We start from the raw sequence: 57,671 nt of genomic DNA on the forward strand, positions 1-57,671 counted from the left end.
CCAGCGCGGAAATCGTCAGCTGGTTCAGGTCCATCGTCAGCGTGTTCCCCGTGCCGCTCTTGAAGCCCACCTGCATCGTGAAACTGATCGTACTGCCGCTGGTCAAGGCTTGCCCGTTGAATTCCGTCACCGTTGCGATACGATCGATTTCCGAACGCAACGCCACAAACTCCTGGTCGATGTACGACCGTTCGGTGGCGCCCACCGTTCCGCTGGACGACTGCGAAGCCAGTTCGCGGAGCCGGCTCATCAGATTGCCGATCGTGGCAGCCGCACCGTCGGCGATCTGGGTCAAACTGATGCCGTCTGACGAGTTCCGAACGGCTTGGTTGATGCTGCGAATGTGCGCCCGCAACGTCTCGGACAATCCGAGACCGGCAGCGTCATCCGCGGCACGCGTGATTCGGAGACCGGACGAGAGGCGCTCGACTGAGCGTCCCAGGCTCCCCGTACTCACGCCTAGATTGCGCTGGGCCGAAATGGATGCAGGATTGTTGTTGACGATAATGGACATTGACACGTCCTCCTTGAGACAAAAACTTGATCCAACTCTTCGCCTCCGGCATCCGTGCAGAGGCACATGCCCCGCTCATACCCATGAGCCGGTCTGGTGTCTTATCGGTAGAGTCGGGCGGGACTTGAGCCGCCCGCCAATTGAGCACGAAGAGACGCTAAGGCTGTACCAACGGACACCAATCTGCCGTCACCACGGGATATCCAGACGGGGTAGTATTTCATACTCCAACAAATCCGCCAGACGGACCATGTCTTGGGCCGCACGAGCCTCCAACAATTGCTGCACCCATGGCGCCAATGCAGAGGCGCCGGTTCCCGCTCGCATCGCGACCGAAGCCTGGTCTACGAACTCCAGATAATCTGCCAGCCGGCCCATCCAGGCATCGAGCGGGGAAAGCGGCGACGGTCCAAATCTCAACTTGGAGATCAAGGCGGTTCCATCGGCGCGTAGCGTCTCGGTGAATTTCCTGATGGACCCCTCGGCAGCCCGCATGAGCTCCGGCATCGGCTGCGACAACGCCGTGAGCCGTTGGAACCGCATGGCGGGTTCGGCGAGAAACGCCGAATCCAGGTCTCGGTCAGTAATCGTGCGATGATCGAGCTGCAGCGTGGTCACGATACGCGCGCGGGCATGGGCCCGTTCACTGACTTCCGTCAACACATCCTCCATCGTCAGGGGCGCGTCGACTTCCCAGTGATCTTGATCCAGCGTGATATGCATGGTCGGTCTCCTCTTATCTGATACCGGCATACGAAGCGGGCACAATTGGGCTTGGGTTAACGGTATCCGAAACGGACGCAAGTCGGGAGGCCACAATGCCTATCTCGCGGCGCCAGCGATGATAGGCCGCCGCGTGATGCCGCGCCATCTGTTCCAGTCCTTGCACATTGTCCTGATGCAGCAGGCGGAGCGCGGCCGTGGTCACTGGCCTTGTGGCCCACGTCGCCGTGCCGGCCATGGCGACTTTCTGACGATCCTCCGCCTGGGTCCGCTGTAGTGATTGAACGGCTTGGACAGGAATGGGTGCTTGCCCAATAAGCGTCACGATATGGTCGGCGCGTTGGCAGAGCGTGTCGAGCAGGGGCACCATGGCTCCGATGCACGCCGATGCCTCCCGGGTATCGGGAGGAAGACCGTTCAATACCGGCAGCCGGCTGGGCTGTCCGGTAAACGACGCATACCATCGGCGTCGCCAGAAAGCCGCATACCAGGCTATGGCAGCGTCCTCGCGGCCGGAGACGAGCTGGAAACAGCCCAACTGATCGTCGTCGATGCCCGATCGATACAAGCGATAACCAGGGGCAACCGTGGGCAGCGGCCCTTCCCCCACCACATGTCGCATGACCTCGACGATGGAGTCGATCGGCAAACGGTCCTTACAGGCGTGGTGCGGACAGACCTGGTCGAACCCGCAGGGGGCACAGTCCAAATCCGGTTGCACAACCCAGTGCCCCGTTCCATACGGGCCGGTTTCCTGAAAATCCACGTGGCCGACAGACAGATCGATCACCGGAGTCTGGACGCCGACGGCCAAGTGCATCGGTCCTGTGTCGTTCGTGAGCAGCAGCCGGCACCGCGCCAGGAGGGCGGCGAGTTGCGCCAGCGTCGTCTGACCCACGGCATTCTTGATCGAGCTGCGCCCACCCGCCTCTCGATACGTCCTGATGACATGAGCAACGGTTTCCCGCTCCGATGCGGCTCCGACAAACAGAATGCCGCCGTTCCAGCGTGCGCTGAAACGGGCCAGCGTCTCGCCGAAATGCTGTGGGCGCCATGCCTTCATGACGTCGCTCGCTCCGGCTTGTACCGCAATCCATTTGGCGTCCGGTCGTTCCGGGTTGGACAAAAAGCGCTGCGCCCAGTCTCCGCTTTCGGCCGGTGCCGTCACATGCAGCGGCGCAAACGAGCCGGGCCGGCTCCCAGCCAGCGCATAGACATCGACGAGGTTGAATCGATTGATCCGGCGGATCTGGTGAATGTCGGTAAAGTAGGCCATCCAGGGATTGTCGATGACCGTGCCCCCATCCCACGCGCTCCGCGCCCCACGGATATCCGGAGCGCCGACGTAGTCAGCCAGCAGCGCGCTCGGACGGTTGAACGTGAGGTTGATGATGCGGTCATAGCGGCGCTCGTGCAGATCTCCGGCCCATGCCGCGACTTCTCGATACAGCGCGACGGTATCTTTGACGCAGGCGCGGCTTTCGTCGATTAACGCATGGAAATCATAGGCGATGATGTCGCGCAATCCATTCAGCATGGAGGCCACCGGCGCGAATTGCCGATCCACCACCAGGTCCACTGCCACACCCGGCCATTCTTCTCGAAGGCGAGCCAACAGCGTGCCCATTTGCACGAGATCTCCCATGCGGGTGATGTTTACAATCAACACTTGCTTCATGTTCAAGCCCTAGAAAGACGAGCTTCGAACTTCCGTTTCATGATCACCGAGAAACCCGAGACGAGAAACGTTGATTCAGACAAGGTCCCTCGTTTCAGCGCGATAACAATCCAACATCAGGATCAACAGCTCTTCCCTCGCCAACTTGTGGCCTGCGCCTTTCGCCTTGATCTGGGCCGCCACTTCTTTGAGCTCCACACGTTGACCTGGCGGAAAGCTGCGAAGCAGCGCCGCAAGCTCAGGAGGCGCGTCTCCCCGCTGCGCCAATGCGCCGGCGTCACGCCCTCCACGCATGATCGTCCCGATCCGGTCAGGCTGCTGCAGACCGATCGCAGCCAACAACTCTCTCATACGATGTCCATACGTATGGTGCGCAAGCACCCGGCGGCGCGCCGCCTCGGCAATCGCGCGCCGCCCGGATGCATCAGCGAGCCACGTGCGGATGAGTGACGGGACCTCAGCCAGAGTGGTAAACCGGGCCATCTCGTGGGGAGCGAAGAGGTCGGGAAAGAGTGCCCGCTCATCAACCAGTTGAAACGCGCCGCACGCCGCCAATTCAAACGTCCGTGGATTGACAAAGTCGGCCTCCGGATCGAGCCCATCACCCGCACAGGAATGAAGGTTCAAATTGATGGCTGTGGCATTGAAGACCTTCATACAGGTCTCGGTATCGATGCGGGCGCCGCCGCGCTGGAGAACCGGCGCGAGATCATCCGCTCCTTCCCATTCATTACCCCAAAGCTTGAACGACCAATCCTTCGACAGCCATGTGGGAAGGACCGCGCGACGATTGGCATATCCTGCGCCGACGAACGACACGTCTGCGCCATATTCACTCTGTTCGGCTGGGGTGAGCGTACGCGGCCGATGCAGCGCAGGGTCAGCCGCCATCGGCAGATAGCTGACCTGGCGCGCTCCGGCCCGCTTCAACGCCTCAAAACACCGAGCTTGCTGGATCACGAACCAATAGTCGTAGCCGCCGGCCAATTGCTGCCAATACGTCAGATGCCGATAGTTTTCAACGAACCACATCGCCGTGAGAAATTTCTTTTTACGCAGATGCTCGAGCACCGGGAGATTCAACGGCGCCTGCGCGAGCGCCAGCACAAGATCCGGCGGATCCTCGGCGAGATGCGCCATCACCCCCAGGCTCAGGCTATCTGCGAACCGGCTTTGCATCGTCAGACGATGCCGCGGCTCGCGATACGATCCGAACAGCTCATAGCTCGCCTGATGGCGGCTCTGATCCAGCCAACTGACGCGATGCCCCAGCGACTCGAGCGCCGCCACGGTGTGATGGGCAATGGGAAGCGAGCCGCCGTAGATCGGCCCGACGACGGCGACATGGAGCCGGCCACCCTGCTTGCTCGCAACCAGCTGGCGAAGTTTCGCGTCCAAGTCGCGATGCGCATCGGTGTGCAGACAGGCGGCCGACGCAAACGTCATGAAACGGAGCGGCACCGAATTCGTGACGAGTCGCTCGGCCATCACTTCCGGTGTCCCCCAAATCCAGTCAACTGTGTTGACCCACGCATCCATGGGTCTGGCCGACAGAGCGTTCTTGAGCACCGCCAGATCGGGCACGACGACCGCCAGTCTCGCTTCTCTCGGCTTCAGAGCAACCAAGGCTTCGACGTGATAGAGCAGTCCGACCCCGAGCACAACGCCGAGTTCGTCCGTCTTCCATTCGAGCAATCGGGCTTCGGCCCACACACGGGCTTCTTTGCGCGGATCATACCCGCTGTGTACCCATCGTCCATCATACGTCGCCGACGGACTTCCTTCGCGCGACGGCACGATCGTCAACAACCCGTCCGGACTATCCTGAGCCGCCTGGACAAGCGCCGGAGAGAGCCGTCGAAGGCCTTCGAGATTTTTCGCCAGATAGCTCATGCGCACGCCGGCTCCAATTCACGCCAGAGCGCCTCCCGCTCATGCGGCGGAACGGCTGGTTGCCCGACTGGGGAATAATACGCGCCCCATCTGTCGCAGTGACTCGTCCATACGCTCCAGCCGGCCGGCGCATGGAGACCCTGCTCCAATACTGCCGCGAGGGTTTCATCGACCGGCCACGTTCCGTCCCGCGCCTCTTCGGCTTGCCACACGAGGTGGTGGAAACCATACGGTCCCGTTTCATGCACCCGCGCCCGCGCGAAATACCAGCCGATGACCGGCCTGCCGAGCGCTGAAGCAAGATGCAGTGGGCCTGTATCGGAGCCGATAATTCGATGACAGCGCATGAGAATCACAGCCAGCTGAGCCAGCGACGTACGGCCCGTCGTATCCCAAATCCGACCCAACGCTGTTGGGGACAGAGGTGCCTGAATCTCGGCCGCTCGCTCCTGCTCTGTTCCAACAAGTACAACGCGGCCTTGTGGTGCCGCGGCGAGAAAAGAGGTAATCCACCGGCGCCAAACCTGTGTAGGCACGACCCGCTCAGTCTCCCCTGCCCCCACAATGAGCGCGACCCACGGAGCCCCTTGCTTCCCGATGCAGTCCAGATCGTCCGATAGTTGAACCGTCGGCGGATTCAGCATAACAATCCGTTCCGGCGGAGAGACTCCGCAGAGCCCACAAAACGCATCGGCAAGGTGCACCCGCTGGCCCCGGCGCCGCTGCGCTACATCGCGCACGTAAGCTGCCCAGGGTGTCAGCGCCTCGTCGAGCGGTCCATGTTGTAACGGCCCCTTCACTTCCCGGCCAAGCAAGGACGCAGCCACCAGTGCGCGACGGTGTTGATTGAGGACGTACGCACAGTCGTACCGCTCCGGCGCCAACGTTTTGAACGCTGCTTCGACTTCAATCAGATGTTCCGCACGCAAGTCCTGCCGGGCAATTTCAGCACGCTGTTGCCAGGCTGCTCCATCCCACTCAAGGACGTTTTGAATCCCCGGGATCAGACGTCCCACGCCAGCGAGATGCGACGGGCAGAGCAGATCAAGTTGTGTTTCGGGAAAACGAACGCGGAGTCCAGTGATTGCTGGAAGGGTTTGCAGGAGATCGCCCAATCGAGCCAGTTGTATGACCAGTGCGCGTGGCATTCGTTCATGCTTTCGCCTGACCGACATGATCGAAGAGCTCGATCGGGTCAGAGGTTTGGGTAGACTCAAGCAAGCGGTATGCTGAGTCGCTTTAGAGATGCGCTGCTTCCACGGCAAACGCCGCTTCCTTTCCTGCGATCGCTTGCTCGAGTTCGGCCAAACCATCATACGTCGGGGCAAGCGCGCGAAGCGTTTCATACTCTTGGCGTGCGCCCACGATCTGTTCCCCTCGGACCAGTACACCGGTCAGCGCAAAGCGAACCGACAGGTCGGCCGGATTCCGCGAGAGATAATGACGCAAGCGCTCACCCACCTCTTGCCAGCGGTTTTGTGCCGTACCGGCCCGCAGCAACCAATGGATCGCTTCGGCATCATCAGGATGCTCGGCGAGCACTTGACGGAACCGTTCCCAGGCGCCTTGTGCATAGGCCCTTCCCATCGCCGCCATCCCCATGCCCATCAAACATTTCTTACGGTCCGCTCCTTGCCGCAGAGCCGAGGCAAATGCGGCTTCAGCCTGCTGATACTGCTCCCGCTGCATGGACAGAATGCCGCTCAGCAAAAGCCCCTCCGCATGATCGGGGGCGGCGTCCAGCAACATTCTCAGATGACTCTCCGCATCCGTGAAATTCTTCTGCTCAAGCAACGTGCGGACCAATGCGGCCCGCTCGGCAGGCGCATCCACCAATGCCAAATAGCGGGAGAGGAACCTCACACGTAAGACCGGCTCTTTCATCTTCTCGGCGACCATGGCACCCCACGACAAGACGAATCGGTCGTTCGGCCAATCGTCGACCATCCGGAGTTCCCACTTGACCGCCGCCCAATCCTTTTTCAACGCAGCCGCTTGCAGCGCCGCAACATGCGCCCAGGCAGCTCGATCATGGACGTCGCTCATCGGCTCCAATTGTGTCGGGAATTTTACGTCTCGAGGGCCGCTGACTAATTTGAAGCCGTCGGTGTGATAGTGCAGATCTTCGTCTGCCAGCCACCAATGAGCGCCCCATCGTTCCTCAAGCAGCCGACTATTGTGCTCGTCATGACTGTTCCTGCCGGAGGTCTGGCTTTCCAGATGATACAACACACTGCGCGGCTGATAGATGATGTGATAGCCTTTCTCCCGAATCTTCAGACAGAGATCCACATCCTCGAAGCCATTGATGAAGCTTTCGTCGAAACCCAACGCTTCCTCGAAAACATCCCGACGAATCAGCATGCAAGCCGCCGTGACTGCCAGGAATTCTCGTCGCTGATTGACGGCCGGGACGGTACTCGAAGCCGCTCGATAGATGTGATAGGCGCTTCGAAACGACCGCATAAACACGACGCCGGCATGCTGAACGGATCCGTCCGCAAACAGCAGCTTGCTGCCGACCGCGCCGACTTCCGGATGCTTTTCCACCTCGTCCACTAACGGATTGAGCCAGTGTGGTTGTGGGACGGTGTCGTTATTCAGAAACACCAGATACTTACCGCGTGCCACCCGTGCGCCCTGGTTGCATCCCTTGGCAAATCCAAGGTTCTGCTCGTTGCTGACGATTTGCACATTGCCTTTAAGCCCTGCCAAAAACTCCTTGGTCCCATCCACGGATCCGTTGTCGACGATGATCACTTCGAACGTGACATCGGTCGCCGCAGCAGCCAATGCGGACAGGCATTGCCTGGTCAAGTCGAGTTTGTTCCAAACAGGGATGATGATGGAGCAGGTACACGACGGCGCCGGCTGCAAAAGCGCGTGATATTCCTGCAAAGCCCGATCCTGCATCTCCCGGACCCCGGGGATTGATTTCGAAACTTCACGATGCTTTTCGTAGATCATCGCGGCCGTTCTCGCAAAGTCAGGACGGCGGCTGCTGGTCATGGACGAGCCGTCGGTCCGCCAAGTGAACTCCGCAGTCACCTTCTTGAGATGCTTAAAGGGATACCGGCGTGAAATCCTGATCCAGAGATCCCAGTCTTCGTGGGAGGTGAGCGCTTCATCGAACAGACCTGCCGCTTCAAGACAGACCCGTTCATGCATCACGCTCAAGACAGGAAAATAATTGGAGATCAGCAATCGCGCAGCGTCGAAGTCGTAGGAATAGGGGATATCTCGGCTGGTTTCGACGTACCGGTCTCCCTGCATTTTTTCATGTACCCGCCAGGCATCGGTGTACGCAACACACTCATCATGCGTCTCTAAGTAATTGACCAGGGTCTCCAGATGATCGGGAAAAAATCGATCGTCATCGTCCAGATAGGCGATATATTTGCCGCGCGCGAGCTTGAGTCCCGTGTTGCGGGCGGCAGCCAGTCCCCGGTTGGCCGCATGCCGGACGTAGGTGATCCGCCCACCGGTGTTCATGTCGCTCAGCTCGGATTCCGCACTGGACCCCGCGTCGTTGACCACAATGATCTCAAAATCCTGGTACGTTTGGGCCAGGACACTTGCGATGGCACACCGTAGTTGTTGGATGCGGTTATGCGTCGGCATGATAACCGACACCATCGGGAATTCTCGATTTGGTGTCTCCGATACCTTTACTGGAGAGACACCAGAGGGAGCATTCGACCGAGAGCTCTCTCCACTGATCCGTTCGGTCTTGTGCTCGACAATCGAGGCGATCTTGCCGCCGTAGTACTGCGCATTGAAGACCATATCTGGAACAGGATCGAGCCTGCGCAACAGTTCCTGATCATCCGCTGTTTGCCTGAGAAGAATAAACCCCTCACTCGCACCGGTCTGCCCCGTTGCAAGGCGCCGCATGACTTGAAGATTATGATCGAATGCGCGCGGCATCTTGATCGTCTCGTGGACGAACCGAAAGCACATCTCCGCCTTGTCATGGAGGCCGAACAAGGCCAGCAGGACCCCAAGATTGTTGATCGCTTCGAGGCCATCGCCACGCTCCACAAGTGCCTGACGGAATTCCTCCACCGCGAGCTGGGGACACGGAATATTGGCCGTCAGCAAAAGCAGACCGAAATCCACATGCGCGCCATACCGGGCCGCTTGCTGGTCCGCACACTCCGACAATTCCGGATACAACTCTTGGATCTCGACTCGCGCTCGCATGGCGCTAAGGAGTGTGACGGTTTCCGGCCCAGTCTTGCTGGCAGGACCGGTGGAAATACCTTGTGGATGAATGCGGTATTGGACCAACTTTTCGTCCATATATTTGAAGCGGACGCGGGCGCCGGCCGCTTTGAGCCAGAATTGATAATCCGGACAGAAGCCAGTTTCGAAACCACCCAGGTCTTCGATCACCCGCCGCCGGACGAGCACCGTCGGATGCGGCACGATGTTTTTGCGAAACAGGGTGCGGAGCAAATTCCTCGACGTGAACGCCAAGGATTCTTGAAACCGAAAGTCGGTAGCGAGTATCCGTCCTTCCGCATCGATGTGAGACCCGTCCGAAAACAGGATATCGGCGGCAGGATCGTCCTTCAACGCGGCCATTTGCGCCGAGAGCTTCCTAGGCATGAAGACATCGTCGGCCCCGATGAACGCGACATACTCTCCGGTGACATAACCCATGCAGGTGTTCAGCAACTGGTCGAAGGCCGCCCCAGACTGCGCAATATTGCCGTGGTAAATGTATCGGATTCGCGGATCACGCGCGTACATCATGACGATGTCCCGCGTCCGATCGGTGGACCCGTCGTCGAACAGCACCAATTCCCAATCGGTGAACTCCTGGCCCAGCACCGATTGAATGGTCTGATCGAGATAGCGTTCACCGTTGAACACGGTGCAGATGACTGAAACCGTCGGCCGTTTGGTCGACAACCGTTCCGTGTCCCGATGATCCGGTTTCTGGACGGGCCGCATCATAGTCATCGTCCAGTCCTCACCGGCTGTGCATGGAGCATGGTGGCTTCGCGCAGACCGGTCGCCACCTGTTGTTGTTCCTCCACCGTCATACCGGGAAATATAGGAAGCAGCACCGAACGATCCCGCCTCCGTTCCGTGTACTCCAGTTCGCTTCCCTTTCGCCACGGCTGTTTCTCGTACGCCGGTTCTCGATGCGCGCACATGATCCCTCTCCTTGTCGTAATGCCGCGGTTCAAGAGTGACTCCATAATACGTTCCTGATCACCATGTTCCGGCAGCCCGACACAATAGCTTTGCCAGTTGCTGCGAGCCCAGGCCGGTTCATGTGGTGGCACACAGTCCGTTCCTTCGGCAAGGAGATGACGATAGTGCGCGGCCAGCATGCGCCGTTGGCGAACAATCTCCGACAATTTGGCAAGTTGCACCCGCCCGATTGCCGCCTGCAGATCCGTCATCCGGTAATTGAAGCCAAGCTCGTCATACGTTTCGAACACCACCCGGCTTGCGTCATGCCGCTGGCGATCCGTGACCGTCATGCCGTGCTGGCGCCATAGTCTGAATAACCGGTCATACTCCGGATTGGCGGTGGTCAACATGCCGCCTTCCCCTGCCGTGATCACTTTTCGGGGATGAAACGAAAAGCTGGCGATATCTCCGTGCGGCCGGCCGACACGTTCCCACCGTCCGTCCAACCAGATTTCGCTGCCGATTGCGCAAGCAGCGTCTTCAATCAACGCCAGTCGGTGGGAACGAACGATCGGGAGAATCGCGCCAAGATCGCACGGCATACCCATCTGATGCACGCAGAGCACCGCCTTCGTCCGCGGAGTGATCGCGGCAGCGATCAAAGTCGGATCGATATTGAAGCCGTCTTTTTCGATGTCGATAAAGACCGGCACGGCGCCGCAGTACCGGATGCTGTTGGCGGTGGCGATGAACGAATGGCTGACGGTGATGACCTCGTCACCCTCGCCGACCCCGACTGCGCGGAGAGCCAGATGCAACGCGGCGGTACAGTTGGAGACGGCACACGCATAGGGAGCCGAAACGGCTGCGGCGAATTCCTGCTCGAAGGCTTCCACTTGAGGTCCTTGCGTGAGCCATCCGGAGCGAAGGACGGCCTCGATCGCCGCGTGCTCCTCCTGAGTGATAGACAATTTGGTCAAGGGAATCGGCATCGTCGCGAACTCCTCGGTTAGGCAGCAGCCTGTGTGAGCGTACTCTGCCACCAATCGACTAAGTGACGCAGGCCGGTTTCCAAGTCTGTCTCGGCATGGAACTTGAGCAGCCGGGCCGCTTTCTCTGTGGACGCCAGTCGGCGAGGCACAGGATTGACCGCTCGTGCAGGACCATGCTCGGGCCGTAGCTGAGAACCCATCACGGCGAGGAGTTGCTTCGCCAGATCGTTCAAGCTGGTTTCGACACCGGTGGCAACGTTGAACACCTCATCCGTCACGTCGGCTTGGGCGGCCAGGATATTGGCGCGGGCAATGTCCTCGACGTACACGAAGTCCATTGTTTGTTTCCCATCACCCAGAATCAGCGGCGACTGTCCTTGGGCGATCCGCTCCATCCATCGGATCAAGACCTCCGTATACGCGCCATACACATCCATGCGGGGTCCATAGACGTTGAAATAGCGAAGCGCGACATAGTTGAGCCCGTGCATCTCGTGAAAGCTGCGCAACAGGCCTTCATTGAAGGCTTTGGCCGCTCCATACAATGTCCGGTTATTGTAGGGATGGTGAGCTTCGGTCGTCGGAAAGTCGTCGGCCAATCCATAGATCGATGCCGACGAAGCCGCGACCACCTTCTTCACGCGGGCTTGGACGGCGGCTTCCAACACATTGAACGTACCGTCGGCGAGCACTTCCAACGCCAACCTGGGATCCTGGGCACAGTGAGTGATGCGAATGGCCGCTTGGTGGAAGACGAGATCGATACCCTGCATCGCGGATGCGACGGTCGCACGATCCCTGATGTCTCCCTCAATGACCTTGACGCTGCCATGTTGCAGAGCCCACGAGAGGTTGTCCCGTCTGCCACGGGAGAAATTATCCAGCACGACAATCTCCCTGGCACCCAAACGAATCGCATGGTCGGCGATATGTGAACCGATCAACCCCGCCCCGCCCGTAATCAGCACTCTTCCCAAGTTCATGATTGTTCCAGCCTTAGGCCGCCCGCCGGCCGATTGAGGTCAAGGGAATGATCCCGCCGCTCGCCGCAGTACTGGGCAGTGGTGGAGGCTGATCGGCGACCTTTCGCTTCCCCATCACCGCATCCACGGCTAGCTCGAAGCCCCATTCCCATCGCATACCCATCCAATCGGTGCATGGCCCGCACAGGTCGTGTGCGTCGGCATAGCGTTTCTCCAAATGTGCCTTTCGCAAACGCGCGTACTCTTCACTGTGCCAGAGCTCTCGAATCGAATGGGTCCCGATGCTGCCTATGACTGTCTTTTCAAGCCAGTCCACGACGCAGAAGCGGATGGATCCATCGCTGCCGATGGTAATGCGCTTCCAAAATTGCGGACATGCCCAACGCTCGACACCGCTCATTTGATCCACGACCGTCCCGGGTTTGCTGGGAGTAAGTCCAAGATTCGTCAGATAGCCGCGAACGATCACGCGGTCCACCAACGGTGTCCAGTACTTCACGAACTCATCCACCTCTTCCTGCGTGATATCAGGCTGCACGATGATGCTGAGCATGATCTTCGTCGGTGCTTTCATCTTGTCGCGGTGATACAAGAGCCGATGGATGTTCGACCAGACTCGATGATAGTCGGCTCCGACACGAACCCGTTCGTAGGATTCTTTCCGCGCCGCATCCAGGCTGATGTCGATGAGATCGATCCCGATCTCCAGCAATCGCTCCATCATGGTTTTGCGCGGCAGCCGCTTCCCCTTCTCGATCGCCGGATTGTCCAGCAACACCCCGTTGGTCGTGAGACCGACCGGCTTCACACCCTTGGCCTTGGCGTATGCCGTCTGATCCAGAAACTGCGGATGGATCAGCGCCTCGCCGTCCGGCGAATAGCGCAGCAGCGTGATCGGATACTGCGAAATCTCATCGATCGCCTTGGTGTACACATCCCACGACATGTAGGTGGCATGAAAATCGGGGCGATCCGGAAACCCCTGCCCTTGAGGACAGTGGATACAACGGAGATTGCACACGTTCGTGTTCTCCAGCGTAATGATGGAAGGGAATTCCTCCGCGGCTGGAGTGGCGAAATCATAGACGGGAAGGGTTCGCGACATGACGCATCTCCTTTCAGTTCTACTCAGCACTTCTGAAAACGCTTTTGCTCGAATCCGGTCTCAAACACCCCGAACGGCACCACGTAATGCCCGCTGTAGTGCGTACGGAGTCCGTCTGAACCGAGTGCGGCAAGACGGCCTCGGTCGCCAATTATGCGCGTGACGAAATAATACGGGAGTTCGATGCTGCCCCACTGCCGCTTGTACTCGTACACACCGCAACGCTTGTTCGCGGAAGACTGCCAGTTATAGACCGTCACTCCCTGTCCTCTCGCCCACTCCATGGAATAGTCCGTATTGAGGAAATTGGGCGCCAGCTTCTCAAGCGCGCTGTCGAAGCTGAGCATGAACACGTCCATAATTCGCCGGTGGTACACGTAGAAGCCGCCTGAGACCACCGCATCATTCATTTTGAGCAAGACGAGTTGTGCACGTCCTTTGGCCACCAAGCTACGAAACAAGTTCTCAAACAACCGGTAGTCCAGTGGTATTGCCCCGATCTCCCGGTGCCGTTTCTGATGGATGCGGTACCACTGCTCCAATTCCGCCTCGTTCTTGCAGAAACCGGCCGTAAAACCCGCCTTGCGGCCGCGGTTGACGTTGTTTCGATGGCCGTGATTGCGATGCGCCGGACGGTCGAGCGGCACGTACTGCGTGAAGTTTTCAAAGATGAAGTCGGGCGACAAATACCGCTCATACCACTCAAGGTCATCGGTGAACGGATTCGTGATGACGCTGAGGGTGAGGCAGTGGTGAAGTTCCGCCAGCGCAAGCGCCCGTTCGAGCAGGGCTCGGTAAGTCTCTCCAATTAGCGCGTGAGACAGGCCGGGACGATGAAAGACCCCGCCCAACGGTCCCGGTTGAGGAACGGACGTCAGCACGTTCCCCGTGTCCGCCTCATACAGATAGAGCGGCAGCCCGGCCAGGTCCTGTGTTCCGTCCGTGCAGATAAGAAAGAGAGGCCTGTCCGGCCCGAGACATGCGATCGCCCGGCACCAGTCCATCGACTGTTGAATGCAGGCATCGGGACACTCGTCGAACAACCGCTCATAGCGGGCAACCGACGAGGGATCTGCCGGGTCGATGTCAATGACCTGCAGCATGGACCTCCCCAGCCGGCTGATGCGGTCCGCTCACCAAGCGATGCAGCGCGTCGGCTACCTCATCAACATGGCCGTCGGGCATCTCCGGATATAATGGCAATGACAGCACGGTGGCTGCCGCCTGTTCCGTGATCGGAAATGCTCCGAGCCGGTAACCAAGTGACGACGCCCATGGTTGCAGATGGACGGGAACCGGATAGTGGATACCGGTCTGAATACCGGCTTCCTGCAGCTGCGATTGCAGCCGGTCTCGATCCCGTACCCTGATCACGTACAGATGGTAGACGTGGTCGCCATGCGCCAGACGTTCCACACGGCCGGCGGAACATTTCTTTAGCTTGGCATCATACCGGGCTGCGAGCTCGCGACGCCGCTTGCTCCAGGACTCAAGATGGCGCAGTTTGACACGAAGGATCGCGCCTTGAATCCCATCCATGCGGTAGTTGAACCCCAAATACTCGTGATGGTATTTCCGTTCGGCGCCCCAGTCGCGAAGGATCCGCAGCTGACGGTCCGCCTCATCATGGCGAGCCGTGACGAGGCCACCTTCTCCGCACGCCCCGAGATTCTTGCCCGGATAAAAACTGAAGCAACCGAAATCGCCGATAGAACCAACCGGCTTTCCCTTATAGCGGGCTCCATGCGCCTGACACGCATCCTCAATGACGGTGAGTCGATGGGCTCGCGCGATATCTAGAATGGGATCAAGATCCGCCGGCTGCCCATAGAGATGGACGGGGATCACGGCCTTGGTCTTCCCCGTAACGGCCGCCGCCAATCGATTGGGATCCATCGTGAGCGTACCGGGATCGACATCCACGAACCGAGGGATCGCGCCGGCGTATCGGATGGCGGCCGCAGTGGCGACAAAGGTAAACGGTACAGTGATCACTTCGTCGCCCGGTTGTATGCCGGCGGCCAAGAGAGCCAGATGCAACGCGCTGGTACCGGAGTTCACGGCAACGGCATGGCGCGATTCGATATATCGCGCGAAGTCCTGCTCGAACGACATGACTTCCTGCCCCAGCACATACTGGCCGCTTTGGAGAACCGCCAGGACGGCGGGTTCCAACTCTCCCTTCAAGAAGCGGTACTGCGCCGGCAAATCGGAAAATGGAATCATGCCGCGACCTTCATGTGGTGCAATTCGATCGGTGTCCCCCGCTGTGCCAGCGACAACGTGGCAGCCTCGAGAATCTCCACGACGCGGGCACCGGCCTCGCCGTTTGTGATCGGCGTCCGCGACTGCCCGATGCAATCAAGAAAATGCCGCGCCTCATGCCGGAGCGCTTCCGTGTTATCCAGCTGTGGAGCCCACATGTCGCCCGCGCGATAGCCGACCATCATCTGATAGACTTTTTCGCTGTGCTTGCTCTGAGGCTGGCGCGTCACACCCTTGTCGTACACCTTCACCTTTTCGCTGGGCTCCACGTCGTCGTACATGATCATTTTCCTGCTGCCGCCGATCAACGTGCGACGGACTTTGACGGGAGCCAGCCAATTGACGTGTACGTGAGCCAAGAGGCTGGAATCGTAGAAGAGGGTCAGATAGGCGATGTTGTCCGGCTGTCCGGGGAAGTGGGTGATCCCGGTGGCCGATACGGCGCGCGGTTTGATCGGAAGCAGGTGCTCCATGATGGAAAGATCATGCACAGCGAGGTCCCACAGCACGTTGACATCGTGTTGAAATAGTCCGAGGTTCACCCGGACCGAATCGTAGTAGTACAAGTCTCCCACTTCACCGCCATCGATGAGTTCCTTCATCTTCCGGACGCTGCCGGTATAGACGAACGTGTGGTCGACCATGAGCACGAGCCGGCGTTTCTCCGCCTCTTCGATCAATTGCCAAGCCTGCTCGCTCGTGATGGCCAACGGCTTCTCGACGAGCACGTGCTTGCCCGCCTTGAGCGCTTCCATGGCTAACTGGAAATGCGAAGAAACAGGGGTCGCGATGACGACGGCATCGACGGCCGGAGACCGGATCAGCTCACTGGGGTTTTGCATGATGCCGATTCCCGGATAGCGCGAGGCGGCGAGCGCCAGACGATCCATGCGCAGGTCGCTCACCGCCAGAACGCGCGAGTCCGCCATCTCATGGAAGTTGCGCACGAGGTTAGGTCCCCAGTATCCAAACCCGATGACTCCGATGCCGATCATGCCGACTGCTCCTTCCGATTCAATGCCGCAAATCGCGCAGGCACGCCCATGACAGTGGCCCGAGGCGGCACGTCGTGTGTGACGACTGCACCGGCGCCGATCTGAGCATCTTCTCCGATGGTGACTCCGCAAAGAATGACCGCTCCGCTACCGATCGAGGCGCCACGTTTGACGGTGGTCTCGATGACACTCCAGTCCTGGTCCGTTTGAAGACGGCCGCCGGTTGTGGCGCGCGGATGGCGATCATTGATGAATATGACGCCGTGGCCTACGAAGACTTCATCCTCGATCATGACGCCTTCGCAGATGAACGAATGCGAAGAAATCTTGCATCGACGGCCGATGCGCGCCCGTTTTTGAATCTCGACAAATGCGCCGATTTTTGTCTCTGCTCCAATGCGGCACCCGTAGAGATTGACCAGCTCCGGGTGGTGGATCACGACTCCCTCAGCAAGCAGCGTACTGGGACTGATAGGCATACCGGCTCCTCTCATTCTCTACATAACAAGTTGTGTGCCAGAGTCAGCAGACCAATCCGGCGGCTATTCCGGCAAAAGCGAGAATTTATGTGAGTGGCACAGGCTCGACCGGCAAGATTTGCCGAGGCCCATGTGGAAGGAACTGCCGTCTCATGGTGCGTCGTGGCCATGGACCAGTTCGAGCGATAGCTGCCCCAGGCAGCAGCACAAGTCCATCTATGGGGTGAGAAACGGGGTGCTCGCCTTCTGCGACACACATTGCTCGATGGCGTTTCGGACGGATCCGCCCCACCCCCGATATTCGATGTACTCCAATTCGTTGAAGCGAAACTCCACGCCGATTATGTCGCCGCCGTTTCGCACTTCCGCGCTTTTGACGATGCCCGTCAGATTGGTAATATGCCCTAGTCCCGGAAGCTCGAACTCCAAGCGGACCGTAATTCCCGAACGCAACCATGAAGGTCTTTGGGCCAACAATACGCTGCAGCCTCCCTCACTGAGGTCTTTGAGCAAACCCCCAAGATAGTCCCCGGTGGACAGCGTGGACGCGGACGCATTGCCTGCTCCGGTTCGCATCAATAGGATTGGCTCATTGGACGACACGCGTTCATGCTTACGCAGATGCATTTCCTCCACGAGCTTCGGATAGGCGATGAACATCAATGGGACCGGCGAAAGAGTCAGATCGCGTATCTCGCTGTGGTATCCGACCAGCTTCCCGTCATGAAGATAGCTGACAATGCATGGCGTACCTGCGGGGACTTGCTGATCATAACCAAGTTGTAGCGGTCGTTCGCAGACCAGCCAAGCATGATCCTTCCATCCAAGAAGCGTTGAGCCGTAGGTCACCTTTTCCTGATCAATGGTGAGGGATATTTTCAGCGACAATCCGACCGACAAGAAGGAACCCGCTGGGGGAACGGATACGACAACGTCATTCATGATGATCGTTCCTGAGCTCTCAGTCGACACAAACCGACTCTGATGGACTCTATCGGAACGTTCCGGGCCGATCTTGAGGAACCAGGATCGATCACACCAGCTCAGAACCGATCACAACACATCTCGATGCAAGGATAACGATCAAGTTCGACGCATCCTTCGCCGATAACGCACACGAGGCCTCTCTTCTGTCGGCACGCCCGACCGGAGACACTTCTGACTCGGAGTCCAAGACATATGGCGATAAAGCGCATTCCGATCGAGCAGCTGATTCCAGGCATGTACATCATCGAGATGGATGTCCCTTGGTATCGAACCCCATTCCTCTCCCATAAAAGAATGATCAAGGATCTCCAGACCATCGAACTCATGAAGCAACATGGGATTAGGATGGTGACGATCGATACCAGTAAAGGATGCGATCTTTCATCAGAGGCTCCGGCGAATACACCGCCCACGGCAGACCGGCAACAGGCCACCCCGGACGCATCCACTCCTCCGAACCCCAGTACCGAACGTCCATCGGAGTCGAAGCAGCCTGACGATCATACCGTGACGATCGTCTATGCACAGGCTCACGAAGCTGTCGAACGCATTTTTGAGGAGCTTGAACGCGGAGTTCCTCCGACTTTCGAGACTACCAAGGCGATCGTCTCGAATGTGCTAGCACAAATCCTCAGCGACCGCACCGCCATGGCCACACAGGTCGCCATTCAGAAAATCAAACAGTTCGATCGGTCATTGACGGCCCATGCGCTGGATACTTGCGTCCTGTCCCTCGTCGTGGCCATTGAAAGTGGGGTGGAGCAACCGCTGCTCGAACAAATCGGTATCGGCGCGTTACTCCACGACGCAGGGTATGTTCGCCTGCCACGAAATCTTGTTCGCAAACGGGAAGAATGCACCGGACAAGACAAGACACTTCTGGAACAGCATTGTAAATTGGGGGTGACGCTTCTCTCCGAGCATCCCGGCATGCCCGAGGACGTCTTGCGCATCGTCAGGGAGCATCATGAGCGCGCCGATGGAAGCGGATATCCGGCCGGCCTAGGCAACGATCAGATCTCACGCCACGCGCAGATCGTCGGCATCGTCAATTACTATGATGGCATGGTCAGTCGACACGGATCTCGTCCCGCCATGATTCCACACGATGCCGTGCGGCAACTCTTCCTAGCCGGCGAAAAAGGACAGTTCGAAAAATCTCTCGTGGAACTTATGATTCGGAGCATCGGCGTCTACCCGGTCGGAAGTCTGGTCAAGCTGAATACCGGCGAACAGGCAGTCGTAATCGGAGCCAACCCTCAGCAACGGCTCAAGCCTCTTGTGAAAATCACGACCGACCCACAAGGGGGATCCTATACGACGCCCCTTGAGGTTGACTTGGCCGTGCCGTCCCCCGACCGCACGGTGCGAACGGTGCTGCGCGTCCTCGACCCGGCCAAAGAACGCATGAACATCGGTATACATCTGGACCAAACTCTGTCACGAGCCGCTTGATGAAACGGTCTGGACGGAAGCGAGGACCATATCAACGTCGAATCGCAGTCGCTCCGCCGGGTGTGTTCCCCATGGTGGATCTATTCGAAGGACTGCCTCTCGCCTGCATCGTCCTCAACGCCGATCTCACGATTCAGACCGCCAACCGAGAGGGGCTTCGGTTGCTCGGGCCACGGTCAACTTCCCGCATCGCGAAATCATTTCCGGCTCTGTGGTCCAGGCTCACCCGATCCGATGCCGCGACGATTACGTCACAGCTGACCGGAGCGCTCAAAGGCCGTCCCGCCTCGGCGACACAACAACTCTTTTTGAGAGGGAGGATCGCCCCTGTTCCGGTGGAGTGGACTTGCGCCCCGGCCATGCACGACGGGATGAGTGTTCTGGTTGTCAGTCTGCGAGACCTGTCGTATGAAGTGGAACTGGAACACGACCGTGATCGCTTGGCCGCCATTGCCGAGGAAAGCCCCTCTCCGATCATCGAGCTGGATCGGCACGCGAGCTTGTCGTATGCCAACCCGGCGATGATCTCGTTGCTCTCCCGATTCGGATACAGTCCCGAAGGGTTTCCCAATGTGGTGCCCGGTCGGCTTCCAGACATCGTGCAGCGCTGTCTCACGACTCGGCACATCCTGCACGGCGAAGAAGTCGTCCTCCCGGGTGCCAGCTTTGTATGGACCTTTTGTCCGGTTCCAATCTTTGGAGTCGTTCGAGGCTACGCCACCGACATGACGAGCGTCCGTGAGACACAGCAGGCGCTCCAACTGTCGGCCGAGGAGCTTCGCCATAGCAACCAACGCCTCGACCGGGCTCTCGATGAGGCAAAAGAATCCGCACGGGTCAAAACGGCGTTCCTCGCAACGGTCAGCCACGAACTGCGAACCCCCATGAACGGCGTCATCGGAATGACGAGTCTGTTGATGGAAACAAACTTGACGCCTGAACAGCAATCCTACGCGGAAACCATCCGGCTGTGCGGTGAGGCGCTGCTTGAGTTGATCAACGATGTGCTGGAATGCAGCAAGATCGAGGCGGGTAAGCTGGAGTTGGAGTGCCTCGATTTCAACTTGCGGACGACGGTCGAGCAAGTATTGGCGCAATTTGCCGAACGGGCCGAGACGAAAGGGCTGGAACTGACCGGACTCGTGCACGCGGCGGTTCCGACCGGGCTCAAAGGCGACCCAGGACGGCTGCGCCAGATACTGACCAACCTTGTGGCCAACGCCGTGAAGTTTACCGACAAAGGCGAAGTGACCCTGCAGGCTTACCTCGAGGAAGACCTCACCGATGCTGCCGTCATCCGTTTTGAAGTCACGGATAGCGGTATCGGCATCAGTCCGGATACACAAGCCAAGCTGTTCCGCCCATTTGTCCAAGCAGACAGCTCGACGACGAGGAAGTACGGCGGGACCGGCCTCGGCCTTTCGATTTCCAAGCAACTCGTGGAATTGATGGGAGGACAAATCGGAGTCCGTAGCGTTGCAGGACAGGGAAGCACCTTCTGGTGCACCGCGCGCCTCTCGAAACAAGCCGGCTCTCCGCATGCTATTCTGCCGACCGGAGATCTTGCCGGAAAGCGAGTCTTGATCGTCGATGACAACGAATCGAATCGTTTGATTCTGCACCATTTGGTCTCAGGTTGGGGCATGATTGACGACCTTGCGGAAGACGCCGAAGCAGGCTTGCAACGGATCACGCAGTCAACGCAGCGAGGAGAGCCCTACGATCTCGCCATCTTGGATGTGGTCATGCCGGGAAAAGACGGGTTGCAGCTCGCGCGAGAACTGCAATATCACCCTGAAGGTTCAGGAATACGCCTTGTGGTCATGACCTCAATACTGCAACGGGGCCACGCAGAACAGGCTCGCCAGGCCGGTGCGATGGGCTACCTGCCGAAGCCGGTCCGCCATGACGAACTGCGCGACTGTCTAAAAACCGTGCTCGGCATACCCGAGAGCCAAGAACAGAGAGACACCCAGACCCTGGCAGTCGTCCCGCAACTCATTACGAGGCATACGGTCGCGGAAAATGTCCAGCATCGGCGTGTGCTGGTGGTGGAAGACAATCTCGTGAACCAGAAACTCGCGGTGCGCATGGTGGAGAAACTTGGATACCAGCCGGACGTCGTCGACAATGGCCAAGAGGCTTTGGTAGCGCTGGCAAAGGGAGACTATGCCGCCATCCTGATGGATTGTCAGATGCCGATTCTGGATGGATTTGAAACAACCCGAAGCATTCGAGAACGTGAACAGTCGGTCAAGGCTCCTCACACGCTCGATGAGGGCGTCGCTCGTTCAACCGCTACGCCGTATGCGATCCCGCATATTCCGATCATCGCGGTGACGGCAAATGCAATGCAAGGGGATCGCGAGCGCTGCTTGGCGGCCGGGATGGACGATTATCTCTCCAAACCGATCAAATTGAACGAACTGCGGGCTGCTCTTTCACGTTGGATCCCCACATCGTCCGATATGAGTGTCTGTCTATCGGAGGAGCCCCGTTCTCCCACGAACGACCCCGTACGAGGCATTTTTGATCCCGCGAAGATGTACCAGAATATCGGGCGCGACAACGAATTGTTCGCTCAACTCGTCTGCCTGTTTCTCGATCGCCACCAAACGATGCTGGCCGACATCAGAACGGCGCTGACCAATGCCGACTCGACCGCCGTTGAGCGGGCGGCGCATTCCTTCAAGGGAACAGCGGGAAATCTATGCGCCTCCGAGGTGGGACTCACCGCCGGCCGCCTCGAAGCAGTCGGGCGTCTGAATACACTTCATGATGCGCCACCAGTCTACGCGCAACTTGAGCTCGAAGTCGCTCGGCTCGTCCGTGTGCTTGAATCCTACCGGCAGGGATACCAGCCTCTCCCCCGAGCAGCCGCGTAAGTTAACCGCCCTTCCCGACCATACATTACCTTCTCTGGCTCATCGCCAACTCAATTATCTGCGCTGGTCGGATCGGAAGCAGGTGGATTCAGCGCGCGTAATTCCAACCCTTCTATTTCCTGAATCGTCTTTCCCGCAATCCCCTGCAGGTCTCCATACATCCCGGCCGTGGCCTGCATGACGCGATCAATCTGCTCTTCTCGTTTGGCCCATTGTTTGATGATCGCCTTCCTCTCCTTATCGAGATCCTCCTGCATGGTGGAGAAGGCTTCGACGATCGCTTCAACCCGATGCCGGAAACGGGGTCCCGTTAGATACTGATAGATCATCTCGGTCTTGGTCTGCTGCCCTTCCGATGCTTGGCGCGCTGAGGCGACTTCGATCAGGGTATGACGGAGGGTGTACGCCAGCGGAAGCACGGTCTTTGGATGTGTCACCCATACATTCTCGACCACTCCGAATGTTTCTACCTCTTTAGGAAGCGAGTGACTCACGATGACCGCGATCTCCGCTTTGGCAGCCCGTTGATCTTCTCGTAGCTTGGCAAGCCAGCCGTCACTCCAATTCTTGGTCCGTTTCGATTCCCAGATGATCGTGCCGCACGGCTGCCCGCTCGATCCCACGACACGCTGAAGCGCGTCCCCACCGTATTCACCTTTGGGTACGGGCTCAATCGTATCCCGAGGGAACTTGGCCCGGAGCAACGCTTCCAACTCCAATTCCTGCACCTCGCCCTGAAGCTGCTGCGAGCCCTGTTCGGCCTTTCGTTTGAGATCCTCAATCTGCTTTTGCATCGAAGCGATCGTTTGCTCTGCCTCCATCACCTTGAGCTTGAGACTTTCCTCCGCTTCTTTCTTGGCCTGCTCTCTCGTCACGGCGAGTCCTTCCTGGACTCGCGTTTCGATTGTCAGTTCCAGTTCACGTTTAGCATCGTCCAGCTCTCGCTGTTTCCTGATCAGGTCGGCCTGTACCTTCTGCGCCTCAGCCAGTTTCGTGTCGCGCTGCCTCAGAATGTCATTCAGCTCAGCAACTTCTTTGGCCTTCTGGTCGAGGTCGTTTTGTAAAGCGAGCTTGGCCTTCTTCCCTTCTTCAACCGCAATCTTGCCTCGCTCAAGCTTGAGTTTCTCAGCCACCTGTTCATCGAGTGCCTGCTGCGCCTTGGATAGGGCTTCTTCCCGCTCCCGTAGGACGGTATCGCGTTTTTCCACATCGGCATCCTTCTGAGCAAGGCGCTTTTCGTAATCGCGGCGTGTGGATTCGATCAGCGGAGCAGCAAGGGACTCAGTCAGCTTGATTTCCGTTTTACAGGAGGGGCAGATGATGGTTGGCTCGCTCATACTGAATTCGCCCTCAGTGTATCCTCAATCGACCAACTGCCGCAGTGGTCAGGTGAATTCTTATTCGACGTGCGTGTTGTGGGAGCAAGTTCCCACACCCTTGCCTACCTTTAAGGCCGGCGAATTGACCTAAAACTGGCGAAAAGGCTTACCGGTTTTTGCTGGAGAAAGCAATCGGCTCTGAGACGGGCAAATCAAGTGGAGGGGAAACCCTCGGTGTCAGGAGATCGGAAACTGCCATGATCACGGGGAGAAACGCTTTGGCTGGCAGCGTGTCAGAAGAGTCAGAGTGGGTGCTTATTCGCTAGACCCGACATTCGGCGGCAACGCCGGCCTGCGTCGTTTCCGGTGTCGGACGCTCGGAGATCGGAAACAACGGGTGTCTGGTGGGATATTCCTCTGAAAGAACCAGCTGCTTCCCGAGTTTGGTCTTCTGGCTCATGACGAGCGGGCCTCGCAGATTGGCCGTGATCCGACCCGGATCGTCCGACGGAATCGTTAGGACTACAACCAGCGCAAGGTCCTCGCCTTCTTCACCTTTGATTTCGGCCAAGGCATCGACAGGAACATCCACGTGATAGTCGGAATAGAACGTGGTTGGATCCAGGATAACAAAAGCCAGCCCCGGTTCTTCAACCGACTGAAGCCACCGGAACGGGGCTTCGGTATCATGATCCAACATCACGTACCGTTGTTGGTCAGGGAAACCAAGGAGCCCGGAAGGAAAGCGTATGACGCTTTCGTCAGGAACCTCGAACGATCCAAAGCGGGTCGATGTGCACTTCACAGGCATATCCTCACGAGGCGATTCGGCGTTTTGCAGGAATCAATCGGCGAAACGCGTCGAGCGGCACGGCTTGAGTCTTTGCCGCCAATCGATTTTCGTCTTGAATCCTTGCATAGACTTCTTCCCGATGAACCGCAACCTCCCGCGGCGCTTCGATGCCGAGACGGACTTGTCCGCTTTTCAAACCAAGCACGACCACGCGGATATCGGGACCGATCGTGACACTTTCTCCACACCGTCGTGTGAGTACCAGCATACCAGCCTTCCATGGCGCGAGATACGAGTCCTCACCCTTATCGGCCTACCGGGACGGAAACTTGATGTCGCAAAGAGCAGACTCAATATATTGAAATGACTTCCAGAACGTCGTCGGCATCATGCCTGTCCGTTCCCTGCTCACAGATAATTCAACAACGAGTTTTCAAATACCTTCGTCAATGTCCTGCTCGCCGCTTCGATCGCAAACTGTTGCAGAGTCAAGTCTGAGATGGCTTTGGCCAGATCGACATCCTCGGTTTGCGAGAGCGATTGGAGGAAGAACCCTTTGGTGTCTTCAAGCTGCGCGGCGCTTGTGGTCAGACGATTGGATGTTGCGCCTACTTCTCCCTGAACCGCTGCCATCTGCGACACCCCGCGATTCAGGTCGCCCAGGGCCTCGGTGATGCCCTGCCCGTCATTGCCGCGCAATGCGCTGATCAGCTGTTTGACCCCCGCGAATATATCCACCCCACCCGAAGTGAAAGCCCGATCGCCGGCAACGTTGGTCGGCACAGTCTGGCCGGTTCCGATTTCGATGGCATGGCTTCCTGCGTCTCCTTGGTACTGTAAGCCCGAGACGATGGAGAACAGATCGCCGTTTGCCGGCGCCCCTGTCCCGTTGCTGAGCGTCACCCGGATGCCGTCGAAGCTGATCTCGCTTCCTGAGGCATACGTCTGGTTGGTAAGGATGTTCCTCGGCGACACATTGAAGGAGAAGGTATCGCCGGTTTGAGGCCCTCCTTGCTGGCCGTTTGCCAGCACGACACGCAATCCGGCGAATGAAATCGACTCGCCCGACACATACGTGTTGCCGGACGACAGAGTGGTGCTGGTCGTCTGGTCGATCACCGAGTACTGTGTCGAGGACGTAAACTGAATTTGATAGTCGTGCAATGTGAGGCCCGGCGCATTCACCATTCCGGCGTTCTGCACAGCGGCGCCACCGGTGTTGGATGAGCCGCGCGTTGCGGTCACGGGAGCCGTCACGTTCAGCACATCGTAGGTCGTCGCTGACGTGAACCGGATCAGATAATCGTCCAGGGTGGCGGCGTTTTCATCCACCACTCGCCCGTGTCCGGCCACAGCCCCGCCTGTGTTGCCGGCGGCAGATGCGACGGTGGCGGTGAGTGCGAACGGCGTACCTCCGGTTGTCTCGCTGCCACCCGTGAGTCCAAGTGTGGTTCGGGCCGAGCCTCCGGTTACACGCACCGCGGACTGCGAACCGTTCGAATCGGATGCGATGACGAGATGATCGCCGTCAAACGTGACGGTCACGCTCTTCCCGGCATTGGCCAGAGCCGTATCGGCGTTGATGCGGCTTTGCAGGCGTGCCGCAAGTTGGGTTCCGGACAAAGATTCCGTCCCGGATGTCAGATCGATCGTGCCCGACGTGGCCCCGTCCACCGTCACGCTGAGAGCATCGTTGGTGCCGTTTGTCAGCGTCACGGGTGTCGTCAAGGCAAGTCCGGTTACCCGTCCATGCGTGCTGGTGCCGGTGAAGATCGGCTGGTCGTTCAGCACGGTATTGGCCGACTGTTGGAGTTGCGCGAATAATTGTCGCACTTCTTTAGCGCCGATGGTCCGCTCCACCGCACCGTTCGAATCGTTGCGAAACTGTACCGCGAGCTGCTGCACACGGGACAGCGAGTTCATCGCTTGACTGAGGGCGTTGTCTGAAAGATCCAGCCTGGTCTGCCCAAATTGGATATTTCGTCCCCGTTGCTCGATCACGGCAAGCGAGGCCTTGTCCAACGCGATGTGATTGAACGCGCTGGGATCATCGGACGGTTGTCGCACCTGCTTACCGGTCGACACCTGCTGCTGCAGTTCCAGCATTCTCGCGCGTGAGCGGGTCAGATTATTTGTGAGCACGCCGAAGGTCTGTAGCTCTGTCACCCGCATAGAATCCTCGATGCTAGGGTTTGATCGCCAACAGCGTTTGGAACATCTCATCGGTGAGACGCACAAGGCGCGACGCGGCTTCGAATCCTCGTTGGAACTTGATGAGGTTCACCAATTCTTCGTCGAGGGACACGCCGGATACCTGCGCCCGCAAGGTCTCAATCTGATCCTTCAGAATCTCTTTCGCTTGCAGGTCACGGTCGGCCGTCTGCGCGGCAACACCCAGCTCCGCCGCGACGGTCCGATAGGCGTCGTTCAACGTGCCGTCATCCAGACTCGCGAATCGTCGCTGCTGAAGGGCGACCAGCGAAAGGAGATTGGTATTGTTTCCTGGAATTCCGGTTCGCGTGGATGAAGCCGCGACGGACGAGGGATTCGTGAGCGCAACCGTCAGATCACGCGCCGCGTGATTGTACGAATCGACTTCGAAGACGTCTCCGGCCGCCGCCGCGCCGGTCAACGTCACACTCAGACCATCGAACGTAAGGGTCGTCGGGCTCGCGTATGTGCCCGAGGCGGCCGTACTGGTGCCGGCAATCAACCCAAGCGAGGTTCGAGCCGTGCCGCCGGTCACGTTGACGGCCGACGAGGCTGTCGTACTGTTCGACGTGATGACCAGGCGATTGGTGGTGGTGTCATAGGTGACCGCTACGGTTTTCCCGGCTGCCTGCAGCGTGGCATCTCCATTGATCTTGCTCTGAACTTCCTGCGCGAGGGCCGCACCGGAGGTATACGATAGACCCGGACTCGCGGCGCCTGCCAACGTGATCGTCCCGGATGCCACACCATCAACAGACACCGCGAGTGTATCGTTCGTCCCGGTCACGATGGACAGCGGACTGTTCGCAGAAGGCGCCGTGATCGCCGTGCCGGTATGGTTGCCGCGAATCGTGGCCCCGGTGGTGGCATCCACGATGGAATAGGCGGTCGCCGAGGAGAAGCGGATCTCGTAGTCATGAAACGTCAGTAGCTCGTTTGCGGTGACTGCACCGCCGTTGATCGCCGCGGCTCCCTGATTGGCCGTCATAGCCCGCGAGGTCACCGTCGCGGGACCGAAAAAATCTTGTCCCGTCGATCCGTCGAGTCCATACCCTTGTCGATGGATGACGTTCACGGCGTTCGCCAACGTCGCTGCCATCCGGTCGAACGAGGTTTCCAAGCCTCGAACCGTGGTGTCGCGAACATCCAACAGGCTACGCAGGCGGCCGTTCGAAATCAGTGCGTCGATGCTCAAGGGGCGTGTGCCGCCGGTGGAATAGCCGACCGAGAACAGCCCGTCGTTGTCTGGATCCTCGACAGCCGTCAATTCCCGAATCGAGCCGTTCTCCACCAAAACCTGTCCCCGCGCAGCGAAGACCGTCAGCGCCCCGGTTCCTGACTCCACGGTTGTAATATCGATGCGCGTCGCCAGCTCGTTCAACGCTAATTCACGCTGATCCCGTAGATCGTTGGCATTCTGACCCGACACCTCTGCCCTGACGATCTGACTGTTCAGCTCGGCGATTTGCTTCGACAGGCTGTTGACCTCTCCGACCGTCTGCTTGACTTGGAAATTCAGTGATTGTCGCGACGTGACCAGGTCGGTGGAGACCTGATTGATACTCGACGCCAACTGTTTCGCGTTCGCCAATACGACAGAGCGGGCCGCCAGCTCACCCGGATTGGTAGACACATCTTGCAGGCCGCTGAAAAAATCATTCATTCGCGCGGCGATACCTTGATTGTTGCTGTCTCCGAACAAGTTCTGCAGGCGGAACAACTCGTCTTTCGACGAGGTCAGGCGTCCAAGATCCTGCTGGGAGGTGGTGAGTTGCCGGTTGATGAATTGATCCGTGTACCGCCTGATGGACGTGGCCATCACGCCGGTCCCCGCCATGCCGGGCTGTCCGTCCAGCGGAGGCCGCTCGGTGAGCACCGCTTCCTGTCGGGAATATCCCGGAGTATTCACGTTGGCGACGTTATGTCCGGTGACGGCGAGGGCTTGTTGCGAGGTGGTCAGTGCGCTTCGCGCGATGTCGAAGAGCGACGATAGGCCGATCATGATTAGCCTTGCTGATGAATGAGTACGTTGACGTGAGACGCGACGAACGATTGCCCGTCGGCGGTATACAGCTCCCGACCCGGCAAGACGGGTGTGCCGGCCGAAAGAGCTTGATCGACCACACCGCGAATGCCTTCGATGAGCACGACATTCTGTTTGATTTCGTCACGGACGGTTTTGGCTACCGTCATGTAGCTTCGGTAGCCCTCCCGCAAGTCGTCCGACGCGGCGCTTCGTACCTGGTCGATAAGGTCCTGGATCGATACCCCCTCCGGCAAACCGTGATGTAACGACAGTTCTCGAACAAGTTGCTGCCGTTCGTCGGCAAGAGACTGCAGCGACTCCAGAATCGCCAGCCGGCGGCAATTGATGGGGTGAAATTCGGTGATGGCCATCGTCCGGATGGCGGCTCGTTCTGTGTGAATCGTCTCAAGCAGCTGCAGGCAGGTCGCTTTTTCCTGGTCCAACAAGCGGCAGAGCTGGGTGATCGCCGGCGAGAACGTAGACGCGGGCATACAGACTCCTTGTGATCATAGGCGTGCGCTGTGTTCCGCCATCTGTCTCTTTGGACCGAGAGCAGAGTGTGTTCAGACTCTGGAACGGCGGATGCTAGAGCACGGCGTCGGTCAGCACCTGCTTGATGAGCGCGTCTCCAACCGCACGTCCGGAGACATCATACGTGCCGCTATCAAGAGAGCGTTTGATTCGCTCCACATGTTCCGTCCGCCCAGGGTCAGGTTGATTGGCCAGTTCTCGAATCCGTTGAAGCTCCTTTGCCTGTGCGGAAATCTGAACTTGATCCTTACCCGCTTGGGTCGGGACAGCCGTTTGTCGAGCACCAGATTTGTCCGCCTCATGAACCCCAAGCAATAGCTTTGCAAGATGATCGACTTTGCCATGATCTGATATCTGCATATCGCCGCTCCTTCCCCCGCTCACTTCTCCCAGCTACCATCCCCCTAGAATTGTGGACTTTACCCCGGTCGTGCCTCTTATCGGTTTCTACCCAGAAAAACTTGAGTGCCCCATTGGAGCTGATGAGAAATACTTATCCGTATATTCCTGGACCATCTTGGCAATGCCGATCCCTCCGGCTTCTGCCGCCCGTTTCCCGATCTCTTCATCATAAAATGAGTGGAAGTAGGCCCCTTGCTTATTCGAAATGGTCCCCTCAGGAACCGTTTCCCGCATCACCTTCAGTAAGTACGAGATAAAATAGGCCTCAAACTGCTGTCCGGCTTTGACCAGCTGCCGGCGTGCTTCAGCGGGGTTTTGCACCTTTTGCGCATTCACCTGAGGGTCGAGCTGACCGGAGGGGAGAGTGAAACCCGGATCGACATATAATGGTGAAGATGCTACAGAATGACTGCCTAATGACTCATTATACATTATATATATAAATCACTTATCTATATTATTTCAAGATTAGCTTGAAGTGCACCAGCCGACCTAAGCGCCGATAGAATGGCCACAAGATCGCGAGGTGTCACCCCCACAGAGTTGAGGGCCCGGACAACCTCCCCCAAAGTCACTGTTTCATCGACAACCATCAGACGCGACTCCTGTTCCTTGATTTCAGTCTGCACATCCGGCGTGACGGTCGTTTGCCCCGCGGTCGAACCGATAAGCGGCGCCGGCGGCTGGGAGACATTCAAGGTGTTCTTGACCGAGATGGTGAGATTGCCGTGAGAGATCGCACACGTTGAAATCCGTACATGCTCACCCAACACGACCGTTCCGGTCCGCTCGTTGACGACGACTTTCGCGACGGCATCGACGGCCACATCCAGGCCCTCGATTGAGGCAATGTATTCGACGACGCGACCGTGGAACTCTGTTGGAATCGTCGCCTTGACATATCCGGCATTGACGGCTGACGCGCTTCCTTTCCCGAAGGCGCTCTCGATAGCTTCGGAAGTTCTGATGGCGGTGGTAAAGTCGGGCTGCCGCAACAGGACGGAAACTGTCTCCCACGAATCGATGTTGACGGGCAGCTCCTTCTCAATGATGGCTCCCCCGGGAACCACACCGGCCGCTTGATGATTCTTCGTGACCGTGGCTCCACCTGCGCCGCCGGTCCCTCCGAGAAACCCGCCGATTGAAACCGGTCCCTGCGCCACCGCAAACACTTGCTGGTTTGCAGCTTTTAACGGCGTCAGCAACAGCGTGCCGCCTTGCAGACTTTTGGCATTCGCCATCGACGACACCACGGCATCCAGTGTCATACCCGGCTTGGAGAACGGAGGAAGCTTGGCGGTCACCATGACCGAGGCGATGTTTCTGGTGAGCAACTGAATGGGGTCGATGACCAGATTGACGCCCATCTTGTTCAACATGGACATCATCGCCTGAATCGTAAACTGTCCGCCGATGACCCGATCGCCGGTACTATCCAGCCCGACCACCAGCCCATAGCCGATCAACTGGTTTTCGCGCACGCCTTCGATCGCGCCGATATCCTTGATTCTCACTGCATCGGCGTTTGAAGGAGAGAACAGATAGCCTGTCAGGACCAGTAAACATAATAGCGAGTGAGTCCGTGAGCGCATGCGTCGAGTATCCTTCATGGTTATGAACGTCTTGAAGCCAGAGCAAGCGCCTTCCGGCCGAGTATGACCCGCGCCAGCCAACCTTGCGCAGAAGCCGTTCCTCTCATGGAGTCACGATCGGCTTCATCCGCCACCTGAAATTGTTTCAGACTCACGGTGGGAGGAGGATCAAAATCAGCTCGTCGGACCACCCCGCTCTGCACCATCATTTCGAGAGTCTGGAGATTCAACGCCAGCTTCTTGCGAACTGCCCTCAGAATCGGCCTTCGTCTCACCGGAGCCTGCATAGAATATCCCCTCCTCAGAATGGATAGACCCAATCAAGAATTCGAACAAACCATCCGGGTCGCTGCACATCGTCCAGGACGCCGAGACCGGAATATTCGATTCTGGCATCGGCGATGGCGGAGGACAGCACGGTATTTTTCGTATCCACGTCCACGCGACGCACAATCCCACCGATGCTCATGAGCTGTTTCTCACTGTTCACGCTGACCTCGCGGCGGCCTTCGATACGAAGGTCTCCGTTCGGAAGCACTTCGGTGACGATCACGGAGATGGTACCGGTCAGAGTTCCTTCCCGGCTGGTGGCGCCTTTTCCGCCGAATTTATTCGCGGCGCTGGCGTCGATCCCCATTCCACGACGTGTTTCATCGCTGAACCGGATTCCCGGTATTCCGATGTACCCCATCGCGCTGCCGACAAGACTGTTTTTAATTGTCGACTCACGTTGAGCCGCCGTGTCAGCGGACTTGGATCCTTTGTGGTTTTCCACAATTTTAACGGTAAGGATATCGCCCATACGCATGGCGCGGAGATCCTCATAGAGATAGGCCCGCCCGTTTTCCTCCTGCCACAGCGAACCCACTGTCTTCGGTGGAGGCAATGGGGTCAGGGCGATCTTGCTTGAGACACTGGGCGGACTGGAACATCCCTGCAGCAGAAGCGCGGCGACTATACAGACGCAGCCGACTGCCGTTCCGAGGCGCGGTCTAACGTCGATTCCTTTCTCGCTGATGACATCCATCGACATCCCGTTAGAACTCCACTTGAACGATACTGGGAGCGACGACCGTGGCTCTCAGCTCACGACCAGAATCCAGATTGGCAACCATGATGCTCTGCCCCACCTGCCCGCTCGACTTGGTAATGCCATACGCCCGGATCGACAGGCCTCCCCGTTGCGCTTGGATGAGGACTCGATCCCCTTTCTTCACAACCAAAGGGAGCTTGACGAATGCGGAACGCAGTGGGGCATCGGGAGGAAGGGGTCTGGTCGCGCTCCTCCCTATGACTTCACTTTGATCCGTCACGAACGGATGATTCACCTGGTACACACGAGTTCGGGCGGTTTTGAGATCACCGGCTTCGATCACTTCGTCTGTTCTGAGGAAACGGCCGGGAACGACCGCATCGATCATCGCCGTCACATCGGCAAGAACTTGGACGGTTTTCCGCAGCTTGCTGTTCGTCACCGCTTCCACCTGGAATATGCGTCGCCCCGGAATTTCCTCAGCCGACCCTGGAATGACGCGCAGTTCCACCAGGCTACCGGAGACTTGAATCGGATCTGAAGGTTCCAACACCGACACAGAGACCGTCTTAATCTTGTGGGCCCATTCGTCCTCCAAGTATTTCTGAACCACCTGCTTCATCTGCTCGGGAGTCACCTCACTGCCGGCGACACGGCCCGCCGCCGGTTCAATCTGTTGATGAACCGAGCCTCTGTTTTGAGGAGCGACCGGGCGGGCATCGCCACTGGATGCCCCTGTGGCCGCCGAAACGGCCTCCAAGAGTCCGGTCGACATGAGCAGGATCAGGCTCAGGATTCTAAACATGGACTGCTCCTTATCGTCGGAGATTGTTCGCAATGGCCATCATTTCATCGGAGGCCTGAATCGTCTTGGAATTGATCTCGTAACTTCGCTGGGCGATGATCATGTTGACCATTTCTTCAGCGAGGTTGACGTTCGAACTCTCCAAGAATCCCTGCTGGATCGTGCCGAACCCGGTGGTGAAACCGCCGGTCCCCTGTGTCGGAGGTCCCGAAGCGAAGCTGTCGATAAAGAGATTGTTCCCCATCGCGACTAAGCCCGAAGGATTGTCAAACCTGGTGAGCTGAATTTGCCCTACTTGCGAGGCCTGCGTAACGCCGGGAAGCAGAACTGAGACGGTTCCGTCCTGGCCGATATCCACCTTGAGCGCGCCGGAAGGAATCGTAATGACGGGATTCAGAAGGTCGCCGTCTCCGGTCACCACGTTACCCACGTTGTCACGCTTGAAGGACCCGTTTCTCGTGTACATGATCGTCCCGTCCGGGCGGGATACTTGAAAAAACCCCGGCCCATCGATCGCCAGGTCCAGTTCGTTGTTTGTTTGACGCATATTGCCCTGCAGCCATTCTTTCGCCACCGTTGTCGGACGCACACCGGCGCCGACCTGGATGCCGACCGGAAAGACGCCGACGTTGGAGGCATTCGTGCCCGGGAGCCGTTGGATCTGATACAGCAGGTCCGCGAATTCAGCGCGACTGCGCTTGAACGAGTTCGTATTGACGTTCGCGAGGTTGTGCGCGACGGTGTCGACATTGATCTGTTGAGCCGTCATTCCGGTCGCTGCTGTCCACATGGCTCGAATCATGGAAATCCTCCTCGTCTCTCGTCATTCGTGAAGCGTATCTCGTCCCGATTTCGGACGCTTCACGAGATATGATTCACGGCGCTACAACACTCGACCCACATCTTGAATCGCGATCTCGGCCATTCGATCGAGCGACTGAATCAGTTTTTGCGTTGACTCATAGGTGCGCATGCCCTGAATCATCTTCACCATCTCGCCGATTGCATTGACGTTGGATTCTTCGATGTGCCCGACCTGAATTTGCGGATGTTTGTTGATACTCCCCTTCTCCGAAAAGAAGAGACCTTCCGAGGACTTCTGCGGCATGTCATTCTCGGCAAATTCCATAATCTTGATCGTCGCCACAGGTTTGTCCTCGACCTTAATGTCCCCCTGTGTCGTAATCTCGAGCTTCCCCGGAGGAACCTTAATCTCGCCTTTCGTTCCCATAATCGGATAGCCCAGACCGTTCACCAACCGACGTTCACGGTCGAGCGACAGCATGCCATTGCGTGAGTACCGAGCCCCTTGCGGTGTGTCCACCTCAAAAAACCCACGGCCTTGAATCGCGACGTCCAGGGGATTGCCGGTGAGCCGGATCCGGCCCGCCTCGAATGTGGTCTTGATTTGGTGCGGTGCCACAAATGCCCGTTCAGACGGGCCAGAGGGCCTGGCCATGATCTGCTGCGCCAACCCCATGTTCAGACCGCTCGATGGCGCCACCGCATGGTACCGGGGAAAGATTGCCTTGAAGGCTTGCTCGTCCTGCTTGAAACCAGCCGTATTCACATTCGCCATGTTATTGGCAAATACTTGCATCCGCCGCTCGTGGGCCAGCGCTCCGGACAAGATAGGATAGATTCCACGGTTCATGCTTCCGACTCCTTTTGATGTCCCACAGAGTGACAGCAACCCTTATGCCAGGATCGTCCGCCCAATAGTTGTGTCCCGTCGTATTCGAAATCAGCCAAATGCAGGGAAAACCTGACGGCCGACAAGGTGGACCTGAATGGGAATCAAGCGCACAGGCGATCCCGAGAGGGCGGATTCTACCCATCGAGGTGAAAATTCTTCCTAGCAGCGATAGTGGGAAACTCTCCAGCGTCGTTCTCGTCGCTCCCAGGAGTTCCTTGGCGAATGGTGGATGAGAAGGGCGGTGCGTACGGCCGAAGACTGAAGGGTGAAGGTCTGCGTCGGGAAACAGCAGCGACGATCGTGGATGATCGCCAGCGGTATTCGAGCAGAACTGAAGGGCGAGCGGGCTCGCCCCCACCGGTCGGCACGATCAACTGACCGCTTGTAGATGCGCTTTGAGTCGGATGATCGCCTTCGTATGAATTTGACACACTCTCGACTCGGTCACCTTCATGAGCTCCCCGATCTCTTTCATCGTGAGCTCTTCATAGTAGTACAGCGTGAGGACAAGACGTTCTTTTTCCGGTAAGGCTTGGATGGCCCCGGTGATCAATTCACGTTCGCGCTCGTTGACCAACGACGACAAGGGATCAGGCGTATGCGTGTCGGCCAACATCTTCACCACTTTATGCCCGTCCGGTTCTTGGAGACTCAAATCGTCCACGCTGATCATCACCGCGCCTCTGGCCCGCGTAATGAACTCGTCAAGTTCCTCTAAGGACATCTTCAGTTCCGTCGCCACTTCGTCATCATGCGGCGGTCGGCCGAATCGGCTCATGAGCGTCACATGCGCCTTTTGGAGCAGACCGATTCGTTCGTGGACCGATCGTGGAACCCAATCCATCGAACGGATTTCATCGAGCATGGCCCCGCGAATACGGAACTCCGCGTAGGTCTTGAACTTCGCTTCCCGGGTGGGATCATACTTGTCCATGGCATCCATGAGTCCAATGGTGCCGACCGAGATCAAGTCCTCCGCATCCAAGTAAGCTGGAAGGCGGAAGGCCAGCCGATGCGCCATCGCGCGAATCACGTGGGCAAACTCTTTGATGAGTTCCTCACGTCTCGTTCCCTGCGAAAAGGATTTCCGCTCGTGTGACAATGCTGTTTTGCTCATGATTGTTCCACGTATGACCTGTTCTCAGTTGCCGGCGTGTATGGCTGATCGTTGCCAGATGAGCTGCACGGAACTTTTCGGAAGACCGGGTTTGGGCCATTGGACTATCTGTTGAGCGATCTTCCTGAAGGCTTGGGAAGCCGGTGCATCAGGGAATGCTTCGAAGACCGCTTTCTGCTGCATGACTGCCATATGCACATAATCGTCATAGGGAATAGACCCGACGAATTCGATGGCCACATGAAGAAAACGGTCCACCGCCACGTCGAGCTTGCCGAACACCTCGGAGGCTTCACGGGGACTCTTGGCTTGATTGACCAGAACTTTAAAGCGGCGCTCTCGATATTGACGTGCCAACACTTTGATCAGCGCGTAAGCATCCGTGAGCGACGTCGGCTCCGGCGATACGATGACCATCGTCTCATCCGCCGAGGATGCGAAAAACGTCACGGTCGGGGAGATGCCGGCGCCGGTGTCGATCAACAGCACGTCCATTTCACCGGCCAACTGTGCCAGCTGCTCTTGGATCACCACCTGTTGGGATTCCGTCAAGGCCGTAAGCTGCGGGACCCCGGAACTTGCCGGCAGCACATGGATGCCCGCCGGACCTTTAAGCACGATCTCGTCGAGCGTATGCGTGCCCGCCAGTACGTTTTCAATCGTGTACTGCGGGACGAGCCCAAGAAGGACATCGAGATTGCCTAAGCCCAGGTCGGCATCCAGAATCAGCACCCGTTTTCCTGCTTTTGTGAGCGCAATGGCTAGATTCGCCACCACATTGGTCTTCCCGACTCCTCCTTTGCCGCTGGAGACGGCAATGACCTGAGTGGACGACTCACCTGCCGGACGGGCTTCATCCGGCATGAGGACGGACTGTTTCGTTCTGGGCTGCATATCGCGACCTCCAAGCAAGTTATCCATGATGTGTTCCAGTTCCTGTCAACTCAGGGGCTGCCCCCGATGATCGAACCGATTGACCGACGGACCCACGCAAACCTTCTGCGGTGATGAGCGCCGCCAGGCGATCTGCTGAGGCGATTTCGATATCTCCGGGAACTCGTCGCCCGACACTCCAATAGGAGAGCGGTACCCCGGATCGATGGGCCACTTCGAAGATAGATCCATAAGACTCCGTCTCATCGAGCTTCGTAAACAACAGACTCAGCTTCGGCAGATCGTGGAGACGCTCGGTGATCCGGCGAGCCTCACGTTCCGCGATGGACGCCGGAAGGACAAGGTGAGTCGTCACGGTCTCCTTTGCCAACAGATGACGCAATTCTTTGGCCAACGTCAGATCATCCGGTCCGACTCCCGGCATATCGACCAGCACAAGATCGACCTGCGCATGACGGCGGAGCCCTTCAGACAGCTGTCGGGCCGATAGCGCGCACGCGAACGGCGCTCCAATCAGCTTGGCGTACCGACGCAACTCCTCCACCGCGGCCTCCCGATGATTGTCAAAGGTAATGATGGCCACGGATTTTCGTTGCTCAAGACGGTAGTGTGCCGCCAGCTTGGCCACCGCAGAGGTCTTTCCGGTACCACTGGGCCCGATGAAGAGACCGATGGCGGAATGCCCATCCCCGTTGATCAATGGCCCGCTGGTTCGGATTCGCTGCGAGATCTCTCGCTGGACCGCGCGCTTGGCCGACTCATTGCCGCCCACACCCACGGCTTTCATGGTTTCGCAGACATCGTTGATGAGCAATTCGGCAGTGGACGGGTTCATCCCCTGCTCGACCAAGGAGCAGCGTAACCTCGCAAACACGGGCGACAGCGCGCGCTCCGGCGGCTGACTCTCTTCGTGCGACAAGTCTTGCAACAATCGGCTTAACTCGCCCACCACAGTATGCAGATGCCGCAGCCGGCTCGGCTTCTCATTGTCCAGAGATGGTTTCAACGATGAGGGCCGCCTCCCGGCAACCGGTGCGCTCGCCTCACCATTCGGTTGCAGCATGGTTGCCAGCGTCTGTTGAAAGGTTTGTGCGGCCAGAGGCGACGGGGGCGCGGCATCGGGCCGAGGCATTGGTGGAACGGATTTGGGGGCCGGTTCCTTGACCTGAACGGATGGCTGTGCATCCTGATCAGAGGCTGCCATGACTTCCAGCACCGGGCGATTGAACGCGCGGAGCAGTCGTCCCCCTTCGCGTACTTCTTTCGATGACAGGATGATGGCGTCCGGTCCAAGTTCTTCCTTAATGGCCCGCATGGCGTCCTGCATGGTGAGTGCGTGAAACGTCTTTACTTTCATGGACTACCCTAAGATGGTTGCGCCAATTCCAAGTCGATCCGAACCGTATCGAGTGATTGCAGGCGAACGAAGGCATCGACTTCGTTCAGTCCCATGACGGGAACTGAATGAAGAAGGCGATCGCTGTGTCGCCGGAGATGGCGGCGCACGGCCTGTGAACAAAGAACGATCGGCTGCTGTCCCCGCGCGGCGACCCTCTCGGCGGCCTGCTTCAGGTTGCTCAAGAGCTTATGCGAAAGTGCGGGATCAAGGTTCAAACTGGCGCCGGGCGGCAAGGCTGCCACCTGTTCCGCCAACGAACGATCGAGCCGAGGGTCCAACGTAATCACCAGTAGGCTGCCGTCGGGCGCCTGATACTGCTTGGTGATGGTCCGGGCTAATGCCTGCCGCGCATACTCCGTGAGCACGTCGGCATCCTTGGTGCTCGTCGCCTGGTCGGAAATCGCTTCAAGGACCGACCTCAAGTCCCGGATCGGAATGCCTTCCTTGAGCAGATTGCCGAGAACCCGCACGACCGTTCCAAGGGGCAACAGCGTCGGGATAAGTTCCTCCACCAGTTTGGGATGCGATTTTCCGACTTCGTCCAATAACGCTTGCACCTCCTGCCTTCCCAACAGTTCATGGCCGTGACGTTTGATCAACTCGGACAGATGGGTGGCAATGGCGGAACTCGCATCGACTACGGTATAGCCGGCAATCTGCGCTTGTTCTCGGGTATCCTCGGTGATCCACAGCGCGGGCAACCCGAACGCAGGCTCCTTGGTCGTAATTCCTTTCACCAATCCTCGTTGGCCGGTCCCAGGATCGATCGCCAGCAGATGGCCGGGCAATACCTCCGCCTTCGCAACCTCCACTCCCTTTAAAATGATGGCATACTCGTTCGGACGCAGCTGGAGATTGTCGCGGATATGGATCGGAGGCACCACAAAGCCCATCGATTCCGCAAACTGGCGCCGCAACGCTTTGATCCGATCCAACAGTGCCGTGCCTTGCGTCCCTTCGACGAGTCCGATCAGTCCATAGCCCACCTGCACCTCCATAAGGTCGAGCGGGATCACTCGGGTGACTCCCTCATCCGCCTTCGGTGCCACCGGACTCGGCGCCGGAGTTTCTTGAACCTGTTCCTGCTTGTGGAGATGATAAGCCATCCATCCGACAGCGCTGCCCAACACGAGGAACGCCAGATGCGGAAGACCAGGTACCAATCCAAGCGCGAGGAGAATACCTGCCGCGATGCCCACCGTTTTTGAGGATGTCAACAGCTGTCGCGCCATTTCTCCGCCTAGGTCCGTGTCTGAGGCGGCGCGAGTCACGACGATACCCGCCGCGGTCGAGACGATCAGGGCCGGAATCTGCGCCACCAACCCCTCGCCGACCGTAAGAATGGTATAGGTCTGCGCCGCGAGGGCCGGACTCATGCCTTGTTGCAGAATACCGATCGCCAATCCACCCAGAATGTTGACCAGCACGATAATGACGGCCGCGATCGCATCTCCCCGTACGAACTTGCTGGCCCCGTCCATAGCCCCGTAAAAATCCGCCTCTTCCGTGATCTCCCGTCTTCGGCGGCGCGCATCCGCTTCATTGATCAGACCGGCGTTGAGGTCGGCATCGATGCTCATCTGTTTCCCGGGCATGGCATCCAACGTAAAGCGAGCGGCCACCTCGGCCACACGTCCTGCGCCCTTCGTCACCACGACGAAATTGATGATGACGAGAATGGAAAACACCACCAGGCCGACCGTGTAATTGCCCCCGACGATAAAGTTTCCGAACGCCCGAATCACCTCGCCGGCCGCTCCGGCACCCTCGTTGCCGTGCAGGAGAATGAGACGCGTGGAGGCGATATTCAGAGACAACCTGAAGAGCGTAATCATCAAGAGCACCGAGGGAAACACCGAGAACTCGATCGGTCGCCGGACTTGCAGTCCGACCAGCAGAACAATGACCGACAAGGTGATGTCGAAGCTCAACAACAAATCGAGCAGAAACCGCGGCAATGGCAACAACATCACCATGATGACGGCCACAACCCCGACGGACATCACGACGTCCGGATGCTTGATCAGCTGGTTTCGTCCCGCTGGTTCTATTGCTGTCGCCATAATCCCCTAGCAGCTGGTGGACTTTTTCATCATCCTGTTCATGGCGTCATGCCCCTGGCGCGATACACAAACGCCAGAATCTCCGCCACGACGCGATACAGATCACTGGGAATCTCCCTGCCGATATCGACGAGCTTGAAGATCGTTCTCGCGACGAACTTGTTTTCGACGACCGGCACGCCGTGATGGCGCGCCAGCTCTCGGATGCGTTCCGCGATCAGACCGGCACCTTTGGCGACGACCACCGGAGCTCCCATCGTGGCGGTATCGTATTTCAGCGCGACGGCCAAATGGGTTGGGTTGGTGATCACCACGTCCGCCGTCTTGACGGCCGCCATCATCCGTTTCTTCGTGAGTTCCCGCTGGACGGTCCGCACACGGCTCTTGACGAGCGGATCGCCTTCCGCCGCCTTGTGCTCTTCCTTGATTTCGTCCTTCGACATGCGGAGGCTTCGTTCCCATTCGTAACGTTGATAGAAATAGTCGAGCACGGCCAGAACGGCGATCGCTCCAGCAACGGCTAACCCGACTTTTAAGGACAGTTGTCCGGTCACTTGCAAGACGGACCCCATATCGAACTCAATCAACCCCGGAATCCGTAGAACGTCGTGGCGGGCGACCCAGAGACCGACGCCCGTGACAATGGCAATCTTGAGAAGCCCCTTGATGAGCTCCATCACGGACCGAAACGAAAACAGCCGGGACAGTCCCTTTATCGGGCTGATCCGTGAGACATCCGGCTGGAGCGCATTCGCGCGCCACAACAAACCTGTTTGCAAGAGCGCTGTGCCGCTTCCCATCACGAGAATCCCCACCACGATCGGAAGACTGAGCGCAAAAACGGTGATGCCGGCGTGAATGATGATCGAAGACACCTGTTCGATCGACATCCCTTCGTAGAACTCCTGGGGAAACGAGAGGGTGAGACCTTGGCGGGTCATTTCAGTCATTTTCACCATGCCAACCGGCAACATAGCCGCCAAGAGACCGACGCCTCCCAAAAGGATAGCCGCCGTCGATACGTCGCGACTGATGGCGATCTGTCCTTTGCGGCGTGCCTCCTCTTTACGTTTCGGGGTCGCCGGTTCTGTTTTATTGCTCCGGTCTTCAGCCATGACCCAACACTTTCATCAGCCCGTCGATTGTCAGCTGCAGCCGCTCGATCTCACGCACCAGGAGTTCCACCGTAAACGGCAAGGACAAACCCAGCACGGCCAAGCCTGCGGCGATGGTGAGTGGGAAACTCAGCACAAACACATTGATCTGAACGACCGCTCGTCCAAGGATCGCCAGGAGAATATTGATCAGGAGAATGATGACGAGCACGGGCGCCGCCAATTTCAATCCGACGACGAACATGGATTGAGAGAGGCGCAGGACATCGTCCCCCGTTCCTGCCGGAAGTGACGCTCCAAACGCCGGAATGGCGTCAAAGCTGGAAAGAATCGTCGCGACCAGGAGCATGTGTCCGTTCAGCGAGAGAAAGACGAGTGATGCCAACAGTGTGAAGTATTGGCCGATGATGGAGGTCTGATGCGCGGTGGCGGGATCGAACAGTTGCACCACCCCGAATCCCATCTGGACGCCGATCAACTCTCCGGCCACTTCAAGAGCGCTGAAGAACAATCGGACGGCCAGTCCTATCGTGAGGCCGATGACCATTTCGCTCACGAGTCCGGCCGCCAGGCCCAGTGGATCGTAGGGCAGGATCGGGAGCCGAACCATTGGAGCCAACAGCACCCCCAACGCCAGAACGAGGATCACTTTGATTTTCATTGGAACCGCTCGGCCGCTTAAGACGGGTAACGCCGCCACAAGCCCCCCAATGCGGGAAATCAGGACCAAGAAGGCTTGGAACTCAGGAAGAAGAATCTGGAAGGTCTGCGTCAGCGCCATCGTTAGGTACTAGCGTGCTGTTGAAAAACTATTTGAACACTCGCAGACTCTCGACATCTGAAAGATCGCGGGTGAAACCAGAATGGTCCCCAGGATGTTCAAAAGGGCTTTCGTTTTCACCCGCCCACCCCAGCGCGCCGAGCGCGCCTTCACCGAGCAAGGCCGCAGCGAGCGAAGAGGCGAGGCATACTCCACTCCGTATGTTGAGCCTCTGAGCGATGCGAGAACGAAGCTGGAAGACTTTTTCAACATCCTGTTAGTGCACATAGTTGGGAATATTGATGAGCAAATTCGCCGTGAATGTGGTCATGACGTTCAACATCCACGGCAGAAACAGCAACAGCGCACCAAAGAGAGCCAGTATTTTCGGGACGAATGTGAGCGTGGCTTCATTCAGCTGGGTCATCGCCTGGAGAATGCTGATCGTCAGGCCGACAAACAGACTAAGCCCCAAAATCGGTGAGGACACCAGCAGTGTCGTCTCTAGCGCTTGTCTGCCCAGTTCGGTCACCAATTCAGGCGTCATGTCATTTCTCCTCGTTGCGCGCATCTCGTCTTGCGTGACGCGTCACCGGTTGAGTCTTGCGCGATACGCTTCACGGATACGAACGACACGCGACCGGTCACTGAAAACTACGCACCATCGAACCGACCACCAGATACCAGCCGTCGGCCAGCACGAATAAGATCAGCTTGAACGGGAGGGAAATCACGACAGGAGGCAGGAGCATCATACCCATCGACATCAGGATACTGGCGACCACCATGTCGACGATCAGAAACGGGATGTAGATCAAGAACCCGATTTGGAATGCAATTCGCAGCTCGCTCAGGATGAAGGCCGGGATAATGGCATGGGTGGGAACATCATCAAGCCGCTCGGGCTTTGGGATGTGACTCAGCGTGATGAACAGTTCAAGGTCCTTGTCCCTCACCTGGTGCAGCATGAATGTTCGCACCGGCTCGATACCCCTTTTCCACGCATCCTCATAAGAAATCTGCTCGGCGATCAACGGTTGCATGGCATTGCTGTAGACGGCCTGACCCACGGGAGCCATGATAAACATCGTCAAGAACAGCGCCAAAGCCAGCAACACTTGGTTCGGCGGAACCGTGGGCGTTCCGAGCGCTTGCCGAAGAAACGACAACACGATCACGATTCTCGTAAAGGACGTGACCATGATGAAGAGGGCCGGCGCCAGGGACAGGACCGTCAGAAGAATCAAGATCTGGATGACCACCGCAGTTTGTTGGGGGCCGTTTGCTCCGAAATCAATGCTGACCGAAGGACCGCTCGCTGCCGAACCTGACGACGGCATCAAGAGGATCGCCATTGTCCCGACCATGATCGCCCACATGATGATCCGGCCGGCGTCGTGACGGTTAGCCATGGATTCCTTTGTCATGATTAAAAGAGCTCAACGGCAGACGTCGAAGCCATGAGGCCAAGACCGACTGCGGTGCTGGGCTTTCGGTGGAAGGATTCTGGATGGGTGAAGCGAGCAACTCACGCAATTGAGCGGAATCGCTGACGCGTCCCAATGGGACCAGATCGGTTGCCGTCGTCCCGATGATCAGATATTCACCCGCGACCGACACCAGGCTGACCGTCTTACGCGGAGCGATATAGCCGCTGGCGAGTACCTGGACAAGCGGGCGGCCGCCGGTGATTCCCAGTCGATGCCCCATCAATCGCCGGACCGCTAATGCCGCGACCCCCATGAGAACCAATACGACAGCCAGAGCCGAGACGGTGCGGAACAAGCTTTCCCATAGATCAATCACGATCGCTCCCTCTGACCGTTCAACGCAGCTGCTGCACGCGTTCCGCCGCGCTGACCACATCCGTCAATCGAATGCCGAACTTTTCATTCACGACCACCACTTCGCCGCGAGCAACCAGTTTGTTGTTCACCATCACTTCCATCGGTTCGCCCGCCAACTTGTCCAGTTCGATCACCGACCCTTGCGCCAACTGCAACAGATCGCGAATCGCCATCTTGGTCGATCCGACGTAAACCGAGACGCTCATCGGAATGTCCAGGATGAAATCGATGTTCTTCGGAGTGCCTCCGGTTTCCGTGTTTTGGACGGACGGAAACGAAGCGGGTTGCGGAGTAGGACTTCCGGTCGTCTGAGGGTCGGTGCGTGTCGCGGATTCTGATTCAGCCATAGTTACTCTCTCGGTGCTGTTCCGACTAGCTCAATACTTTGGTTACGCGGCAAGCGTGATTGCCTTTGAAGATCCCTGGACTGCCCTGAATTTTGTGATGGCCCTCTATATAACAGTCGAGGAGGTCACCCGGACGCTGGTCAAGCAAGATGACGTCTCCCGGGGTAAAATTCATGACATCTTTCACCGTCACCGTCGCCGTTCCCAGCCGCACCGCAATAGGGAGGGGACAGTCCTGCAGCCGGTCACGAAATCGCTGATTCCACTCTCCGTTCTGATCGACATGATCGGAGACGAGGCCGGAATAGAGCTTCTCTTTGATCGGTTCAAGCATGCTATAGGGATACACGATGTACAGCTCGCGGGCGGTTTCTCCCAGAATGACTTGGAGAGTCACGACCACCACGATTTCCGAGGCAGTGACCACCATCGCGAACTGAGGGTTACTTTCAGAGCGGAGGTACTCCACCTTGACCGGCACGACTGCCTGCCAAGCTTTTTCGAGGTCGACGAGCGCTTGCAGCAACAATCGTTTAATGATACGCAGCTGGACGGACGTGAAGTCCCGTCCCTCAGGCTTCACATGAGTCTGTCCCTTTCCGCCGAAGAAATAATCCACGACCAGATACACCAGAAACGCATCCATCACGAAGAGGGCGTTCCCCCGTAACGGATGCATATGAAACACGTTCAGCGACGACGGCATCGGAACTTTCTTCAAGAACTCGCCGAACTTGACGACTTGCGTTCCGACCACGGCGAAATCGACGGCCTCCCGAAACATGCTGGTCCAGATAATCGATTGGCGGCGGATAAACCGGTCGTTGACCATCTCCATGGTCGGCATCCGCCCGCGGATGATCCGCTCCTGATTGAACAGATCGTATCGCGTCACACCTTTTGCATCTTGTGTATTGTCCTTCGGAGCGGTTTCTACCTCTCCTGAAACGACTCCCTTGAGGAGCGCATCGATTTCATCCTGTGACAGGATCTTTTCCATAACACCAGTCTATTGAACGACGAATTCAGTGAAATAGGCGGAGCGGACGCCGGGCTTTCTCAGGACGGCGCTGATGCGTTGGGTAATTTCATCACGCAGTTGCAATTTTCCTTGAGTCGTTCTCACCGCATTGACATCCTTGCTGCTCAGCAGGACGAGCACCGCATCTCGAATCTGGGGAACCCGCGCCGACAGCTCGGTGGAGACGGCTTCGCTCTCCACCTCGAGCTTGATGGTGATCTTCAAGTAACGAACGTCCGGTGTATCCGCGAGGTTGACGATGAAGGGTTCTAAGTCGAACATGGCTCCCGGCACGGCAGCCTGGCCTTGCTTTCCGTTGACTTCGCTCGCAGGTTCGGGCTTGGCCTCCGCTTCAGCCTTATGCTCTTCCGCACTTTCCGAACCTTTATTGGATCCTCCCAGGAATTTGATGACCACAAATGCCCCACCCACACCGAACAGTAAGGCAACGACCGACACAATAATCAGTAGTTTGACCGGGAACGCCGAAGCGGGGGCCGCTACCGGAGCTTTTTCGTCTGCCGCTGCTGCATCTGCCATGGCTCCTCCTCGAGTGACTCGTTGGCCAGGTGCGGAGACTGCAATGCATATGCCACTACCGGTTGATCCCAACGGCCATCTGCCATCGCGAATCAACACACTTTTCGCATGATTCAATGGGACGCTCGCTGCGGGGTGGCCGGAGGATGGGCTCGCTGTCAGCCAACCGCTTGACAGCGTCAATAAGCTGACGGGAATAACGACGGATACCGGACGCGGGGAATAGAGAGGGGTTGGGCCGAGAGTATGACTTCACTCCCCGCCCAACCCCAAGTCAACGGGCCTACCGTTTCAGGTTGACCAGTTCCTGAAGAATTTCATCGGATGTGGTGATTACCCGAGAGTTCGCCTGGAAACCGCGCTGCGCGGCGATCATATCGATAAAGCTTTCGCCGAGATCGACATTCGACAACTCCAGTGAGTTGGACAGAACCCGCCCAAGGCCTGCGCTGTCCGGCGTGCCCGTGACCGGCTGGCCGGAGTTACCGGATTGTGCAAAAGTGTTCTTCCCGGTCCGCGTGAGTCCAATGGGGTCCGGGAAACGCGCCAGCACGACCTGCGCGAGTGCCCGCAGTTGCCCGTTGGAGAAACGTCCGTTGATGATCCCGTTCGCATCCACCGAAAAGGCTTGGAGCGAGCCGGCGGCAAAACCATCCTGTGTCTGCTGCACGAGAGCCGACGTCGACCCGAATTGCGTGGTCCCGTCGAGTCCGCTCCCGCCGTCGGTCGTCACGCTGGAGCCGAAATTCAGCGCAATCAACTGGTCCGGCGTGGCCCCGACAAAGTCGATCTGCAGCTCTCCCGGCACCGTGCCCGACGTACCGGTCGCCGTGCCGGTGTCGTATCGAATCACCGTACTCTCTCGATCCAGCGTACCGTCCGTCCCGAACGTCAAGGTACCGGATCCGACCCGGACAATACCCAGACTGGCGTCGATGTTGCTGGAATCATAATTCGCCGTCACGACGTCGGACATGCCCGCCACGGTATTATAGTTCCAACTGTTGGCGCCGATCTTCGTGAAGTAGGTCGTCAGCAGATGGCTGTTGCCGAGTGAATCGAACACCGTCATCGACGTCGAAAAATTCGACGTGGCAGGCGGATCGGATAGTTGGAAGTCCGTGCCGGTCGTCGAGGTGGGCGCCACCATATTGAGGTTGGCCGCCAGCGTATCGCCTCCGTTTGCCGTCACCACAACTGTCCCGGTACCGGTGGTGGAATTGTTCGTCGTGCCGGTCATGCCCGAGGCGAAAGTGTAAATATTCGCCGCGTTGACCGACGCAGTGAACCCCGCATAGGCGGCGGCCTTGAAGGGATCGTTCGGAACCAGCGCGCGCACGGCGTTTTGAACCGCAGTGGCCAGCGCCGAGCCTGTCAACCCGTTCGCCACAGTGACCGTCTGAGCCCCGTCACCGTTCAAATCGATCACGAAAGAATTGTTGCCCCCCGCGGTCGTGGTCGTCGACGCCGCCGAAGCCACGATATTCCCCAAAACACCGTTCGGTGTGGTTGCTGAGTTCAAGTTGGCTGCGACCAACGCCGTGGTCGTGGCTCGCGGCGAAGCGGTAGTCGACGGCAGCGCGATATCGCCGATCGTCCCGGTAATGGTGCCGGTCGTGTCGGCGAGGAATCCCTGCAGCTTGAATCCCGTAGGGTCTACGACGTTGTTGTTCTTATCGAGACGGAACAGGCCGGCTCGGGAATAGAAGGTCCCGCCCTGCGCGTCCTCAACGATGAAAAATCCGTTGCCATCGATCGCAAGATCCAATACGTTCGATGACGTCGCCAGCGACCCTTGGGAGAAGTTCCCCTGGACGGATGTGAGTGCCACGCCGATGCCGGTTTGAATCGCGCCGGCGCCGCCTGAAATCGATGAACTGATCAAATCGGCGAACGACGCTTTGCTCCCCTTGAAGCCGACCGTACTGAGGTTCGCGATGTTGTTGCCGATGACGGAGAGTGCTGTGCCGTTCGCATTGAGCCCGCTGACTCCGGCAAACAATGACGACAGAATTCCCATGGGTGCATGCCTCCTTCTTCAGCCTGTTCGGACAGTTTCCTGTTACTGCACTTCCACAATCTCCGACGGATCCACAGCTATCGGGCCGATAGCCAACTTGGGTTGCCCATCTTCCATACGCACGCCTGTCACGGTGAGTTGCGCACGCCCTTTAGAGACCACTGCTGCGCCCTGACTATCAACGGCAGAGATGGCATATTCATAGATGCCGGCCGGCAGGGCGACGCCATTGCTGTCCTTTCCATCCCACTGTGCCTGGTTGAGCCCGGCCCCGCGGCCGGTGTACTCCAACGATCGCACAGCCTGCCGATTCTGATCGAGAATCGTAATGTTCACGCGAGCCGCGCTCTTTTCGAGCGCGTATGTCAACGATGCCGAACCGTTCTCCAATTGAGTCAGAGGGCGATCGACGCTGACGTTGCGGCCGACCATGGGCAGCAGCGTGAACTGCAGCGAAGCGGTCTGCGCGTCGAGACTCTTCTGCATCAGCTGTGCTTGCTTCGCGGTCTGCTCCAACTGGCTGAATTGCGCGAGCTGTGAGACGAATTCGGTGTTGTTGGTTGGGTTCAGAGGATCCTGGCTTTTCAATTGCGTGATCAGGAGTTTGAGAAAATCGTCCTGCCCCAGCTGTCGAGGTCCGGTTTTATCAGACGTCGATGGGGTTCCAGTCGAAGTGATTTGTGATACATCAACCATTGCCGTATCCCCTTTCCAATCTACGCGACCAAATTCAAGAGACCGTGCAGTGACCCGCGCGGTTCGTCCCGCCTATCGTGGCCATGCTCATGCTCCATTCCATGTGAACCTTGATTCCATGCATAACCTTGTTCCTGAAACGAACCTTGTTGAAACGAACGGCCAGTGCCCTGGCGGTCGATGTCGACGCGGAACTGTCCCATTTCCAGTCCGTTCGTCTGCAAGACGGCTTGAAGACGATCCTGCCCGTTCATGAGGTATTGACCAACCTCCGGTCTGTCGGCTGACATATGGGTATGAACCACATCATTCATCATTGCGACACGAACATTCACATGACCCAGATCAGGTTGAGCCAAGTCGAGCACCACCGATCGGGTCATCAAGCGCGCAGAGTGTTCCATCGTATCGTGGGCCGGCAGGGCCGGTGGTGGGCTCACGAAAGAAGCAGTGGAAGGCGGCGGCGTTGGACCGGAGCCGGAATGGGCCTGGACTCCGGCCGCCATCGGCCCGGCAGACTGTCCGTTTGCAAGCTGAAGATCGACCACAGCTGCCTGCGGGAGTTTGGCGACCACGTGATCAGATTGTGGACCATTGTGATCCACCCACAACTCGTTGAACTGCTCTCCTGCCTCGGCACCCGGCTGCTGCCCATGTGGGAAGGCCCACCGTACCCTCGCTCCGATGTCCTCAGGATTCCCGAGAGCTCGCCCATAGTAGTTGACCTGCGTGGAAACGGAATGGTCTTGCGGGGCCTCTTCGAGCTGAACTGAATCCGGCTTGGGGGTTTCAGGTTTTCCGTTTGACGACACGGCACCGAGGTAGGCGTGAAACGCCCGCCGAACAACCGAGTCTTGATGTGGAAGGGGCGAGGTAGGCTGCGGCTCCACAGACACCGGCTGAGTTTTCCCACTATCCGTCACGGCTGCGCCGCTGTTATCCACAACGACATACGGAGTCTGCCTTACGACTTGATCCGCTTGTGATCCATTTTTCACTTGAATCGACGAAGCTTCCAACTCCTGCTTTGCCAGATCGTGCGACGGAGTGCTGACCGTATTGGGAGAAGGATGATCTTCAGAGGGGTGGGACTCCGTCACCGGAGCATTCACTGTCGCCACCGATATCAGCGGAGACTTTGGGAGATCACCGGAAGCCTCAGTGTCCTTCCGAGATGAGTGAATCTCTTCTCCGACCTCAACCTTGTCTTCTAGGTGACTCTCTCCCTCCGTGTGAGCCTCGGTCTCATCGATCGCTTCGGGTGCCGGCTGAAAAGGAATGACGGCCACGACAGGCGCAGATTCTTGTCCTTGACTGTCGGAGCCTGCGCTGCTCTCCTGTCCGGAAGATTCCACGTCTGTCTTTGAAACTTCAGTGTTGCTCTCATTGTCACTCGATCGGCTGTCGTCCGTTGCCTGAGCGGGTGATGTATCCGCCCGCTCCGTACGAGTCGAGGAACCACTCAGACCTCTCGTCTCCTTCGACGGGGAACCAGCATCGGACTTCGTCGCCGGTCGACTGTCATCCGCTTCGCGAGCGTCTCCCCTCTCCTCTTCTCCACGAGCTCTCTGAAGAACCGTGGAAAAACTCTTCCGAACGCTGCTGGAGTTTGGAGACGTCGTTGCCCGGACCGGCTTGGGACTCCCATCCACAGGGCGACCGGATGGAGCGGAGGGCATATTAGGAGCGATGAAATCCATAATAGGTCGGTCTCGTATGATCCGTGGCGAAAGAATACAAGCCCCATGCCACTCGAGCGGGTTAGCAAGATCAATAAATACGGGCAATTGTAACGAAGAGTCCTACAACTCGATGCTGGGAGGGAAAAACTTTACTGGGTACTAGGCAAAAGTGACCCGCGAAACGATAAACGGATCGTTCTTTGTCCTATTACAACGGAGATTCAAACTGTAGCGGGAGTTTCTTGGAGCGATCGTCAGGCAACTTGAACCTGAAATGCCAATCACGCTGCCCGGTCTCCGGTGAGGAGCGAAACCAGCCCTCAGCGGTAAGATGCTGATCCGATTTCGACTTGCCTTCGGGATAGAACTTGAAGCGCAAAGGGTTGTCTTTCCCGCCCGGTGACGAATCCGGGTTTAGCCGGCCGGTGATTTCCACGTGGTCTTCCAGCGTATCAAGCGCCTGATCCAGGAGCGACCGAAGCAGAGTTGTGGTGAGGGCCTCCTCGAAGGGTTGATCGGGGTTGAACGGTTCCGTTTCAGCCGCCCACAGAGGAGCGGCCATACACATCAAGAACAGCGCGGGCACCATAGTTCGTAACATGCGATCACTCTATCGCCCCCTCGCCGCCTGGTCAAGGCCGAGTCGGAAGGATGACAGGATCGAATGGCTAACCTTCCGAATACGGATGGTGGTATCGTCACTTCGAGTAAATCATTTCCCGTCTGAACAACGCTATTTAGCGATTTCCGAAGTTCCGATGCCTGCGTTCTCCGGATCGCCCATGAACTTGTTGGCGATCATCTGAGTCGCCTTGAGCGGATTCAGCGCCAGATCAAGCCACCTAGCTGCCGCAGATTTGGCAACCTCTCCATAGCGGAACCGATAGCCGAGCCTGGCTAGTTCCTTTTTGTGGAAGGTCCACAATCCCTTGTCGGAATGATCAAATATTTTGGCGCCCAGGAATGCGTAATACTCCCGCCATCGTTGCCTGAAACATTGTTCAAATTCCTCGTCGCTCAAATAGGCCCGTCCATACTTGGTCAAGTGTTCAAGCATCCCCAAATAGTCGGTGCCAAAGCGCTTACAAAAATGACTTTGCGCCGCCACATGCACTCTCGTGAACGTCAATACCTGATGGACAAAGCCGAAATCTCGACTCCTGAGAATATCGAAACACGCCTCAATATCGCAGTGGAAGTTGGCTTCGTTGTAAAACGTGGGACGCTTTCTCACTTCATCGGCGCCAATCAACGTCGACGTCGATCCCCCGAACACGTACGGGTCGTCCAGGAAAGCATGTCGGCCGATCTCTCGGCCGGCCATGATACTCGTCTCATACGGTGGAGTTCCATCCCAGAACATAAAATCATTGCGCAACCTATGTGCGCCGACAATGGCGACTGTCGGATGAGCTTCGGCAAGTGCAACCATGCGCTCGATACACTCCTGAAACAGCCAGTCATCTGCATCTACCAGTTTGCAGTATTTCGCCGCTGGGGACATCAGCCGAAATGCCACATTATGGTTCTGAAGGCTGCTGACGAATTTCGAGTTGTTATGGATACGAATCCTCGTATCCTTGCTGGCGTAGCTTTGAGCAATTTCAAGAGTTCGATCGGTACTGCAATTATTGACAATGCAATACTCCCAATTGTGGTAGGTCTGCGCCAACACGCTTTCGATGCATTCGGCCAGGTATTGCTCGCCGTTGTAGACGGGCGTGAGGACACTCACGAACGGCTGTGATTGTGGCTTCATCCGCTTCGCCTCGAGTGATTATCGAATCGCTAAGCTCACAGAACGGAACGGAAGTCGCGCCTTAGCCGAGGACGATTTTACGACCGTAAAAAGCCTCCGCATAGTTGCTTGGCGCATTCGATTCGATACCGCGAAGACGCAATATGGAATGGAAGGTCTCTCGGGAAAACCATTGCCTGCTTCGCTGGCTGGGAAATTCATCCATAAGATAACCGACCTTTTCGTTGCATATGGACTGAGTCAAAGGAACAAAGACATTCGGCTGCCCGAGATCTCCGTCATACTTCGGAATTTCAAATTCGAGTATCTGATGATGACGAAAGGTATTCCACGTCAGGTCAGATACCACTCGATGATCCTGATGCAGGTCGTGCCTATAGTGCGTGAAGATCAAATCAGGGCTTACCCGCTTTTTAAGACGTTCAAAGAAACCCTTGATCTCTTCACCCCGGTAGGGAAAGAAGCTTTCTTTGAATTGTTTCGTGACAACGGTCTTCTTCCGCGCGTTTCCGAGAAATCGCCTTGCGCTGGACAGCGCCTCACGCCTCCGCTGCCCCGCCGCGCTCAATACCACCCACGTGACGTGGCAATTCTCGCAGGTGCTCAGGAGACGAAGGATCGTGCCACCACAACCAATTTCGATGTCGTCGGAGTGCGCCCCCAGACACAACACCGACAGCGCCTCGTTCCGGGGACAAAGGGCGTTCAATTGGAGCATGTCGAGATCGTATCCGCTCCATGAGCACGCCCCCAACCAAGACTCGGTGTCACTCGCTGCATCATTTTGCTCCTCGTTAAGTAAATTCCTGACATCAGCAGGATCGTCGCCGCACAATGGATGCAATAAGAATTGAGAGCGAGTTCCTTATGATCGTCTCGAAATCATGACAGCCGACACCGACGTTGACCGCGGCACAATCTCTGACCATTCGGTGGAGTGCAGACATCCGCCTAATCCGGTTTCTTAGCAAAGTGATTCTTCCATATCATCCATGGGCAATTTCCACGTGCCTCCATGCGATCGAATGCGATCTTGTCCTTGAACGTATCCATGCATTGCCAAAAACCGTCCCACTGGAATGCCGCAAGTCCGCCTTCGTCGACAAGACGCCTAAACGGCTTCTCCACCAACTCTTCACCGTCATGTATGTATTTGAATATCTCGGGCTTCATCACGAAAAACCCGGCGTTAATCCAAAATTCTTGATCGCCCATTGCACCGATACTGGTGACGATACCGTCACGCCCGGTCTGCACGGCATGAACACTTTGCCGACTTCGCACTGCAACGAGACTCGCAATTACGTTCCGCGACTTAAATTCGGTGAGTTGCCGGTCGAGCGGAAGATCAGTCAGCGCGTCCGCATAATTGGCGAGAAACGCCTCTTCGTCTTCAACAAACTTGCGCACATGAAGAAGCCGTTGCCCGATGTTGTTGTGCAGGCCGGTATCCACGAAGGTGATTTTCCAGTCGGCGAGATCTCGCGAGTGCAGTTCTCTGCGGCCATCCTTGCCGTACATGGTAAAGTCATTCGTCAGCTCTTCATCGTAATCAAGAAAATACCTTCGTATGAGATCTCCCCGATAACCCAAACACAGAATGAACTCATTGTGGCCATAGTGAGCATAGTAGCGCATGAGATGCCAGACGATCGGTCGAGCCCCGATATTGACCAGCGGCTTCGGGATCGTCTCCGAGTGTTCCCGGAGTCGTGTTCCCATCCCACCACAAAACAGCACCACTTTCATCGTGACCCACTTCTGAATTGTCGCCCGATGGCTTTATGACGATCGGCAATCCCCATCAAAGTCACAATCCTTCAAGAACACTTCATGAATGGACGAAGATGACTATCCGTACCTTCTGCCCTAAACGGCAGCGTCAGTTCGTTGCCCCTCAGCCACACATTACTGCCTAAATGTTTTGGCCTAAGAGTATACTCGAACTTCTGGGATCGGCACAACAAATTGTCCGCCCCACTCCCGAATCCAGCATAGCTGCTCCATAATTTCGTCTCGTATATTCCACGGAAGAATCAACACGTAATCCGGTTTTGTTTCTCGAATCTTGCCGGGATGATGGATGGGGATATGCGTTCCCGGCAGAACTTTCCCTTGCTTATACGGATTACGGTCGACAGTGTAGTCAACAAAATCCGTTCTGATCCCGCAGTAGTTCAGAAGCGTGTTACCTTTTCCCGGCGCTCCATAGCCAACAACCGTTTTCCCCTTACGCTTTGCCTGGATCAAGAACTCCAGGAGCTTCCGTTTCGTTTCCTTGACCTGCTCTGAAAATGCCGCATATGTATCCAGCTGATCGAGCGCGACCGTCTTCTCGTGGTCTATCAGCGCCCGGTATCGAGTCGTCGTTTCATTGCCGGCATACTCCCCATGGCAGCCGTAGATCCGCAACGATCCCCCATGCGTCGGCAATTCCTCGACATCGAACAGTCGCACCCCGTGAGCGGCAAAGATTCGCTCAGCGGTCATCAGTGTGAAGTAGAAAAAGTGTTCATGATAAATCGTATCAAACTGGTTTTCCTGCATAAGCTTCATCAAATGAGGGAATTCGATCGTCATGACCCCGGCAGGAGCTAGGAGAATTTTTATCCCGGCCACAAAATCGTTGATGTCAGGGACCTGAGCCAACACGTTGTTCCCAACGATCAAGTCGGCGGTCTTCCCCTCTGCTCTCAACAATTGAGCCGTATCTTTCCCGAAGAACTTTATCAGCGTTGGAATATTCTTCTGCCGCGCCACTTCCCCCACATTTGCGGCGGGCTCAATCCCCAATACCGGAATGCCGGCCGCGACAAAATGCTGCAGTAAGTAGCCGTCGTTACTGGCCAGTTCCACCACGAAGCTTTCCGGCGAGAGGCCAAAGCGTCGACAAATCATTTCTTGGTACCGCTTGGCATGTTGCACCCAACTGTCCGAGTAGGAAGAAAAATACGCATATTCGGTAAAAATCTCGTCCGGCTTGACATACTCGTGCAGCTGCACCAAAAAGCATCGGTCGCATACCAATACATGGAGCGGATAGAACGGCTCCATGCTGTTAATCCGCTCCGGAGGCACGAAGCTCTCACAGAGCGGGTGCATGCCAAGATCCACGAATGTCATGCCTAACGGCGCATGACAGAACAAACAGCCGCGGACATCCGTCATCTTCACCGCACAAATCTCCCTTAAAGGTGGCGCAGAATATCAACTACTTATACTCATAAAGTCAATGACGGTTCCGGTACAATACTATGGTTTCTCACTCTACATGAACTATCTGGGGCGCGCGCCGGCTATGACTTGGTAGACGACCCCAAACTGTGCGGGCATATCGCGGTAACGAAGCAAATGGCCATAGATGAGAATTGCCAACGCGGCCATCTCCGTTGGACAAGCACGGGCAGAGATCAAGGAAGACCTGAAACGTCTCTACGGTGTTTGCGCCAACAGCTGTTCGGTGAGTTTTGCGGCCCGGTCCGCTTTGACCTGGGCCAGGATCGCTCCGGCGGTTTTGGATTTGACCATCCGGAGAATCTCGATCGCTTTGCGGTCCGGCATACGTTCCAGGCGTGCGGCGGCGTCCTCTGACGCCATGGCTTCATAGATTTTGGCGAGTTGCATCCGCTGATCCTGTCCCGCACGGTCCTTCTCTGCGCGGATTTTGGCGAGTTGAGCCGGTGAACGGTCGTCTTTGCCCTGCGCGCTCTGAATTCGCTTTTCCAAGGCTTCGTTCTGGTCCAAGAGTTGCTCGACCTGACTCCTCACGATCATGAGCCGTTCTTCGTTTTCCCGGATCGCGTCCTCGCGCCGGTCCAAATCGCGCTTTCGCTGTTCCAGCATCTCGATCACTTCGCGGGGCAGATTGATTGCCGGCCCCTGCGTCACGGGGGGTGCCAACAGCTTGGCATCGTCGCGGGATTCGCCTTCGGTGCTTTCCCCCTCTTGCATAGGCTGTGGCTGACTTTGTTTCACTGAACTTTGCGGCAGAGGCAGCGTCTTTGGTTTGGGTCCGGATGAGGCTTGTCCCAATTGCACCATCACCCACAGGAGGATGGTCGAGCCGATGATCCCGCCGACCATCGTCCACAGCGACGACCGCCGGTTCCTCCTCGGCATATTCACAGCAAGATGTCCAATGCCGCCGAGACGAAATGGATTTACCCTGACCTGCGTAGATCGTACCTTCATGACCTATTCTCGCTTCCGCTGGAATACCGGCGGCTCGCGGCATCATCCGTGATCCGCTGCTCTTGACGCCCCATGTCCGCCCGCTTCGCTTCCTGGCGCTTTTCCGCCACCAGCTCAAGCAGCTTGCACTCCTGACTGGCTTCGACAAGGAGAGACTTGGTATGCTGCCATGCCGAAGCGGCCTGGTTGATCTCGCTACGCGCGTGCCGCAGTGCGGTTTGTTGGGAATCCATGCGTGCTTGCCATTCCAACAAGGCTTCGATCGTCAGCCCTTGCTTCGTGTGTCGTTCATAGTCCGCGGAATCCGTTTGAATCTGAGCTTCAATGTTGCGATGGCGTTCCTCGCTGCGGGCGAGAGTTTGGGTGATCTGCGCCAATTCCATCATCAAGGCCTCTACGGTCTGGGCGCGCAGCTTCTGCAACGAATCGAGACTCATGCCGTCTTCTGGGCCAGCGCCTCAAGCTGCTGCACCGACGCGGCTAAACTCGAGGGCTCCTCAATGTCCTGCCTCAAATACGAGTTGATCGCCTCTTGCGCCTGAACGGCGCGGTCGAGTCCGGCATTCATCCCCGACTTGTAGGCTCCCAACAGTACCAGATCTTCGGATTGGCGATACCGGGCCACTAATTCGAGAAGACGCCTGGCGGCATCGTACTGCGGTCGCCCGACGATATCCCGCATCACACGGCTGGCGCTCTGGAGAAGATCGATCGCAGGAAAATGATTGCGCGCGGCCAGCGCGCGTGACAGGACGATATGGCCGTCCAAGATCGAACGGACCGAATCCGCGATCGGATCACTGAGATCATCGCCATCCACCAGCACGGTATACAATCCCGTAATGGTTCCCGGTCCCGGTCCGGTTCCGACGCGTTCCAGGAGCTTGGGCAACAGCGCGAACACAGACGGCGTATACCCTTTGGTCGTCGGAGGTTCGCCGATCGCCAGCCCGACTTCTCGCTGGCCGTAGGCCAATCTGGTCAGCGAATCCATCAACAGCAAGACCTGTTTCCCGGCGTCACGAAAATACTCCGCAATGGTCGTGGCGACCAGCGCCGCGCGTATCCGCACGAGCGGGGCTTGGTCGGAAGTCGCCACGACGACGACCGAGCGTCCGAGTGCCTCCGCGCCGAGATCGCGTTCCAAGAACTCGTTGACCTCACGGCCTCGTTCTCCTATGAGGGCGATGACGTTGACCTCCGCTTTCGTATAGCGGCTGATCATCCCCAACAACACACTCTTTCCGACCCCCGATCCGGAAAAAATACCCATTTTCTGCCCGCGCCCGCACGTCAGAAAGCCGTTGATCGCCCGAACGCCGAGATCGAGGGGAACCTGGACGCGGGCTCGTTGAAGCGGATTCGGCGCACCGGCATGAAGCGGATAGCGTTCTTCGGTCCTCAGCGGCCCTTTGCCGTCCATCGGGTTTCCACAACCATCGAGCACCCTTCCCAACAAACCCGGTCCGACGGCGAGATCCGCCACGTGGCCCGTCATCGTAATTCGGCTGCCCGGCCCGATGCCCTGCATGTCGCCCAGCGGCATCAGCAAGACACGATCCCCACGGAATCCCACCACCTCCGCCGCGATCGGTCCCCCACAGGCTTCTCTTGTAATCCGGCACAGTTCTCCGACGGTCGTCATCGGCCCATACCCTTCCACAACGATCCCGACAGCTTGGGCAACTCTTCCGGAGATTTCGATCGGCT

Annotated in this window: 54 protein-coding genes (2 of these 54 only partly in view); 3 read left to right on the top strand and 51 right to left on the bottom strand. The window is 57.6% G+C overall.

Going from position 1 to position 57,671, the window contains the following annotated elements; translation table 11 throughout:
• The 14 genes from H8K03_03885 to H8K03_03950 form a co-directional block, all read right to left on the bottom strand.
• Positions 1–514: the 5' portion of a flagellin FliC gene (locus H8K03_03885; GenBank protein ID UVT21066.1), read on the bottom strand. 311 nt of this gene lie to the left of the window's left edge; 514 of the gene's 825 nt are visible here — the first part of the coding sequence; the start codon lies at positions 512–514; its stop codon lies beyond the left edge, outside the window.
• 189 nt (positions 515–703) lie between these two features.
• Entirely contained in the window at positions 704–1,237 is a 534-nt protein-coding gene (locus H8K03_03890; protein ID UVT21067.1) for a hypothetical protein, read from the bottom strand.
• 13 nt (positions 1,238–1,250) lie between these two features.
• Positions 1,251–2,915, bottom strand: coding sequence for a glycosyltransferase family 9 protein (locus H8K03_03895; protein ID UVT21068.1), 1,665 nt, complete (start codon positions 2,913–2,915; stop codon positions 1,251–1,253).
• Between the two features lie 75 nt (positions 2,916–2,990).
• The gene (locus tag H8K03_03900) at positions 2,991–4,808 is read right to left on the bottom strand and encodes a glycosyltransferase (GenBank protein UVT21069.1); all 1,818 of its coding nucleotides are present in this window, start codon (positions 4,806–4,808) and stop codon (positions 2,991–2,993) included.
• Complete coding sequence (locus tag H8K03_03905) at positions 4,805–5,956, bottom strand: glycosyltransferase family 9 protein (GenBank protein ID UVT21070.1); 1,152 nt, start codon at positions 5,954–5,956, stop codon at positions 4,805–4,807. Before H8K03_03905 ends, H8K03_03900 begins: the two co-directional genes overlap by 4 nt.
• A gap of 91 nt (positions 5,957–6,047) precedes the next feature.
• Positions 6,048–9,776, bottom strand: coding sequence for a glycosyltransferase (locus H8K03_03910; GenBank protein ID UVT21071.1), 3,729 nt, complete (start codon positions 9,774–9,776; stop codon positions 6,048–6,050).
• Positions 9,773–10,948: a DegT/DnrJ/EryC1/StrS family aminotransferase gene (locus H8K03_03915; protein ID UVT21072.1), complete on the bottom strand. Its 1,176-nt coding sequence runs from the start codon at positions 10,946–10,948 to the stop codon at positions 9,773–9,775. The genes H8K03_03910 and H8K03_03915 overlap by 4 nt, the downstream gene beginning before the upstream one ends.
• Positions 10,949–10,965: 17 nt before the next feature.
• Positions 10,966–11,931, bottom strand: coding sequence for an SDR family NAD(P)-dependent oxidoreductase (locus H8K03_03920; protein UVT21073.1), 966 nt, complete (start codon positions 11,929–11,931; stop codon positions 10,966–10,968).
• A gap of 13 nt (positions 11,932–11,944) precedes the next feature.
• Positions 11,945–13,036 (bottom strand): radical SAM protein, encoded by a 1,092-nt coding sequence (locus H8K03_03925; protein UVT21074.1) that lies wholly within the window; start codon positions 13,034–13,036, stop codon positions 11,945–11,947.
• A gap of 23 nt (positions 13,037–13,059) precedes the next feature.
• Complete coding sequence (locus H8K03_03930) at positions 13,060–14,139, bottom strand: GNAT family N-acetyltransferase (protein UVT21075.1); 1,080 nt, start codon at positions 14,137–14,139, stop codon at positions 13,060–13,062.
• Positions 14,123–15,262 carry a DegT/DnrJ/EryC1/StrS family aminotransferase gene (locus tag H8K03_03935; protein UVT21076.1) on the bottom strand — a complete coding sequence of 380 codons (1,140 nt, stop codon included), beginning with the start codon at positions 15,260–15,262 and terminating at the stop codon, positions 14,123–14,125. Before H8K03_03935 ends, H8K03_03930 begins: the two co-directional genes overlap by 17 nt.
• Positions 15,259–16,296 (bottom strand): Gfo/Idh/MocA family oxidoreductase, encoded by a 1,038-nt coding sequence (locus tag H8K03_03940; protein ID UVT21077.1) that lies wholly within the window; start codon positions 16,294–16,296, stop codon positions 15,259–15,261. Before H8K03_03940 ends, H8K03_03935 begins: the two co-directional genes overlap by 4 nt.
• A complete protein-coding gene (locus tag H8K03_03945) occupies positions 16,293–16,790 on the bottom strand; it encodes an N-acetyltransferase (GenBank protein ID UVT21078.1) in 498 nt (165 codons plus the stop codon). Before H8K03_03945 ends, H8K03_03940 begins: the two co-directional genes overlap by 4 nt.
• Positions 16,791–16,991: 201 nt before the next feature.
• Positions 16,992–17,717 carry a flagellar brake protein gene (locus tag H8K03_03950; GenBank protein UVT21079.1) on the bottom strand — a complete coding sequence of 242 codons (726 nt, stop codon included), beginning with the start codon at positions 17,715–17,717 and terminating at the stop codon, positions 16,992–16,994.
• A gap of 237 nt (positions 17,718–17,954) precedes the next feature.
• Between H8K03_03950 and H8K03_03955 the strand changes: the two genes are divergently transcribed.
• The gene (locus H8K03_03955) at positions 17,955–19,217 is read left to right on the top strand and encodes a DUF3391 domain-containing protein (protein UVT21080.1); all 1,263 of its coding nucleotides are present in this window, start codon (positions 17,955–17,957) and stop codon (positions 19,215–19,217) included.
• On the top strand, positions 19,217–22,102 hold the full coding sequence (locus tag H8K03_03960) for a response regulator (protein UVT21081.1): 2,886 nt from the start codon (positions 19,217–19,219) through the stop codon (positions 22,100–22,102). The genes H8K03_03955 and H8K03_03960 overlap by 1 nt, the downstream gene beginning before the upstream one ends.
• Before the next feature lie 50 nt (positions 22,103–22,152).
• On the opposite strand, the gene H8K03_03965 is transcribed toward H8K03_03960, so the two are convergent.
• The 14 genes from H8K03_03965 to H8K03_04030 all read right to left on the bottom strand — a co-directional run bounded on the left by H8K03_03965 (position 22,153) and on the right by H8K03_04030 (position 34,468).
• Positions 22,153–23,439: a DUF2130 domain-containing protein gene (locus H8K03_03965; protein ID UVT21082.1), complete on the bottom strand. Its 1,287-nt coding sequence runs from the start codon at positions 23,437–23,439 to the stop codon at positions 22,153–22,155.
• 304 nt (positions 23,440–23,743) lie between these two features.
• Positions 23,744–24,226, bottom strand: coding sequence for a flagellar assembly protein FliW (locus H8K03_03970; protein ID UVT21083.1), 483 nt, complete (start codon positions 24,224–24,226; stop codon positions 23,744–23,746).
• Positions 24,227–24,236: 10 nt separating this feature from the next.
• Positions 24,237–24,482, bottom strand: coding sequence for a carbon storage regulator CsrA (csrA, locus tag H8K03_03975; protein UVT21084.1), 246 nt, complete (start codon positions 24,480–24,482; stop codon positions 24,237–24,239).
• A gap of 140 nt (positions 24,483–24,622) precedes the next feature.
• Positions 24,623–26,386, bottom strand: coding sequence for a hypothetical protein (locus tag H8K03_03980; GenBank protein UVT21085.1), 1,764 nt, complete (start codon positions 26,384–26,386; stop codon positions 24,623–24,625).
• A gap of 13 nt (positions 26,387–26,399) precedes the next feature.
• Entirely contained in the window at positions 26,400–28,427 is a 2,028-nt protein-coding gene (flgK, locus tag H8K03_03985) for a flagellar hook-associated protein FlgK (protein ID UVT21086.1), read from the bottom strand.
• A 2-nt stretch (positions 28,428–28,429) separates the two neighbouring features.
• Complete coding sequence (gene flgN / locus H8K03_03990) at positions 28,430–28,942, bottom strand: flagellar export chaperone FlgN (GenBank protein ID UVT21087.1); 513 nt, start codon at positions 28,940–28,942, stop codon at positions 28,430–28,432.
• A gap of 94 nt (positions 28,943–29,036) precedes the next feature.
• The gene (flgM, locus tag H8K03_03995) at positions 29,037–29,342 is read right to left on the bottom strand and encodes a flagellar biosynthesis anti-sigma factor FlgM (GenBank protein UVT21088.1); all 306 of its coding nucleotides are present in this window, start codon (positions 29,340–29,342) and stop codon (positions 29,037–29,039) included.
• Positions 29,343–29,429: 87 nt separating this feature from the next.
• Positions 29,430–29,705 carry a rod-binding protein gene (locus tag H8K03_04000; GenBank protein UVT21089.1) on the bottom strand — a complete coding sequence of 92 codons (276 nt, stop codon included), beginning with the start codon at positions 29,703–29,705 and terminating at the stop codon, positions 29,430–29,432.
• Between the two features lie 131 nt (positions 29,706–29,836).
• The gene (locus tag H8K03_04005; GenBank protein ID UVT21090.1) at positions 29,837–30,976 is read right to left on the bottom strand and encodes a flagellar basal body P-ring protein FlgI; all 1,140 of its coding nucleotides are present in this window, start codon (positions 30,974–30,976) and stop codon (positions 29,837–29,839) included.
• 20 nt (positions 30,977–30,996) lie between these two features.
• Positions 30,997–31,263: a hypothetical protein gene (locus H8K03_04010; protein ID UVT21091.1), complete on the bottom strand. Its 267-nt coding sequence runs from the start codon at positions 31,261–31,263 to the stop codon at positions 30,997–30,999.
• A gap of 14 nt (positions 31,264–31,277) precedes the next feature.
• Positions 31,278–32,009, bottom strand: coding sequence for a flagellar basal body L-ring protein FlgH (locus tag H8K03_04015; GenBank protein UVT21092.1), 732 nt, complete (start codon positions 32,007–32,009; stop codon positions 31,278–31,280).
• A gap of 4 nt (positions 32,010–32,013) precedes the next feature.
• Positions 32,014–32,814 carry a flagellar basal body P-ring formation protein FlgA gene (gene flgA, locus H8K03_04020; GenBank protein UVT21093.1) on the bottom strand — a complete coding sequence of 267 codons (801 nt, stop codon included), beginning with the start codon at positions 32,812–32,814 and terminating at the stop codon, positions 32,014–32,016.
• Between the two features lie 10 nt (positions 32,815–32,824).
• Positions 32,825–33,616 carry a flagellar basal-body rod protein FlgG gene (flgG, locus tag H8K03_04025; GenBank protein UVT21094.1) on the bottom strand — a complete coding sequence of 264 codons (792 nt, stop codon included), beginning with the start codon at positions 33,614–33,616 and terminating at the stop codon, positions 32,825–32,827.
• An 81-nt stretch (positions 33,617–33,697) separates the two neighbouring features.
• The gene (locus tag H8K03_04030) at positions 33,698–34,468 is read right to left on the bottom strand and encodes a flagellar hook-basal body protein (protein UVT21095.1); all 771 of its coding nucleotides are present in this window, start codon (positions 34,466–34,468) and stop codon (positions 33,698–33,700) included.
• Positions 34,469–34,732: 264 nt separating this feature from the next.
• On the opposite strand from H8K03_04030, the gene H8K03_04035 reads away from it, so the two are divergent.
• On the top strand, positions 34,733–34,888 hold the full coding sequence (locus H8K03_04035; GenBank protein ID UVT21096.1) for a hypothetical protein: 156 nt from the start codon (positions 34,733–34,735) through the stop codon (positions 34,886–34,888).
• Here H8K03_04035 and H8K03_04040 read toward each other — a convergent pair.
• The 23 genes from H8K03_04040 to H8K03_04150 all read right to left on the bottom strand — a co-directional run.
• Positions 34,881–35,627, bottom strand: coding sequence for a FliA/WhiG family RNA polymerase sigma factor (locus H8K03_04040; protein ID UVT21097.1), 747 nt, complete (start codon positions 35,625–35,627; stop codon positions 34,881–34,883). The two genes, H8K03_04035 and H8K03_04040, sit on opposite strands and share 8 nt — an antisense overlap.
• A 24-nt stretch (positions 35,628–35,651) precedes the next feature.
• A complete protein-coding gene (locus tag H8K03_04045) occupies positions 35,652–36,521 on the bottom strand; it encodes a MinD/ParA family protein (protein UVT21098.1) in 870 nt (289 codons plus the stop codon).
• 19 nt (positions 36,522–36,540) lie between these two features.
• Positions 36,541–37,878, bottom strand: coding sequence for a flagellar biosynthesis protein FlhF (flhF, locus tag H8K03_04050; protein UVT21099.1), 1,338 nt, complete (start codon positions 37,876–37,878; stop codon positions 36,541–36,543).
• A gap of 8 nt (positions 37,879–37,886) precedes the next feature.
• Positions 37,887–39,983 (bottom strand): flagellar biosynthesis protein FlhA, encoded by a 2,097-nt coding sequence (gene flhA, locus H8K03_04055; GenBank protein UVT21100.1) that lies wholly within the window; start codon positions 39,981–39,983, stop codon positions 37,887–37,889.
• A gap of 38 nt (positions 39,984–40,021) precedes the next feature.
• Complete coding sequence (gene flhB / locus H8K03_04060) at positions 40,022–41,098, bottom strand: flagellar biosynthesis protein FlhB (GenBank protein UVT21101.1); 1,077 nt, start codon at positions 41,096–41,098, stop codon at positions 40,022–40,024.
• Positions 41,091–41,879: a flagellar biosynthetic protein FliR gene (fliR, locus tag H8K03_04065; protein ID UVT21102.1), complete on the bottom strand. Its 789-nt coding sequence runs from the start codon at positions 41,877–41,879 to the stop codon at positions 41,091–41,093. The genes flhB and fliR overlap by 8 nt, the downstream gene beginning before the upstream one ends.
• Before the next feature lie 256 nt (positions 41,880–42,135).
• Complete coding sequence (fliQ, locus tag H8K03_04070; protein ID UVT21103.1) at positions 42,136–42,405, bottom strand: flagellar biosynthesis protein FliQ; 270 nt, start codon at positions 42,403–42,405, stop codon at positions 42,136–42,138.
• A gap of 97 nt (positions 42,406–42,502) precedes the next feature.
• Positions 42,503–43,237 (bottom strand): flagellar type III secretion system pore protein FliP, encoded by a 735-nt coding sequence (fliP, locus tag H8K03_04075; protein UVT22368.1) that lies wholly within the window; start codon positions 43,235–43,237, stop codon positions 42,503–42,505.
• A 25-nt stretch (positions 43,238–43,262) separates the two neighbouring features.
• Positions 43,263–43,664, bottom strand: coding sequence for a flagellar biosynthetic protein FliO (locus H8K03_04080; protein ID UVT21104.1), 402 nt, complete (start codon positions 43,662–43,664; stop codon positions 43,263–43,265).
• A gap of 19 nt (positions 43,665–43,683) precedes the next feature.
• Complete coding sequence (gene fliN, locus H8K03_04085) at positions 43,684–44,052, bottom strand: flagellar motor switch protein FliN (GenBank protein ID UVT21105.1); 369 nt, start codon at positions 44,050–44,052, stop codon at positions 43,684–43,686.
• A 25-nt stretch (positions 44,053–44,077) separates the two neighbouring features.
• Complete coding sequence (fliM, locus tag H8K03_04090; GenBank protein ID UVT21106.1) at positions 44,078–45,052, bottom strand: flagellar motor switch protein FliM; 975 nt, start codon at positions 45,050–45,052, stop codon at positions 44,078–44,080.
• 9 nt (positions 45,053–45,061) lie between these two features.
• Positions 45,062–45,613, bottom strand: coding sequence for a flagellar basal body-associated FliL family protein (locus H8K03_04095; GenBank protein UVT21107.1), 552 nt, complete (start codon positions 45,611–45,613; stop codon positions 45,062–45,064).
• A 283-nt stretch (positions 45,614–45,896) separates the two neighbouring features.
• Positions 45,897–47,633 (bottom strand): flagellar hook protein FlgE, encoded by a 1,737-nt coding sequence (locus H8K03_04100; GenBank protein ID UVT21108.1) that lies wholly within the window; start codon positions 47,631–47,633, stop codon positions 45,897–45,899.
• Between the two features lie 42 nt (positions 47,634–47,675).
• Positions 47,676–48,329 carry a flagellar hook assembly protein FlgD gene (locus H8K03_04105; protein UVT21109.1) on the bottom strand — a complete coding sequence of 218 codons (654 nt, stop codon included), beginning with the start codon at positions 48,327–48,329 and terminating at the stop codon, positions 47,676–47,678.
• Positions 48,330–48,349: 20 nt separating this feature from the next.
• The gene (locus tag H8K03_04110; protein ID UVT21110.1) at positions 48,350–50,029 is read right to left on the bottom strand and encodes a flagellar hook-length control protein FliK; all 1,680 of its coding nucleotides are present in this window, start codon (positions 50,027–50,029) and stop codon (positions 48,350–48,352) included.
• Positions 50,030–50,219: 190 nt separating this feature from the next.
• Positions 50,220–50,612 (bottom strand): hypothetical protein, encoded by a 393-nt coding sequence (locus tag H8K03_04115; GenBank protein UVT21111.1) that lies wholly within the window; start codon positions 50,610–50,612, stop codon positions 50,220–50,222.
• A 132-nt stretch (positions 50,613–50,744) separates the two neighbouring features.
• Entirely contained in the window at positions 50,745–51,770 is a 1,026-nt protein-coding gene (locus tag H8K03_04120) for a glycosyltransferase family 2 protein (GenBank protein UVT21112.1), read from the bottom strand.
• Positions 51,771–51,831: 61 nt separating this feature from the next.
• Positions 51,832–52,488: a PIG-L family deacetylase gene (locus H8K03_04125; GenBank protein UVT21113.1), complete on the bottom strand. Its 657-nt coding sequence runs from the start codon at positions 52,486–52,488 to the stop codon at positions 51,832–51,834.
• Between the two features lie 233 nt (positions 52,489–52,721).
• Positions 52,722–53,519 carry a glucose-1-phosphate cytidylyltransferase gene (locus H8K03_04130; protein UVT21114.1) on the bottom strand — a complete coding sequence of 266 codons (798 nt, stop codon included), beginning with the start codon at positions 53,517–53,519 and terminating at the stop codon, positions 52,722–52,724.
• A 180-nt stretch (positions 53,520–53,699) separates the two neighbouring features.
• Complete coding sequence (locus H8K03_04135; GenBank protein UVT22369.1) at positions 53,700–54,938, bottom strand: methyltransferase domain-containing protein; 1,239 nt, start codon at positions 54,936–54,938, stop codon at positions 53,700–53,702.
• Between the two features lie 264 nt (positions 54,939–55,202).
• Complete coding sequence (locus H8K03_04140; protein ID UVT21115.1) at positions 55,203–55,961, bottom strand: hypothetical protein; 759 nt, start codon at positions 55,959–55,961, stop codon at positions 55,203–55,205.
• Positions 55,958–56,398, bottom strand: coding sequence for a flagellar export protein FliJ (fliJ, locus tag H8K03_04145; GenBank protein ID UVT21116.1), 441 nt, complete (start codon positions 56,396–56,398; stop codon positions 55,958–55,960). Before fliJ ends, H8K03_04140 begins: the two co-directional genes overlap by 4 nt.
• Positions 56,395–57,671: the 3' portion of a FliI/YscN family ATPase gene (locus H8K03_04150; protein ID UVT21117.1), read on the bottom strand. Its footprint extends 31 nt past the window's final position; the window shows 1,277 of its 1,308 coding nt (coding positions 32–1,308); the start codon falls outside the window, past its right edge; the stop codon is at positions 56,395–56,397. Before H8K03_04150 ends, fliJ begins: the two co-directional genes overlap by 4 nt.

The sequence above is a fragment of the Nitrospira sp. genome (assembly GCA_024760545.1).
In the GTDB taxonomy this organism is placed as follows: domain Bacteria; phylum Nitrospirota; class Nitrospiria; order Nitrospirales; family Nitrospiraceae; genus Nitrospira_D.

Excerpts from the sequence above, each read along its gene's own strand:
- H8K03_03890 (UVT21067.1), bottom strand. The coding sequence starts at position 1,237 with ATGCATATCACGCTGGATCAAGATCACTGGGAAGTCGACGCGCCCCTG.
- H8K03_03895 (UVT21068.1), bottom strand. The coding sequence starts at position 2,915 with ATGAAGCAAGTGTTGATTGTAAACATCACCCGCATGGGAGATCTCGTG.
- H8K03_03900 (UVT21069.1), bottom strand. The coding sequence starts at position 4,808 with ATGAGCTATCTGGCGAAAAATCTCGAAGGCCTTCGACGGCTCTCTCCG.
- H8K03_03905 (UVT21070.1), bottom strand. The coding sequence starts at position 5,956 with ATGCCACGCGCACTGGTCATACAACTGGCTCGATTGGGCGATCTCCTG.
- H8K03_03910 (UVT21071.1), bottom strand. The coding sequence starts at position 9,776 with ATGACTATGATGCGGCCCGTCCAGAAACCGGATCATCGGGACACGGAA.
- H8K03_03915 (UVT21072.1), bottom strand. The coding sequence starts at position 10,948 with ATGCCGATTCCCTTGACCAAATTGTCTATCACTCAGGAGGAGCACGCG.
- H8K03_03920 (UVT21073.1), bottom strand. The coding sequence starts at position 11,931 with ATGAACTTGGGAAGAGTGCTGATTACGGGCGGGGCGGGGTTGATCGGT.
- H8K03_03925 (UVT21074.1), bottom strand. The coding sequence starts at position 13,036 with ATGTCGCGAACCCTTCCCGTCTATGATTTCGCCACTCCAGCCGCGGAG.
- H8K03_03930 (UVT21075.1), bottom strand. The coding sequence starts at position 14,139 with ATGCTGCAGGTCATTGACATCGACCCGGCAGATCCCTCGTCGGTTGCC.
- H8K03_03935 (UVT21076.1), bottom strand. The coding sequence starts at position 15,262 with ATGATTCCATTTTCCGATTTGCCGGCGCAGTACCGCTTCTTGAAGGGA.
- H8K03_03940 (UVT21077.1), bottom strand. The coding sequence starts at position 16,296 with ATGATCGGCATCGGAGTCATCGGGTTTGGATACTGGGGACCTAACCTC.
- H8K03_03945 (UVT21078.1), bottom strand. The coding sequence starts at position 16,790 with ATGAGAGGAGCCGGTATGCCTATCAGTCCCAGTACGCTGCTTGCTGAG.
- H8K03_03950 (UVT21079.1), bottom strand. The coding sequence starts at position 17,717 with ATGAATGACGTTGTCGTATCCGTTCCCCCAGCGGGTTCCTTCTTGTCG.
- H8K03_03955 (UVT21080.1), top strand. The coding sequence starts at position 17,955 with ATGGCGATAAAGCGCATTCCGATCGAGCAGCTGATTCCAGGCATGTAC.
- H8K03_03960 (UVT21081.1), top strand. The coding sequence starts at position 19,217 with ATGAAACGGTCTGGACGGAAGCGAGGACCATATCAACGTCGAATCGCA.
- H8K03_03965 (UVT21082.1), bottom strand. The coding sequence starts at position 23,439 with ATGAGCGAGCCAACCATCATCTGCCCCTCCTGTAAAACGGAAATCAAG.
- csrA (UVT21084.1), bottom strand. The coding sequence starts at position 24,482 with ATGCTGGTACTCACACGACGGTGTGGAGAAAGTGTCACGATCGGTCCC.
- H8K03_03980 (UVT21085.1), bottom strand. The coding sequence starts at position 26,386 with ATGCGGGTGACAGAGCTACAGACCTTCGGCGTGCTCACAAATAATCTG.
- flgK (UVT21086.1), bottom strand. The coding sequence starts at position 28,427 with ATGATCGGCCTATCGTCGCTCTTCGACATCGCGCGAAGCGCACTGACC.
- flgN (UVT21087.1), bottom strand. The coding sequence starts at position 28,942 with ATGCCCGCGTCTACGTTCTCGCCGGCGATCACCCAGCTCTGCCGCTTG.
- flgM (UVT21088.1), bottom strand. The coding sequence starts at position 29,342 with ATGCAGATATCAGATCATGGCAAAGTCGATCATCTTGCAAAGCTATTG.
- H8K03_04005 (UVT21090.1), bottom strand. The coding sequence starts at position 30,976 with ATGCGCTCACGGACTCACTCGCTATTATGTTTACTGGTCCTGACAGGC.
- H8K03_04010 (UVT21091.1), bottom strand. The coding sequence starts at position 31,263 with ATGCAGGCTCCGGTGAGACGAAGGCCGATTCTGAGGGCAGTTCGCAAG.
- H8K03_04015 (UVT21092.1), bottom strand. The coding sequence starts at position 32,009 with ATGTCGATGGATGTCATCAGCGAGAAAGGAATCGACGTTAGACCGCGC.
- flgA (UVT21093.1), bottom strand. The coding sequence starts at position 32,814 with ATGTTTAGAATCCTGAGCCTGATCCTGCTCATGTCGACCGGACTCTTG.
- flgG (UVT21094.1), bottom strand. The coding sequence starts at position 33,616 with ATGATTCGAGCCATGTGGACAGCAGCGACCGGAATGACGGCTCAACAG.
- H8K03_04030 (UVT21095.1), bottom strand. The coding sequence starts at position 34,468 with ATGAACCGTGGAATCTATCCTATCTTGTCCGGAGCGCTGGCCCACGAG.
- H8K03_04035 (UVT21096.1), top strand. The coding sequence starts at position 34,733 with ATGGTGGATGAGAAGGGCGGTGCGTACGGCCGAAGACTGAAGGGTGAA.
- H8K03_04040 (UVT21097.1), bottom strand. The coding sequence starts at position 35,627 with ATGAGCAAAACAGCATTGTCACACGAGCGGAAATCCTTTTCGCAGGGA.
- H8K03_04045 (UVT21098.1), bottom strand. The coding sequence starts at position 36,521 with ATGCAGCCCAGAACGAAACAGTCCGTCCTCATGCCGGATGAAGCCCGT.
- flhF (UVT21099.1), bottom strand. The coding sequence starts at position 37,878 with ATGAAAGTAAAGACGTTTCACGCACTCACCATGCAGGACGCCATGCGG.
- flhA (UVT21100.1), bottom strand. The coding sequence starts at position 39,983 with ATGGCGACAGCAATAGAACCAGCGGGACGAAACCAGCTGATCAAGCAT.
- flhB (UVT21101.1), bottom strand. The coding sequence starts at position 41,098 with ATGGCTGAAGACCGGAGCAATAAAACAGAACCGGCGACCCCGAAACGT.
- fliR (UVT21102.1), bottom strand. The coding sequence starts at position 41,879 with ATGGCGCTGACGCAGACCTTCCAGATTCTTCTTCCTGAGTTCCAAGCC.
- fliQ (UVT21103.1), bottom strand. The coding sequence starts at position 42,405 with ATGACGCCTGAATTGGTGACCGAACTGGGCAGACAAGCGCTAGAGACG.
- fliP (UVT22368.1), bottom strand. The coding sequence starts at position 43,237 with ATGTGGGCGATCATGGTCGGGACAATGGCGATCCTCTTGATGCCGTCG.
- fliN (UVT21105.1), bottom strand. The coding sequence starts at position 44,052 with ATGGCTGAATCAGAATCCGCGACACGCACCGACCCTCAGACGACCGGA.
- fliM (UVT21106.1), bottom strand. The coding sequence starts at position 45,052 with ATGGAAAAGATCCTGTCACAGGATGAAATCGATGCGCTCCTCAAGGGA.
- H8K03_04095 (UVT21107.1), bottom strand. The coding sequence starts at position 45,613 with ATGGCAGATGCAGCAGCGGCAGACGAAAAAGCTCCGGTAGCGGCCCCC.
- H8K03_04100 (UVT21108.1), bottom strand. The coding sequence starts at position 47,633 with ATGGGAATTCTGTCGTCATTGTTTGCCGGAGTCAGCGGGCTCAATGCG.
- H8K03_04105 (UVT21109.1), bottom strand. The coding sequence starts at position 48,329 with ATGGTTGATGTATCACAAATCACTTCGACTGGAACCCCATCGACGTCT.
- H8K03_04110 (UVT21110.1), bottom strand. The coding sequence starts at position 50,029 with ATGGATTTCATCGCTCCTAATATGCCCTCCGCTCCATCCGGTCGCCCT.
- H8K03_04115 (UVT21111.1), bottom strand. The coding sequence starts at position 50,612 with ATGTTACGAACTATGGTGCCCGCGCTGTTCTTGATGTGTATGGCCGCT.
- H8K03_04120 (UVT21112.1), bottom strand. The coding sequence starts at position 51,770 with ATGAAGCCACAATCACAGCCGTTCGTGAGTGTCCTCACGCCCGTCTAC.
- H8K03_04125 (UVT21113.1), bottom strand. The coding sequence starts at position 52,488 with ATGCTCCAATTGAACGCCCTTTGTCCCCGGAACGAGGCGCTGTCGGTG.
- H8K03_04130 (UVT21114.1), bottom strand. The coding sequence starts at position 53,519 with ATGAAAGTGGTGCTGTTTTGTGGTGGGATGGGAACACGACTCCGGGAA.
- H8K03_04135 (UVT22369.1), bottom strand. The coding sequence starts at position 54,938 with ATGACGGATGTCCGCGGCTGTTTGTTCTGTCATGCGCCGTTAGGCATG.
- H8K03_04140 (UVT21115.1), bottom strand. The coding sequence starts at position 55,961 with ATGAAGGTACGATCTACGCAGGTCAGGGTAAATCCATTTCGTCTCGGC.
- fliJ (UVT21116.1), bottom strand. The coding sequence starts at position 56,398 with ATGAGTCTCGATTCGTTGCAGAAGCTGCGCGCCCAGACCGTAGAGGCC.